Consider the following 57,147-nt stretch of genomic DNA (forward strand, 5'->3'; position numbering starts at 1 on the left):
TTCAATGGTTTTTTCTACAATGCTGATGCACTGCTGTTTCTCTCTTAAATCGCCCGGAAGCAATAAACACTTCCTCCCGAGTTCTTCAATTCTGTTCTTTGTCCGATTCGCATCTTCATGCTCATCTAAATAAGAAATGGCTCCCCTTTCTTATCCAGTTCACCGCTATTTCCCCATTCTTCAAAATAGCCCTTTTTCCCGTTTACCTTAACTTGTTTGGCATCTGAATTTAACCATTCTATATTTGGCGGGTCCTTTCTTTGCTCAATACCAACTAGAAGCTGTGTATCTTTCTGTCCATATAATGCAATCTGAAATGCGTATAGTTCCCCTTTTCTCTCCATGGATAGGTTTTGATTTCTAATGTCCAATCTTTGGGCACTTTTTCAGGGGCTAAAACTTCATAATTTACCATTTCCTTTATTTCAGAAACAGTAATGCTGTTGTGATTATACTTAATTCCTTTAGCGTCTATCATTAATGGCATGATCAAAGATAAAGTTAATACAAAAAATACTCGAATAAATAAATTCAAACTGAAAACAATTTATAGTAGGTATTATTTTCTATTAAGGAGCATTATTTATCTAAAAGGAATATTCATATTAAAGACCTTGCTATCAATTAATTTTGATTCTTCTTCGCAGATGAGTAAAAGCGTTCCTTATGATGAAGAAACGCTAAACTATAAAGGATAACTTTTCATTTATGTTGAGGAAGTTTATAAAAATTGTATCTTGACAATTCACCCATGATCCCAGTGAATTCAACCTCAAACGCTTTATTCTTCAATATTTGTGAAGATTCATTCTCTCTATCAGTGACATGCGGAATTATTTTTATCTTTTGTATGCCTTTATCAATTGGAAATTCTGCATGCATTTCCACATCTTTATCTGTACCAGAACCGGTATATACTCCAGGAATATGGTTTCCGTTATCATCTTCCACGTCTACTCCAATCTCAATATTTCTATTTTGATCATTGTCTTTTGTGTATTCAATTGAATAGTACATTTTAATTGATACAGGAGATACCCTCACCTCTTTTATTGTAAGAATTCCCTCTGCCAATTTATCTTTTATGGGAATGGTTTTATCCAACCTATATACTTGAGTGTCGGATATTATTTTTGAACCATTCACATCTGTATGAAATGCCCAATTTCCTTTTATATCACCAAAGGAATCAGAATATTTGCCTCCCGAAATAGAGTTTCCAGCTTTCCCTTTCTCAAATTCCATGCTGCTGAAAATAACATCTATATCAAAATCATTCTTGTGGTCTATTTTGTCCAAAATGGTATAGTGTTCTGAATCAATTTTGCCGTCACTATCTGTATCTGCCCGATCCAGATTGGAGGTATATAAATAATTCCAGCTTCCATCTTCATTTCTATTTTCTTCCCTTTGAATGGATTGTGATGAATCGGAAAATTCGATTTCTCCTATCTTTATCTTTATTTCTCCAGGACTAATGATCGACTCTTTCTCAATTCCTAATGCTGTTTTGTCTAAATGATTTGCATTTACATTCAAACTAAGTAAAAGCTGGCCATCATCGAGCATGATTTCATTCAATGTTACTTTTATATTTTGGTTTTCAACCGTTTGATTAACGCTTTTTTTGTAACCGGTAAAACGATCATCTGGTATATTCATAAACGTTTCAATTCGCTGCCCTAATTTCAATACAGATGCCCACACCATTTCATTACTGAGAAGAACAGGGCTTATTGCAGCTATTGCAATAACTGCTGCGAATAACGGTCTACCGATTTTCTTTATAGCAGGCTTTGTTTTTCTCTTGAATGTTTTTTTTAATTTCTTCTTATCACTATCACTCAGCACAATTTCTTCATACTCTTCTGCATTGGCAACCGCAGAATTTAAAAGCTCATATTCATTCTTCATCAATTAGACCTCCCTTTTTGATTATTTTAGTAACCCTTTTAATTTCCTTCTCCCTCTTGAAAGCCTGTTATATAAGTTATTGATTGTTGTATTTCGTTTTATGGCGATTGATTCTAGGAGAACATCTTCTAAATAGTACTTTTCAAATAAATCCCGATCACCTTCATTTAAATGACTAAGCAATTCATCTACTTCTGCTTTAATCTCATTTTGAAGATTGAGGTTATTAGTATGTAACGGACTTCCAAGTTCGGTAAAAATGATGTTCTTCTTACTCTTTAAATATTTTCTTTTATAATCAATCGCTTTATATTTGGATATTGCGGCAATCCAGTTTTTCAATGTGTTTTTGTTTTTATCGAAATGGCCAATATTTGTCCAAATCGCTAACAGTACATCGTTTACACACTCTTCTTCATATTCTCTTAAACTTCCAAGATGTTTTCTGACAATAGACGTGATCAATCCCGCATACATATCGATCAACAATTCTAATCCTTCATCTTTCTTGTAAATTATGTAGTTGACGATTTTATCATCTTCCACTTTGTTTCCTCCTTCCTAAAAGCAATTACACTCTTTAATACGAATGTTTTTTCACTTTCCTATCATCTCTATAAAAAATTTCACTAATTACTTTTTATTTACATAAAAAAAGCCTCAGATTTCCTTTATCTGCAGACTTTAAGGTGCGATTCCCGTTTATTCTCATTAGTAATTTTGACTGCCCTAGTGGTTCTACTAATTTTTTCAGGAAATACGTATGCTGGGCCTATCCAGAAGGTATTAAATAACTTACCATTGCTGCTCAAAATATTAAGTAAAATTGCAAGGTTCAAACTGGAAGTATGATTGTCGAGAATTAGTTTCATTAGCAAACAATTTGAAACCATTCATTCCTACATAGTGCTCTTTGCCCAATTCTTGAGCCAATTCAGTATTCCTCATATAGTCCTCCTAAAGAGGAGGTTAATTCTTTCTTCTTTTTAAAAAAAGTAAGGTGAAAATATTAAACTGCCAAATTCACAGCTAAAAGATGCGATCACTATTTGCTTCAATTGCCGAAGCAAATCATAAGTTACTCTTCTAAAAAGCCGTCAATATATTGCTTCAATTCTTCTTTGACTTCTTCAAAAGTTTCATCAAGTAATTCACCGATAATTTTGCAGCCAGGAATTTTTTTTGAAATGGGCATTCCCAAGAAATATCGGTCGCACTCCCATATTTTTATGATATGTAAATCTAATAGTTCCTCGTTCTCTTGTGCAATACCAATCGAAACTGAGGAACTGTATCCTGGTAAAAAAGGGTCGTTACCTTCATTGTTAAACATAGCATCAAAAACTAATTTTTTATGAGCAAATATTGATTTATTCTCACGCATTAACCCTTCAATATACTCTTTCAATATCACTTCAGTATTTTTAATCTTTTCCAGTAACACTGGAGTAAAATCTCTTTGTTGGTATTTCATAAACTATTCAACACCTATCTATCTCTGATATTCAACCTAAAATAGAGATCCATTATTTCTGCCTCTAGAATACGATATTTCTGTAATGAATTGTTTATAATGAGTAAAATGTTCTTTAAAAATCAGTTTGAAATTTAGTTTAAAGTAAATTTCAATTATTTATTGGGAGTCATCATTTAAAACTTTAAACAATACTCTTGAGTGATCTTTTTTGTCTGCTGTAATTTCAAATTATTAATCAACAATCCTTCCCTCTAGATGAATAGCAGTATTTTAAAGCAACGTGATTCTGCTAAAAAGTCTCACTATTAATGAAACTGGAGGCTATATAGTACTTCCTCATGATCACACTGCCTTATTTCTTTATTTTTAAAACTCTAAGTCCTCTTCCTTAAAAGATGAAAACCTTCCATTTTTCTTATAAAAAACAAGTGTTGCATCTTCATTCAATTTTTTGGTTATTCCAGTCTTGCAGTAGCCCATTTTTTCGTAAAGATAACAATTGCGTTCTTCCTCCAATATTGTTGCCAGTTCCCAGCTAGCAGCTTTAGGGAACATTTCCTCAGCCAAAATGAGTACTTTCTGAGCGAATCCCTTACCTTGAAAATCCGGCAGAATAAACATCGGACTGATCCAAAATTGTGTAGTCTCTTCATTCCAGTGAATACGTATAGCTCCTGCTAGTATTTGATCAAGTACAATTTTATAAAATCCACCTAAAGGGTTATTTATTCTTGTGATTACTTTATCAACGGTTTCATTTGCAGGACTAGTATCATAGTCTTTATATTTTTTCAATAAAGGGGTAAATGCCTTTACTTGTATATCAAAAATAGATTCTGCATCAGATTCTGTAGCTTTTTCTAAAAATAGATCCATAACCTTCACTCCATCTTTGTTTATCACATACCCACTTTGAATATGGTAGTATTCAACAAATTATAATAATCTCCTTCTAGAGAATCCTGGCACTTAACCGCCCATTATAAAATGTGGCAATATCACCTAATTCGAAATAATTCTCGGCCTTTTCAATTTAATTCAACATAAATGTCAAAAGGGTGCAAACATATATAAAAAAAGAGCTGCATTTAGCAGCTCCATTAAGGTTTGTAAACTATAAGTTTCTTAGTTTTTGTTTATGATTCAACTGTCTCAGTGATCATTTTCACAATTGTTTTTGCCAGGTTCATAACGGTATATAACCGGGTATCATTCTGAAATTGAGCGGATAGCAGGGGATCTATATAGTTTACAATTCCATTAATATGGTAAGCTCCTGCTTCAGGCAAAACCTTCTCAAGAGCTTTTCCAGGGATAATCGGACCATTCTTTAAAACAATGGACCCTACCTGATCTTTCTCTCCTAGACTGGCATTTATACTAAAAATCAGGGGATGGTTTTCTAGTTTTTTAATATCTTTTAATACACCTTTTAAATTAAAAGCATGAAGCGGCTCTTCCAGTGTTCCATATACCCTGTAAGGGACTTGTTGTTCTTTGAGCATGGTTCCTGCTAAAGGACCTAATGAATCTCCGACGCAGCGATCCGAACCAATGCATAGAAAAATAATATCTTCACTTTCGTATGAAGAATTTAGAATCATTTCTTTTAATTTAAGGGATAGTGTTTCTATTTCTTCTTTTTTCGGGGCTGGTTTATTGTTTTCTCTCTCTTTCACATTAAAAAAGAGCACATTCCCTGCCTCCTCATTGCTTGATTTCTATCTTAAAGAAACTGTATAACTTATGATACCGCCATAGTCTCTTAAATGTGAGCATGTGATCGCATCTTTTTTCTTGCATCCCGAACATGCAGCAATCTGAAAAATGGAGGCAGAACCAGGCACACAATGACCACACGCAGGACTTGCACGGATAAGACAAATGTAGAGTCTGCATGAAGGACGACAGATGTCGTGGTCATTTCAGCAATCCCTCCAGGAGCAAAGGCAAGAACGGCGGTTACTAAGGATATACCTGTTAAATTGGAAACAAAGATCGCGCATAAAAACATGGCACTAATTAATCCAATTGTACTTAACAATGAAATCAGCAGAGTTTTCTTTAATCCAATCAGCATTTCTTTCTGAAAACGAGAGCCGATGCTTGCGGCGATGAGAATTTGCGAAAAAATGATGAGACTCTCTGGCCACCATGCTGTCAATTCGTAACCAATAAAAGACGAACTCCCTAATTGGACAAGTGAGACACTTACCATGCTGCCAAGCAGCCAAGGAGCAGGAAATTTTAAAATCTTTCCTAGATAATACCCTCCCCAAGCTGTAAATGCCAGTACCAGCGTCCAGACAAGCTGACCAATTTTAAAGTTTGGCGGCTCAACAGTGAAATGGCTGCTGACAGCTGAGTAAGCTGTTGAGTCAATCCACAAAGAAACAACGATTGGAACCGTCAGCACGACTAAAAAGATGCGCATAGTTTGTATGAGGCTGACAACTGCAGTGTTAGCACCGACCTCTTCCGCAATACCAGGCATGGCGGACAGTCCCCCTGGTGCTGTTCCGAAAAAGCTAGTAAGGATATCCAAATGACTAAATTTCCATAATACAAAACCTGAGAGCAAAGTAAAAAGAATAGATAGCAGCAGAATGGCTAAAATGGTTGCCCCATGTTCTTTAAAAATAGATACAGCAGACACATTTATTTTTTGTCCCAGTTCCATACCTAAGATGCACTGTCCTATAAATAACCAGTATTTCGGCAGTCCCGCTCCTTTATCATGCAGCTGAAGAAACCTTGGACGAAGAAAAGACAAAAGAGCAGCTGTTAGTAATGTACCAATCATCCATCCAATGGATAAGCCAGTTAATGAAAGCAGCAAACCTCCGATGCTGCTTAATATAATAAATGATATTCTATGAAAAAGAACGTTTGATTTTTGAATGTTCTTCTCCTTCTTTCTTAAAAATTTTTTTGATTTTTCAGCTATCTATATAAATGTAATCTACATACAGAAATAAATATAATATCATTTTTATATGTTTAATCATAAAAATAGATTATACCTAAAAAGAGGTGTTTCGAATGGACGAACGCGATTGGATGGTCTTACAAATTTTATACAGTGAAAAGAATATTACAAATGCAGCGAAAAGCCTGTATATTTCACAGCCTGCACTGACAACCAGATTAAAGCAAATGGAAAAAGAATTTGGCGTTCAAATCGTAAATAGAGGAAGACGCGGAGTCCAATTTACGCCACAAGGGGAATATTTAGCAAAATGCGCAAGTGAAATGCTATTAAACATCCAAAAAATCAAAGAGAATGTACTGAATATGGAGCAAAAAATGGCAGGTACATTGCGGCTTGGAGTTTCTAATTTCTTTACCGATTACAAGCTTCCGGGACTATTAAAATCATTTAAAGACAAGTATCCGCACATCGAGTTTAAAGTAACTACAGGCTTTAGCAAGGAGATTACGCATTTAATCTATAACCGTGATATCCATATAGGTTTTGTGAGAGGAGACTACAGCTGGAAAGATCAAAAACGGTTGTTGTTTGAAGAAACCATCTGTATTGCTTCTAAAGAAAAAGTGGATATTCATCACCTTCCTGAGCTCCCTAGAATTGTTTACCGTACAGACCCGCTGTTAAAGACTTCATTAGAAAATTGGTGGGCAGAAAATTACTCTAAGCCTCCATTAGTCAGCATAGAAGTCGACAAGGCAGATACATGCAAAAAAATGGTTGCAAATGGTTTAGGATATGCCATTTTGCCAAGTATGATTTTATCCGATTTACATGATATTCATAAGATTGAGATTCAAAACAAGCAAGGCGAACCATTACTTCGTAAAACATGGATGTTTTTCCATGAAGATTCTTTAGAATTAAATATGGTCAGAGCATTTGTTGATTTTATTGAAGAATATGATCTGCAAAACACATAGAAATTTCTTTTCAGCAATTCGAAGTTATCTTAATAATCATTCACAACCTTGTATGGCTAATTAATTAACTTGAAAATGAAGGATAATGTAGTATTTAATCGAAATATAAGAAAAATAGGAATATTCTTATAAAGAGGAGGCTATAGAATTCACAGTTCATTTATCACAAGGGGGTAATAAAATGAAATTCTTGATCTCTTTTTCTAACAGATTGATGCAAAGGTATATGCCTGATCCATTTTTATTAGTTATTTTGCTTACCTTTTTTGTTTGTGGTCTTGCACTAATCTTTACGAATAGTACTCCTGTTCAAATTCTTGAATATTGGGGTGGCGGGTTTTGGAGTTTATTAGCTTTTTCGATGCAAATGGTGTTAATCATCGTAACAGGACATGTGATGGCAAGCAGTCCATTTTTCAAGAAGCAATTAGGAACGTTAGCCAATTTGCCGAAGACTCCTGGACAAGCCATTATCCTTGTTACAGTTGTAGCACTTATAGCATGCTGGATAAATTGGGGATTTGGCTTAATCATCGGAGCTTTGTTTGCCAAAGAAATAGCTGCTAAAGTAGAGGGCGTTGATTATCGTTTATTAATAGCAAGTGCTTATAGCGGTTTTATCATTTGGAGCGGCGGGCTTTCCGGATCTGTAGCACTGACCATTGCAACTCCTGATCATTTTACTGAACATCTTATTGGAGTTGTACCTACAAGCGAGACGATTTTTTCTGCCTTTAATTTAGCGATTCTCGCTGGACTATTTATTTTAGTACCTATTATTAACAGATTGATGGTTCCGCCAAAAGATAAAGCGTTTATCATTGATCGAGCTTTGTTGGAAGACAAAGACTTTTTCGAGGCAGCAAGTAAAGAACAAGCTGTCTTGACGCCGGCAGATCGCTTAGAAAATAGCCAAATACTATCATTACTTATTGGATTGCTTGGTATCGCCTTTTTGGTCTATTACTTTGTAAAAAATGGTTTTGCTCTTAACCTTGATATCGTAAATTTTTTATTCCTCTTCATCGGCATCATCTTGCATAAAACACCTAGACAATTTTTGAAAGCGGTAACAGACTCAGTAAAAAGTGCAAGCGGCATTATTATTCAATTTCCATTTTACGCTGGGTTAATGGGCATTGTTTCTGCATCAGGGTTAGCGGGAGTATTATCTAATGCGTTCATATCGATTTCAAATGAACACACTTTCCACTTATTCACGTTATGGAGTGCAGGATTAGTTAACTTCTTCGTACCATCAGGCGGCGGACAATGGGCTGTTCAAGCTCCAGTCATGCTAGAAGCCGCTCAGAATTTGGATGTTTCTTTACCGAAAACGGCAATGGCTGTAGCATGGGGAGATGCATGGACGAATATGATTCAGCCTTTCTATGCCCTGCCTGCCCTGGCAATCGCAGGCTTAAAAGCAAAAGACATCATGGGCTATGGTCTGGTTATCATGTTAATTACAGGAGTGTTTATTTCAGCCGTGTTTCTATTTTTGTAAAATAAAAATGGATTTGACAGGTCTAAACTGGAGAGGGATTTTACTTCCTCTCCTCTTCTTTTGGTAACTATACGATAAATGAAGAAGCAATATAAACAGCTGTCCCCCACATAACAATTGCTGATATTTTATTCAAAATAAGTAAAATACGGCCTGATTTATCCATTCTGCCTGTTAATCGTCCTGCAATTCCTAATCCAGCAAACCACAGCCATGATATTAATATACATACAAAAGCAAATGCTATTTTTTCTGCCCCAGTGTATTTTAAGGAACTAGTTCCAATCACACCAACAGTATCCAGAATCGCATGCGGGTTCAGCAGCGACACAGACATTGCAAACGCAATTTGTTTTTTCGGAGAAAATACTGCCCCTTGTTCTTGTTTCACAGCTGGCGGTTTGCTCCTCCATGTAACAAATCCCATATAGACTAAAAAGAAAATACCACCTGCAAAAAGAATCATTTTAATCCAATATGAGCCAAGAACAACAACTGATACCCCTAAGACGGCTAATGAAATCAGCAAAGTATCACAAATAGATGCAGTAATAATTACCGGCAATGCCCTAAGAAATTTGGGCTGAGCTGCTCCTTGATTGAACACAAACACATTTTGTACCCCTAAAGGCAGAATCAAGCCAAATGCCAAGACTAAACCGTGAATGATCGCTTCTACCATTCTTTCACCTCATGATTAATTATTAGTCCCATTTTACAGAAAAAGTTTAAGGTGGTATCCAACCACTTTGACGGAATTCAAACAGATCAATTTCTTGTATGTATCATAAACACTGTAAAAAGCATAGATTCCATAAAACGTCTCTTTCATTCTACATTAAATAAATAATCGTTTAATAGAAAAATAATGAATGCGAATGAATAAACTAGATTCCCCTAAAGATTTTCTTGTTATTCCCAAATCAAGATTGAATAAGCTCTAGTCAAGTAATCTAAAGAAAGTCTATTCGAAAATAATATATTTCTTCCGTTGACATTTATAATGAATCTACATAAACTAAAAATGAATGAATTGTTCATTCATCATTATTAATTGTTTAATGATAATAACTTAAATACAAGGAGATGTATAACATGAGTAAAAATAATATCATACCCGATTTGATCCTGCGGAAGTACAATCAGCATAAAAACGCACGGATACTCAAGCTCCATACACCCAGCAGCATCGATCAAAACGGATTCGTCAAAATTGGCGGCATCGACCAGTGGGTCACTATACGCGGTGAGGATCGCAGCAACCCTGTTCTATTCTTTATCCATGGCGGACCTGCATCCCCCTATTCCATATTCAGCCCGCTGCTGCGTTCATGGGAAAAGCACTTTACCCTCGTTCAGTGGGATCAGCGTGGCGCAGGCAAGACTTTTCGCAAGAATGGTGAGGACGGCTGCGGTACGATCACTTTTGAGCGTCTGGTCCAAGACGGAATTGAGCTTTCACAATACCTGTGCGCAGAACTTGAACATCAAAAATTGATTCTGGTCGGCAGTTCGGTGGGCAGCCTGATCGGAGCTTTGATGGCACAGACACACCCCGGCCTTTTTCATGCTTATGTCGGCACCGATCAGAATGCCCCAGATCCTCATTACCTTTCGTACAAATTAACAATTGATGCACTTGAAGCTGCAGGTAATGCAAAGGCTCTTAGGGCAGTTAAGAAAATGGGACCAGACCCATCAAATTGGAGCCGCATCGAATTTGACAAAATGAATCAATATATTGTCAAGTCCATTAAGCATGTTCCAAATATGATATTGGACCTATTCTTGCCATCTATGCTATCGTCCCCAAACCACAATATACCTGACATCATCTCTATCTTTAAAGGCATGGATTTCTCTCTTGGTCACTTGTTCGAGGAACTATTAAACTTTGACTTTAACAAACTTGATATAAAGTATGAGCTTCCATTCTTCATCTTTCAGGGAGATACCGACATCATAACTCCAGCCGTAACAGCTAAAGCATACTTCGATCAAATTGAAGCTCCCTGCAAGGAATTTGTTTTAATCGAGAGTGCCGGCCACCTTGCGTGTTTTGCAAGGCCTGATCAGTTTCTAGAGGAGCTGCTAAAGCGGGTACGTCCGCTGGCGATCAGCAGCCGGCAGTAGTAACATTTTCATCGGTTATGGTAAGATTAGGACACAATTACTCAAAGAACGGAGATTGAAGTCTATTGTCCCCATTAAACAAACAGCAGCTGGATCAAATCCGCGAGGAACGCAGAGAACAAATTAAGCAAGCAGCGATCAGCGTATTTGCACGCCGGGGAATAGAAGGAACTAAAATGAGCATGATCGCCGAGGAAGCTGGCGTCAGTCAAGGTCTATTCTACCGCTACTTCAAATCCAAAGAAGAATTGTTTACCACTCTCGTTCAAGAATTAATGGATGAAGCGAGGAAGGAAATCGAATTTATTCACCTTCTGCCTGGAACGCCCTTTGAACAAATCAGAACCTTGACTGAAAATATGCTTGACGAAAAACACAAACACGCCTTCATGCTAATTGAACATGCACGGAAGTCAGAGAAGGTTCCGGAGAAGGTAGCAATGGAGCTTGAGCAACATTCCTCCAACGGATTGATCAACATGTTAATTCCAATCTTCGTAAAAGGGCAAGAAGCTGGTGAATTCTCTGAAGGAGATCCCCGTGAGCTGCTTTACTGGTATTTTCACATCATCAGCAGTCTAATTATGCAAGATCCAGGTAATGAGGGATATGGTTTGCCAAGTGCAGATGTTTTAATGCGGATTTTAACGAAATAACTTTTCTATTCTCATTTTGATTTTGCTTTTCGGTCCTGCTCACTTTAATCAAGATAAGTAACCTCCAGTGTTTATCAGTTAAAATAATTATTTTAATTTACAAAATTATTAAGAAATAAAAAAAATCCACACGCTATTATGCATGTGGACACATAGGTTATCTGTTGGTAAATAACCACTTATAACTAAGATAATCTTGATAAAAATAGTTCTTCTATTTTTCCTATTATAGTTTGGCAGTCTTATTAAGAATTACTGTTAGAGCCTTTACTGCAAGGTCATGATCTTCTTCCTGGGTCAAGCCGGAAACAGTGATGACTCCAATTACTCCTGATCCTTCAATTATTATAGGAAACGCTCCTCCATGTACTGCATATTCAAACGGACTGGCTGAATAGAATTCAAAATACGATCTGTTTTTCAACTTATTATAAAGCATCATATAATAAGAACTGTGATGATGACGGAGGACTACATTCGATTTTTTCTTAATCCATTCATCTTGATCCGGAGATGTCCCATCCATTCCATGATGAAATACTGTTTGTCCATTTTTAACAATATTTACTGCAACAGATTTATTTATTTTTTTGGCAGATTCAATGATAAACAATCCCATGTGCAATGCATCTTCATTAGAAAAACTTTTAAAAATAAGTTTTTCTTCTTGCTTTTTAACTTCCTCAAGCATTGCTTGAACAGTTCCATTTTCCATATTGATCCCTCTTTACGATTATTAAAAAATATAGGCTTTAATCGAAATATACAGCTTTCTTTTCTTTACTGCTTTTAAAGGCAGCATCAATGATTTTAATAACGGATAGCCCCTCATTTGCTGTGACTGGAGCAGTTTCCCCCTCAATTATGCTTTTAGCAATTTTTTTATAGTAGGATACATAAGATCCATGTAAAGTTTCAATAGTTTTATGTTCCTCTATTTCTCCTTCAATCGTAACAAGCTGACCGTAAAATTGCGGATCATCTGCTCCCCAAGAGTTATCTAAAGGCTTTTTGCCCTCTTTGAGTGCAGCCTCTTGTCCATCGAGCCCGTATTTGATAAAGCTTCCTTTACTTCCGTGCACCTGAAACCGCGGTCCGTTAATCGGTACAATTGAACCGGAATGCAAAATGACCCGCAGCTTTTCATAGCCTAAAATAATATGGAAATAATCATCCGTTTCTGCATTCTCTCTTTGAGCAAAAACATCTGCCATTACGAATTGTGGCCTGCCAAATAAATGTAAAGCTTGGTCAATTAGATGTGAACCTAAATCATAAAGCATACCGGATCCAGGCCCTTGCTTTTCTCTCCATCTATCTCTTACAGCTGGTCTGAAGCGATCAAAATGGACTTGATATGTATTGATTTCTCCAAGCACCCCATCATTTATAAGCTTACTGACAGTCAAATAATCATTATCCCATCTTCTGTTATGATAAACACTCAATAACAGCTTCTTTTCCTCGGCAATGCTAATAAGCTCCTCTGCTTCCCATGTTTCTATCACCATGGGCTTTTCCAAGATCACATGTTTTCCAGCCATTAAACTTTGTTTCGCCATCTCGTAATGCAAACCGCTCGGTGTTGTAATCACTACTAAATCAATTGCTGTATCTTCAAGAACCTCTTCTAAGCTGCTTACTACCACCGCATCTTTCAAATCCTGCTGCACTTTTTCCTTATTGGAACTAACGACTTTTGCGATTTCAAATTCCTCTAACACACTTAGCAAAGGTGCGTGAAATGTAGCTCCTGATAGTCCGTATCCAACTATACCCACTTTAATTTTTCTCATCGTTTGCCCACCCGCTTTCTTCATCTTCTGCAACAACTAAAAGAATATTGTTCTCTGTTATTATGTCTTTCAATTCTTTATCGGGATACTTATCTGTGATAATCACATCAATGTCTTTCATATCACAAACCCGATGTAAAAATTCCTTTTCGAACTTCGAATGATCAGCCAGCAGAACGACTTGTCGTGCACAACTTATCATTTTTTTCTTTAAAAAAGCTTCATCCTCATCGGGAGAGGTAACTCCTTCAACACTGAATCCGCATGCTCCCAGAAATAATTGGTCAACTTTAAAATCATCCAGTGTTTTGATTGTTCTAGGTCCCGTTACATTTCTGTTTTTCGAATTGAATTTACCAGGGAGTAAAAAGTTTTGAATATTTGGATACTCTCCTAAATGATCAACTATATCGATGGAGTTTGTAATTACATTAACATATTTGTTTCCTATGAACTTAGCTATTAGAGCAACGGTTGAAGATGTATCCATCAGCACATCATGATTCTCATGTATCAACAAAGAGGCACTTTTTGCAATTCGTTCTTTCCCTTCGGTTGCTATTCTTTTTTTATAATCGATTAAATTCCGATTGGCCGATGGTAGTGTGGCACCTCCTTTAATCCTTATGATTTCCCCTCGTTCTTCAAGTTTTACAAGATCTCTTCTGGCTGTATCCTTTGAAACACTAAATATTTCACATATTTCTTCTAATGAAATGTTTTTATGAGAAGACAAATACGTTTTTATCGATGTCAGTCTTTGTTCTTGATACATATTCTGGAGCTCCTTTATAAATCTTCTGACACAATTATATATTGATTGATATTCAAAAAGCTATAAAAAACTTATAATACTTAATTAAAATAATTATTATAAGTTGTTTCACTACAAACAGCTACACTATTTCAGGTACTTTATAAATTATGGTAAATAGTGCAAGCATATTGCAAAAGAATAAAAGGTTATGGCTGAGGGATCATTCTTATATTGGCTTGTTACTGTATAACCAATTCTCATGCATACAAGGCATCACACGTTAAAATGAATCTTAAATTCCAATGGCACGAGCCTGGATATTATAAAAAAAGGCGGCATTACATGTGAAAGTAATGCCACCCTTTAGATTCTGTACAAAGTTCCATCTATTAAATCCGTTTTTTGTTAATGCTTTTTATATATTTTATATACGAAGTACAGATGTCTCTGAAAGTGCTGAGAATAATGAATAATTCAGCAGCTGTAATTTAAAAGTATTCCCCTACCTCGGCTCAACCTCTTCCCCTGTTTTAAGATCAATGACCTTCGTTGTATCATCAGGAACCGGAATTGTCTTGCTTTTAGGTGCCTTCTTTCCGTTTTCCACCCAATCGACCAGCAAATCAAATGATTGATGTGCATAAGGGAGAAGCGGCTGCAGCTTTTTATCCGCATCTGTCTGGGCATTCCAGACTAAGCTGTCTACATGGTTCCCATTTTCAATTGAATACATGCGGTGCAGCTTTTCTTTTCCTGCTTTTTTCACAAGTTTTTCATAGCCTTTTGCATGGATGTCCGGGAAAATCAGAGCATCCAATGTTCCGGTAAAACTGATTAGCGGAACTTCTATGTCTCCAGTATTGGCAATTTCTTTTATGTTTTCCTTCACGCTTTTCGGACGGGATGGATAGTTGTAGTTTTCGAATATGGAGTCATAGCTTCTGTCTCTAATACCGCCTGCAGTGAAATTCAAATAGTTTCTCCAATGGATGCTGTCTGGGGCTCCAGGATCAAAATGGTCACGGTAAATATTTGCAGTAATAAACCAGTATACTTGATCATGATATGTCCAAAGTTTTTCTGAACCTTTTGGAAGCCCGGCTTTGTACATTTCTTTCATTGCTTTCTGCTTCTCTTTTCCAGTTCCATAGATGGCATCTTCAGCATGATTGACGACAGTTGTCAGTGAACTGATTAAGTTTGGCTGCTTTTCAGTCCAAAGAACCCCTTCCCAATCAACTCCGCCGTCAAATAGACGGTTTTCTTTCTTCTGACGCCCGTCCTGTTCGAGGGCATAACGTACGACATAGCCGCCATTTGAGATACCCATCGCATATGTAGGAACTCTGTGGTTTTTTCTCACCAAATGATGAGCTGGATTCGTTTGATCGTTTGATTTGATCAGCTGTTCATGAAAGTTGTCTTCTAAATAGGATTGTGCAGCCTGTGTAATCTGTCTGAAACGCACATTCCACTCAGCAACACTGTCATCTTCGTTCACCAATGCATTCTTTGCTTTTGCGAAGGGATCAGCTGGATCACTTTCTCCCTGTGTGCCTTTGTCGATAGCTGCAAAGGCATAGCCTTTTTCAAGGATAAAATCACTGAAGAGAAGATCTGTCGACGTTTCATTTCTCGTTGCTGGAATTCCTGCGACTACCAGCTTCCCATTCCATTCATCCGGAACACGAATTACAAATTGAGCATCTTCAAAAGCACCGTTTACTTGAGTCCCGCTAATAGCTGCAGGCTGATTCATTTGATGCCAGCCTGTCCGATCAGCTGCATTGCCCCAATTGACAGGAGCGAGTCCGGCATTCCCAAATACGGTTGCTTTTGCTAATTGAGCTGGATTTTTTGTCGTTAAATAATTTCCATTCACACCGTCAAAATATGTTTCAACAGCGCTTGTTGCACCGGGAATCAATTCTTGAAAATGAGCTGCTTCCGTTTTTACAGATGGGTACTGTACTGGATTCACATTTGCCAGCAATGCCGCAGTTAAAGTAAACGCTATCATTTTTCCTTTCAAATAAACACTTCCTTTATTAGAATTTTCAGCAAATAAGACAATTCTAGTTTACTCTTTTAGAAAATGATAGACATGGTGCAAAAGATAGAAAAGTTCAAGCAAAAAAAATAACCTTTCGACAAAGGTTATTTTTATGCGATCTTCGCTTTTTTTAATTTCGTATCAAGAATCATATTGCCAAACGGGATAAAAGCTACTGCAACAGCACTGAATACCCATGCGAACGACCATCTGATTTTAAACGTTGTATAAGCAATAATCAGCAGGTATGTGATAAAGAAAAATCCGTGAAGAGATCCTACGATGGTAACTGCCATCGGAATATCAGCTAAGTATTTTAGAGGCATGGCGATAAAAAGCAGAATGAGCAGCGACGCTCCTTCAATGAATCCCATGAGCCGAAAGCGGCCAATCGGTGTTTGAAGCATATATAAACCTCCAGTTCACTTTTTTCTTTCATTATAGGTTAAGGCTGGCGGAAAAACTATAGCAGCTGAGAAGACGTCATAGAATGTTCATTTCTAAATGTATGTCCACAAGATGGATTTATTCTTTTGATTGCTTTTTTTGCGTAACGATCGCCATATAAAGCACAGCACTAAAGCCAATAATCCCAAAAATCATAGCCATCACGTATGATAAGCTGAATTCGAAAAAGGCAATGCCAGGAATAAAGCTGATGCCTACTAAAATAACCAGAATCCAATGTCCGTACTTGTTCAATTAATTCACCCTTTTTTCTTTTCATAAAGATAAAAAACATAATCCAATGAAACACCTGGTACTCCCTGCTGTCTTAGCATAGCCGTGATATTTCCGCGATGGTAGGTTCCATGGTTGGCCACATGCTGAATTAATTCAAACACATTCGTTTCTAATTTACCAAACACCGGATGCTCGATCGTGAATACTTTTTCTGTGTCCAAATCAACATTCAAAAAAGATTCATATTCATTTGCAAGGTTCGAGTACATGCTTTCCAGTTCTTCAATACTTCTATTCAGTGATTCTTGCTGAACTTGCGCAAGATAGGTCATGATGCTTTCAAAAGGGTCCTGTTTGATCACTTTCAGCCACAATGCATCCGTCAGATAAATGTGGACCATGACATGGGAAATGGATGGAAACACACTCTCAATTTCATTCGTGTACATGTCATGAGGCAATTCTTTTAACCGATTAAACACTCTTGCATTTGACCACTTATGAAAATCGTACAGCTGGATTGTTTTTGACATGATACTCATCCTTTCACAGAAAAATGATGCTCCTCTCTATTATATATCCATAACTAACATTATGGAAAAAAATTCTAAAATTTCTCACGATTGATTATAATGGCCGGTGCTTTCTCTGTCTCTGCAGCATAATTACAGAAGGATCATTATTTCAGCTATAAAATCGGCAAATAAAAAACCAAGGCACCTGTGCACCTTGGTTTAATGATTAATTTTCATTGCTTTGCAATTTTCCTGTTCCAATCGGTTTTTCTTTTTTCGCGGCCGGTTGATCTTTTGCGCTTCTTAGCGGAATTTCTTTAATAAAGAATGTCAGAAGAATGGCAAGAGCCATTGTAATGGTAACAAAAATGAAAACACCTGATAATGCATAGCTCAGTGAATCCTGGAGCTGATGTATCACGTTTTCAAAGAAAGGTATAGCTTCTTTAGGCAATGTATTCTTCAAACCATCTAGTTTTTCATGATCCAATAGAAGCTGCGGATTTTGCAGCGACTCCATTGTGCCTGCAAGTTCTGGTGAGGCTGCCATTTGATTGGTGTCACCATTCTGACTCAAAGTTGACATTTTTTCCTCCATACGAGAATTGAGTAACGTTCCCATAATGGCAACCCCTACTGTTCCGCCTACAGATCGGAAAAGCTGTGACGAGGCTGTAGCAACACCAAGCAGTTTTTGATCAACCGCATTTTGAACCGTTAAGGTGAAGACCGTCATTCCAATACCGATTCCAAATCCAACTAATGTTAAGTAGAATACTAATGCATATTGTGATGTATCAACGTTCATAGTCGACAGCAAATACAGTCCTACAGCAGATATACATAGACCGATAATAGCCTGCATTTTGTATTTTCCCGTTTTAGAAATAATCTGACCGCCAAGTGCACTCGCAAACACGAGACCAAGCGTCATCGACATTGTCAGGAAGCTAGAGTGTGTTGCTGAATAGCCAAGTACACCTTGTATGAAATAAGGAACGTACATCACTCCGCCGAACATCGATACTCCGATGACAAATCCGATAATATTTGAGATCGTAAAAATACTGTTTTTAAATAAGTTTAACGGCAAGATCGGACTGACTGCTTTTCTCTCAATCAAAACAAAGATCAACAGTGAAAGGGCCGTGGCTCCAAACAGAGATAAAATTTGAACCGATCCCCAGTCGTATTTTGTCCCAGCCCAAGAAAAGCCCAGCAAAGCGAAGACGATTGTTGCAGATAAAAAGACTGATCCAAAATAATCCACTTTTTCGCCAGCTTTTTTCTCTGCTGAAGGGAATAGTTTCCAAATAAGGATAAGCGCAACTATTCCAAGCGGCAAGAACACCCAGAATACCCATTTCCACTCAAGGTTATCCACGATATATCCTCCAAGTGTTGGACCAAACACACTTGATATACCGAATACGGCACTCATAGCTCCCTGCCATTTACCGCGTTCTCGAGGTGCGAAAAGATCTCCTACAGCCGTGAAAGCAGTTGACATGATCATACCTGCACCAAAGCCTTGAATACCTCGATATATAATCAGCTGAACAATATCCATTGATGTTCCTGCTAAGAAGGCACCAATGGAAAAAATAATGATTCCGATAATTATAAACGGTTTTCTTCCATAAATATCTGACAGCTTTCCGACAAGAATTGTTGTAATCGCACTCGTAAGCATATATATTGTAAACACCCAGCTATAATAATCTAATCCGCCAAGATCAGAAATGATTTTCGGCAAGGCATTTCCAACAATCGTTTGATTGACAGCCGCAAAAAACATTGCAGCTATAATGGCAATCATGATCGTGATTTTTTCTTTTTGACTCAAATGCTCCATTGTTCCACCTCTATTGTTCATCTAGTAGTTTCGTTAATAATCGATTAAACACAATCATTTCTTCATCGGTTACGTTTTCCAGTTTTCGATGAAAGTATTCTGTAATGGTCTTCTCCACCGCTATCGCAACCCTTTCCCCTGATTCAGTCAGGGTTAAGAAAACCATTCTCCTATCATCTTCTGCTCTGACACGTGAAAGATAGCCTTTATGAATGAGCTTTTCACTTACAGCTGTTATGTGGCTGCTTGAAACACTTAATTTTTCAGCTATTTGACTGACATTTTGCTGTCTATGATCAAGCAGTATTCTTAGCACCATGAATTCATTAAATGGCACATACGTTTCCAGCAGCACATTCAAGTTAGTACGTGCCATCTTGTTTAACTTCCGGTAATTAGAGAGAAATTCATAAGTTAAATCCCATCTTGATTTCATTTTCCCCTCCTATACAGTTAATGAAATTAATATTTAACTTACTTAACTATTAACTTTATTAACTATATGCCTATCTGTTCTTCTTGTCAATGAATATGATAAAAGATAGAATTTTGCACAATTCAGATTGTATTTTAAGGATTTGGGCTAGAAAAATGGACATTTCAGACAGCAATGTCTCACTTTAGATAGTACATGATAAGTGAGCCCCTAAAATTAACAGGAAACCTCACATTAAGGGGGGATTATTAAATGGAATGGCCTCAATACTCAATTGCAATCGAGTTTTTTCTACGAGTAAAAAAAACAGCCCACTGAGTGACGGGTTCGGCTGAAGGGTGCAAACACATCAAATAACACTGGAAATAACATTGGAATTCGCATTTCAATTAGCATTCTTATTGGCATGATTTTAATTAACGAGTAAAACAAGCAAGCTACTTTTTGGTAGCTTGCTTGTTCAGGTAGAACATCCAAATTGGGTTTCAATGACATGCCATATTCCGTCACCCTGAATCTACTTTTGGGGGTACTTGTGCATTAACAACTCGGGTTCACAATGTTTTCCTATTCAAGTTCTCTGGATGAGAAGGCAATACTTTCCGGGCAACACCCGGAATGGCACGATGTAGTTCGCTAAAACGCATCGTGCCATTATGAATCAAATTCAGCATGATCCAAAATAGTACGCGGATAACTGCCGCTTCCTCAACTAACCTCCCGATGCTTAATACCAATTATTTCAAAATCGGATCATTAATTTAATCTTTTGGATTATATGTTTTTGTAATATCTGGTGTTAATTCTTTACTGAATTCTGCATTGGCTAAATTGAAGTTGTTACTTTGAAGCGGGTTTCTATTTTGTAAAGGATTTTGCATATTTCCCACAGTATTTTGAACCTTCCTATATCCATTTCGAGCTTGTTGTCTAACTTGTGTATTCCGACTTCCTATAATCCCCAGTATGGCTGCTCCTAACAGAGGAAGCATAAGCATAGTACCATTATTTCGCTTTCTTTTAAACATACCGAGTAAGTTTTTATTTCTTCTTCCACCTCTAAAGAGTGAAGAAAGCATTTGAAAATTGTTCATCCATTATCCTCCTTGTCACACAATAAATTTGTAGACATTTTATTGTGTGATAAGAGAAGAAAAATATAATTGGTAAATTGACGATCTTTTTCGAATTAAAAGGAATGCTATAAGGCATTTTTATGAGATTAATGTCAAAAGCCAATCCTTAATATCTAAAATGCGCATATGCCTTGGAGTTGAATCGGTACCACTAACGAACATGGACACTAAAGAATCTTGTTTGTGCAAGCCTCCATGACTTGCACCGCCAATATGTGTCGGAGAACTCTCCCCTTTGAATTCAGAACCAGGTTTTGCGCTTACAATGATATATTCACCCTCATGTGAGAAAAAGGAAGAATATAATCTTGCTAAAGCATCAGGGTAATCGCCATATTCGATTCTTTTATCTGTAATGCTGAGGTCTAAGATCTTCTTTTCTCCCTCTATAAACCAAGATTGCTCATACTCATCGGAATAATCCCCATCAGGATGAAATTGAAGATGCCCGTTATGCAACCCAGATGTGACAGTTACCGTTTTTTGTTTTTTAAATGCAATCACATCAATTCGACTATCTTTTTGCAGTATCTTCGCTATTTCCTCTAAAGGTGCCTTTTGGGTATCAAGAGAATATATAAAAGACATTCTCTCGTTAACAGCAAGAACAATTTCGTCTTCCAAAGTAACTCCCTTTCTCAACTTTACTATTCGATACGAACTTAAAAGCTTTCTAAGATCAATTAAAGCTTCCTTGCGATTTTGATTGATCCATGCTTGGCCATTATCACCAAGAATAATCCAAACGGTATTTGCAAGAGCATCCTCCCACGATTGAAATTGATTTAATATTTTTTGTAACTGTTGATCAACTTTTTCAATTCCCTTTATATCCGTTCTCCCATTTTTATGTACACTTTGATCTAAATCTGGATAATAGACAATCGTGAAAGCCGGTAGTTCATTTCGGTTTATAAGATAGGCCAGTTCATTTGAAGAAAATTTATCGTTGAATCCATACTTTTGCCAAAAGAAAGAGTTCTTTTTTAAAGGATTTAGCTTGTGCATCGCTCCATATGAGTACAAGTTCGGTGCGTAAGAATTCAACTCCCTTTTTAAGCCTGTAAACAATGATAAGAGAAAGGGAATTTTTAATTGGGTGGCGTAACTTCCCCTATATAATAGAGCATTTATGGATGCGCTTTGAATTCCTTTATCTTTTAAAATTTCATGAATGGTTTTATGCTGTTTGCTTAAATGCTCATGATTTAAATTATAAAATATGTCTACCATGGATTGCTTTAGTCCCAGTTTAAAAAGTTCACTAACATGACCACCATAATCGATAATTCTTTTTTCCTTTTCGTTATACCAAAGTAAGCCTGGGATTTTGTGTTTATCACTGTATACACCTGTTAATAAAGTACTATCAACATTGACTGACATAGTTGGAAATGGACTAACAAGATTTGATATGTAACGGCCATTTTTCATAAAAAATTGTAAGGCTGGAGCTTTTCCATCTTTAATTGCAGCCTGTATAGATTGATCCATTAATGTATCAATCATAAGCATGATGATTCTTTTTTTTTGAGATTGGTCTGGTGCCATTCTTTACTCTCCTTTCCTCACAAAACGTTGCTTCCATGTAATTATTATGAAATGTTTTTAAACAATTATTAAAGTTTATATAAGAAAATAGCTTTTTCTTTGTTTTTGGGCTCCTTCAACTGAATGATAATGTTGCTTTTACAGGTAAATGGTCAGATGCATTTGGGAAGTTCATAATAATTTCTGCTTCAATAACCCGAAAATGATGACTGACGAATAGGTAGTCCAATCTTGATCTTGGTCGAAGCGATGGATAAGTAAAGCCTGCCCCTTTGCCGGCAAGATGCCATGCGTCTTGAAATTCACGGGTTATTTTTCTCCATCCTTTTGACTCTGGTTTCATATTCCAATCACCCATAATAATCATTGGATGAGGCGTCTTAAGATGTTGGTTGACAATAAAGTCGGTTTGCTTCCGATGCAGAATGGGATTAAGGCTTAAATGGATTACATTGATTTGAAATAATTTTTTGTTAATCTCAATCGTGGAGTCGAGCAATGATCTTCCTTCGATGAGTCCTGGTATGAAATTAAAAAGATGCCTCTTTTCGTTCACGATTGGATAGCGAGACAGTAAGGCATTTCCATACTGCCTTACATTCGTTGAGTTTTTAGACGTTAGGGACAAAGAAGGGCCGAAAGTCTGATTCATGTTTAATTGTTTTGCAAGCCAACTAATCTGGTCTTCATAATCACTTCTTTTTGAAAAATACTTATCAACTTCGTTCAGACCAATGATATCGGCATCGCTTTTTTCGATTACTTCAGCAATTCGGAAAAGATCTAATTGCTTATCCATTCCCCTGCCATGGTGAATATTAAAGGTCATGACAGTAAACTCCAAAATCTTCACACCCTATGATTTTAATTTCAACATCCCTTTAAGAAAGAGCTAAAGAGAAATTATAGCCCCTTCTATTTGAGAAGGGCATTTCATGTTAGACAGCACCTATATTCATTTGATCGAAAATGGAGGTCAACAATGGCCAGTACCAATGGCTTCCGATAGTAATAGCACTTTTTTTCTCACAATGCATTCCCTTACTTAATTTCTTTTTAGGATTTGCAATTTAGCTTATGATTAAACAATATCCATTTGGAAGTTATGGATGATTTCACTTGGTCTGTATGACAACTGCTGTATTTCAAATACTCAAGTATATAACCTTTCTTTAGGAGTGAAAAAAGTGAATAAATTTAGAAGTACAACGATTCATCTATTTTTATACGGTAGTTTTTATATGGTCTGTTATCAAGCCTGCAGGATATTTGTCATGGGCATCAAAGGTAATTCCAGCCGTTACAGGACTAATCATCATAATTGCAAAGTACAATAAGTATCGCCTCCCCACAAACCATGGTAACAAATGCATGTTCAATTAATTTTTTGTAATGTTCTTCCCCTGCTTTTTGGTTATTCTCTACAAATTCTCCTAATGTATTATCAAATATCTCTACCTTTGAATTTTCAACACCAGTTAATTCTGCTTAACTGTTATTTGGAAATTTCTTCGAGGATTTTATTAGCTTCTCTAATTCCTGAAAGATACGCCCCATGAACAGTGGTTGGATAATCAGTTACAGTAGCTTCTCCAGCAAAAAATAATTTATTGTTAACTGATTCTGAGAGTATTTTATAATCTTCGGCTGACGCTCCTACTTTAATAAAGGAATATGATCCATAGGAGAAATGATCATTCCCCCACCGTGTAATTTTCCAAGAGATAGGATTTGGAATAGAAGGACCAAATATTTTCCTTAAAATAATCATCAGCTCTGAAATAATTTCTTTATCAATCCTATTTTCCAATGCATTACCGAAATCTCCTGCGTTCAAAGCAAGTAAAATAGGTTCATTAAGGTAATGATAGATATTCAAAAATTCTCCCCACTGCCCTTTATCTTCAGAAACATATCCCAATAAGTGAGGTTTCTTACTCCAGAATGCATTTGGAAACTTAACAAAAATCTTATTCAAAATCCCCATTCCTAGTTTATTTATTGCTTTTCTCTTTTGCTCAGGCAATTCAGGAATAAACAAAATATCATTCTTCTGCAAAACACCAAGAGGAACGGTTACAATTACATAATCTGCTGAAAATATACTTTTTTCTGAATAAACTTTCACAAAATCTTTTTCATAGTTAATTTTATAGATACGTTCATTTAAATTTATTTTAATATCCTTAATTAACAACTGAATTATTTGGTCATATCCGTTTGGAAATATTACATCTTCTCCCAGAAATTCTTCACTACTATCAAAGTTTAAGGCAGAAAGATTATAGCTACTTCCAGAATATTCGTGTTCTATTGCAGTATTAACATAATAATTCAATAACAGTTGCTCTTTTTCAGATAAATCTTCTTCTGTAATAAAGTGGTTTATTAAACTGGCAAGAGACCTATCTTGATGCAAATTGGAACGTTGTTCTTCGATAAATTCAACAAATTTTTCTGATTGTTTCTTTAAGTTTATTTCTTCCGATTCGCTTAATTCATCACCATTAAAGTTGAAAATCCAATGCGAATCATAATTAGTTATAGATGTATCGATTTTGTTTTTCTTAGCTAAGTCATAAATTGGATTACCTTTAATTCCATGAACCCAAGAAGCTCCCATATCTAATGGAATGTTATCTATGGAGCGATCCGTCCATATTCTTCCACCTATTCTATTTCTCCCCTCTAGTACAGTTACGTTTATTCCTTCTTTGGAAAGATGTGCAGCTGCAGCTAAACCACTAATTCCTGCTCCAATAATCACGACATTTTTCTTTGGATTGTTAATAGAAGTACCTTCAAATACATTTGAGAATTTAATTTGACATGCTTGAAGCAAGGCTATATCTGAAAAAACACTTGATATTTTAATGAAATCTCTTCTACTAATTGAAGTTTGAGATCTTTTAGTCATAACTCTGCTCCCGACAGGTATATTATGCGAGTGTTTACTGTTTCAAATTGGGTTTTTTTACAAGACAAAGTATCATTCCAGCATTTCTGGAATTGTAATACCAAGTTTGGGATACACGTCCGTATTATCTATTGTAAAGGTACTTTTGAACGGTATACCTCCCTTATTAACTTCAGTAATATCGTACCCACGTAAGTTATCTTAAAATTGGAAACAGTAAAATCCGAAAAAATTTTTCTCTTGGTAAAGGACTGTTACTGTATAAAAACAAATAATAATCACACATGATTTCGGCTAAATATAGCTGCTATTGACGGCCAAAATAAATTCCGCAGCGGGCAATTTTATCTAATATGATGCTGGTCATGGTGGCAATAAAGGCACTTCCGATAATATCAGACGGATAATGATGTCCAACCCAAATACGTGAGAAGCCCGTCACCACAGATAATACCCACATGATTGAACCAAGAACACGGTCATAAAGAAAGATAGTAGTAGATATAGCAAATACAAGCAGAGTATGTTTACTTGGAAATGAAGAATCCATTTTTGAAGGAATGAGTATGCCGACGCGACGTTTCACAAATGGACGTGGTTTAAAATAAAACAATTTAATCAAAGTGTTAATAAACAAAGTTACTCCCACAGATATCACAGCATTGCAAGACACTCTTTTGTATGAATCATTTCTAAACCCCATGAAAATCAAAACATAAATAAACACATAACGAATCTTTTTTGATACCAATATCATCAGCAAATCAATTGGAGAACAACGTCCGGTAATCTGATTGATTGACTTAAATACCTTGTAGTTCATAAAATTATCTCCTCACTATATAGATACAAATAAAATTCCCTCCTTAGCAAGAAATATGTAAAAATCGGGAAAATGAATTCTTCGGAATAAGGGAATGGGGTCTAGTAAGAATCTCAAATGTTTAACTATTAATGGATCTAATTAAATTTCTGGCCTGACTAAACTAAAGATCTTTTCAAGAGAAATTTAATAAACGTAAAAAAGTCGTTCTTCAGAGAAATTCATAACACAAATGTGTATAAAGAATGTCCCAAAGAACGCCTTGAAATTAATAAAATACTATTAATCCATAAAGGATTGCTTTAATATATAGCCTTATTGATTTCCGGACTGTTGTTGATTCTGTCCTTGCATCCCAGTCCCCATTCCCATCATGTTTGAGGCAAGTGGCATCATATTTTTCATTTTCCCGCCATTTCCATTCATCATTTGATAAGCTGCAATACCTACACCAACTGAAGCGACAACCGGTAAAATTTTATCCATATTTGTCTTCATCCATATCACCTTTTTTCATATTTTTGTTCATTTCCTGAACCTTAATATCTTGGCTAAAAATAACTTAATAATTTAAGGTGTTTGTTACCAATACAATTAGTAATAAAAAAATGTTTTAAAGGAAATAAATGATATAAAAATTTTTTAGAGATATATGATAAGAAAAAGAACAGATGAAAATTGCACAATCACTCTTCTAAATGGGAATTTTACTTTATGCATACCCTCTTCAACCCACATAACTCTAAATTAATCGCTTGTCATTAAGATAAAGCACCTGGATTTAGGGGGTTTAGTATAGCAATGCATATTAACCATTTTGAATAGAGAATGTCTGAATATGATTTCAGATTATCGAGGTGAAATATATTTCAAAATATATAAAAGTGGATCATAAAGAAGTTTAGAGAAGCCCGAAGAGTATTTTATTGTCTATGGTAAAGAATATAAACCAAGTTATTGCATGAAAAATTTCCATATATGAAATTAAAATTCATTGATCAAGCAAAAGCTTCAGCTTCCTAAAATAGCAGTTAATAATTTAAATGAAATGAATAAGTTAAAGATAATTTCTATGCACAAGTTGAAAATAGAAATTTCTATAAAGTGGATTACACGATCGAATGAAACAATACATTGAAAAATATGGAATTTGTTTGCGGTAATTACTGAGGAAAAATATGATAAATCTATGGAGAAAAAAATGGGAAAAGATAAAAGCATAACGATTCATATATTATTACTATCGCTAGTTACTTCAGTCTTTATTTGGTCAGTTATTAAGCCAGAAGGATACTTGATATGGACTATGGAAGTACTTCCATCCGTTGTGGTACTGGTTATTTTAATTGCATCGTACAATAAGTTTCGTTTCACCACATTATCATATTTCATTATTGCTGTTCTTTCGATTACTATGTTCATCGGTGCTCACTATACCTATTCAAAAGTTCCCCTATTTAATTGGATTCAAGATTATTTTGATTTAAAGCGGAACCACTATGATCGGTTTGGACATTTTCTAAAAGGTCTATTGACTATTGTTATTAGAGAAATATTAATACGTAAAACCCCTCTAACAAAAGGTCCTTGGTTATTTGCTGTCACTTTAAGTTTTGCACTTGCAATTGGAGCCTTATATGAAATTATAGAATGGTTAGCTTCTATTATTTCAAAAGGTGGAAAAGCTTCAAAAGACTTTTTGGGAACACAAGGTGATTTTTGGGATGCACAATGGGATATGTCATTAACTTTAGCAGGCTCTATCATAGTACTGCTTACTTTATCAAAACTACATAACAAGCTGTTAAGACGATTGTTTAAAAGATAAATGGTACAATTACTAACAAAAATAAATTGATAAGCAAGGCGGAATCCTATCAAAGAAACCTTATATAAGAGCCATTTGTTTAGTTTGAATATGTATATGAACATGCTTCTTCATCAAAAAGGATATCTATTAATCTTAGAAGAAGAAATAGACCGGCTGGCACAGGAGTTTGAAGAGTATACAATTATCCGTTCCATTCCTGGCATTGGAATTAAAAATCACAGCTACAATCATTTAATTGTCCAATATCCCACCTCAAACATATAAATGAAAAAGCACACCATTTTAACAGCTAAATGGTGTGCGAATTACATTTCGAATTACTTGCAACCCCTGAACAGAATCCGTTACCCACTGAGTGAGTTGTTTTTTTAGATCGTGGTTTTTTTCAAAATTTCTGTCTCATACAATTCCCATGCTTCATCAAAAATGACAAGACTTTGAAGATAGGACCCATTTAATTCTAAATACGAACTGATCTCATGGTAATCATCTGAGGATTTTGGAAAGCTGTGATCATCATAGGCATCGTTTGCAAATCTGCTAATGTCATCTGCTGGTTTAGGATGACGGTATTTCATTAAATAGTGGTAAAAAGATTTCACGAAAAATCCCCCTGTCGCAATAACGTTTCGAAAGTGACACCATTATAACGTGTATTGGTCAAGAAGAAAACTCTCCCGCTTAGCTGAAATCAAAATAGTTGCGTTTCAAGTGACGTTTCCACTTCATTAATTCTTCAAATTCAACGGTGTTTGGCAGCTCTTTAACAGCAATGAGCAAAAGCTGATTTTCAATTTCGTCAATCGTTTGTTCACTTTGATAGCTGATGCCGCAATCTGGGCAGGCAATGCATGGTGTATTTGAAATCTCAATCGCACGAGAACCATCGGGGAGCTCCCAGTGAACAAGGTTGCTTGATTGCTTGGCATTTTGGGATTCACACCAGTCGCAGCGCTTACTCATTTTCTGCAGCCTTCTTTTCTTCTGATTTTAAAAGCTGTGCCCTGAACTTTTTGTCCTTTAATTCATCCCTTTTGCCCCGTTTATCCTTTAATGTCGTATGTTCGGGATTGGTTTCAAACGTTTTTCTTCGATTGATGCGCCCTAATCCATCAGGAACGAGATTAAATTGGGCATCCTCGTATAGACCTGCAATTCCAGCCAATGATTTCTTAGATGCAGAATCAGGATAAATCTCATTAAAATAATCATCAGCAAGACCTGGTGTATAATTTTCCGGTTCCGGATAGGTTGTGATGACGCCTTCAAAATTACGAAGCACAACTTTATCAGGACTTTGAGAGATTAAATAGTTTGGCTGCAGAGCAATTTTACCGCCGCCGCCAGGTGCGTCAACGACAAAAGTCGGCACCGAATATCCACTTGTATGTCCGCGCAGCCCTTCAATAATTTCAAGTCCTTTCGAAACAGGTGCACGGAAATGACCAATACCTTCTGACAAATCACATTGATAAATATAATAAGGTCTGACACGGATTTTAACGAGATCATGCATCAGCTTTTTCATAATTTGAACACTATCATTAATTCCTGCCAGAATAACGGCCTGATTGCCGACAGGCACGCCTGAGTTCACAAGCATCTCACATGCCTTTTTGGATTCTTCGGTGATTTCTATTGATGTGTTAAAATGCGTATTCAGCCAGACTGGATGATACTTTTTCAGGATATTGCAGAGATTTTCTGTGATTCTCTGCGGAAATACCACCGGCGCACGTGTCCCGATCCTAATAATTTCAACGTGATCGATTGCGCGAAGATTTTTCAAAATATATTCAAGGATTGTGTCATTGATTAACAGCCCGTCACCGCCTGAAATCAGCACATCACGTACTTCTGGCGTTTGTGCAATATAATTGATTGCGTCATCAAGCTGTTTCTTCGGCACACCCATCCCAATCTGGCCTGAGAAACGTCTTCTCGTGCAATACCTGCAATACATGGAGCATTGATTCGTCACAAGAAAAAGCACACGATCTGGATAGCGGTGTGTCAGGCCTGGCACAGGTGAATCTTCATCCTCATGTAGCGGATCTTCCAGGTCATATTTTGTTTTGTATAGTTCTTGTGAAATCGGAACAGACTGCATGCGAATCGGACATCTTGGATCATCTTCGTTCATGAGCCAGGCATAGTATGGAGTAATATTTAAGGGGATCGTTTTCGTTGAAATTTTAACCCCTTCTTCTTCATCTGGAGTTAAATTGATAACCTTTTTTAAGTCATCTAACGTACGGATTGTATTTGTCAGCTGCCATAGCCAGTCATTCCACTGCTCATCTGTTACATTTTTCCAAAGCTCGATGTCTTTCCAGTCTCGCTTTGGCTTGTATAGATCGTATTTCATGGAAGTTCCCCCATTTCGGTCTTTACCATTATTACATGCAAAAACCATGCCAATGTGACTGAACCGCGGGAAATTAACATACATAGATTATGTTTTCGCTTTAGATGCCGAAAATTGGTCAGGAGAGTATTTTTTGAGCTTGTATTGCAGCGTTTGTCTCGGAATTTGAAGGAGTTTTGCCGCCTTCAAAATGTTCCCGTCACAATGTGTAAGGGCTTCTTGAATGATTTCCTTTTCCATCATGAACATTTTGTCGTGAAGGGAGGCTGCCTTCTCTGGTCTATGATTATTTTTCACTAAATATGGAGGAAGATGTTCTAGCAAAAGGGCATCATCATCGCACATATTCATCGCATACTCAATGCAATGCTTTAATTCCCTCACATTCCCGGGCCAATGATGCAGGGATAGTAAGTTTTGGGCTTCTTCTGTTATAGACGCAACCCGTTTTTGAAATTCATGATTGTACATTTTTATAAATGAAGTAATCAATAAAGGAAGATCAAGTTTTCGTTCTCTTAGTGGTGGAAGGCTGATGCCAAAGACGTTTAAGCGAAAATAGAGATCTTCCCTTATTTTATTCTCAGTCAAGCATTGCTCAGGGGTAACATTCATTGCAGCAATCACTCTTACATCAACGGTAACCGCATGGCTGCTGCCTATTCTTCTGATCGTTCCATCGTCAATCACCCGCAGCAGTTTTGCCTGGAGATTTAAAGGCATGGACTGCAGTTCATCCAGAAAAAGCGTGCCGCCGTGAGACAGTTCAAACAAGCCTGCTCGGTCAACAGCTCCTGTATAGCTTCCTTTAGCTGTGCCGAATAAAAGACTTTCAAGCAATGCTTCAGGCAAGGCTGCACAGTTTTGAGCAATAAAGGGGGCATCTCGGCGCTTTGATTCGTTGTGGATGGCTTGTACGATTAATTCTTTTCCAGTTCCTGTTTCACCATAGACGAGAACATTTGAGGAAGTTTTCGCGACTTTTTTTACTAAGCTTTTTATGATTATTACGTTTTTGCTTGTTGTGATGATGTCATCGAGCACATATCTTGTTCCGTTTGATCCTTCCATTTTTTCAGGTGAATACAGCTGCTTTTGAAGATCGGCAAGTCTTTCTGTCAATCGCTTTATTGCAGAGTAATCCTTCGCGATTTCAACCGCTCCAATGACTTTGTTTTCCGATAGTATCGGCAAGCTTGTATTAACGGTCTCAATTTTTTCGCCTTTTACATTAATGTAAGTCTGAGAATGATGGTATATGGGCTTTTTCGTTTTAATGACTTTCAACAGGGTACTCGTTTCCTCAGAGAGAGACGGAAAAACATCAAACAAATGCTTGCCAACCACTTCATCAACTTTTAATCCATCATGATAGGCCGCAATTTCATTATAAAAAACAGTCATTCCATTTTCATCTACTGCATGGATGCCCTCGTCAATCGTTTCTAAAATATGATGAATCATTCTCTCCCGATTTGGATCCGTCAATGACTGTACCCCCCTTGTCAACAAGTGCTTAATTTTCGGCACCATCTGCTCAATTTTCGGCAGATAGATCTTTGCACCACACATTCATGTTTTCAATATCCGTGCTGATCACACAATTATTTGTAAGTCTGCCTGTATATTCATAGCCTAGCTGGTGCAAAACAGCGTTCATTCCGAAAGAGGCTGCCCGTGCAATGGAATAAGCACAAAAAATGCCTTTCTCACGCAGTTTTTCCTCTATAGCTAGAATGAGGCTTCTCATTAATTTATGTTTCCTGACTTCCGGCAAGGTCGCACAATCCGTTATTTCAGCATTGTGATACGTTTGATTGATTTCCGCTGATGCTGCACTAACGATTCTTTCTCCTTGTTTGACAAGGAAATAAATCGTACCTTCTGTCATCGTCTTTTTTATGTACTCGCTTGAGTGAAGGGGTGTCGGATAGACTTCGAATACTTGACTGTATAATGCAGCCAGCGGCTTGGCATCGTGTTCAGCTGCGATCCTGAATTCAAACTCTGACGACTGAATGTGATCTGATTTCTCTTTTTTATAAATGGAAGAGATGATGCTGTCTTGCTCGATCCAATCGTTAGTCTTTCTTCGTTCTTCACTCAAATACTTTGTGAAAAAATAAGCGTCATCTCCATGAAAGTAATTGGTAATGATAGCTTCAAACTGATATTGATGACTTAACAAGGTGAAAATATCAGCAGCTCTTGTTTTTACAATGATTTTTGTGAATTTATTATTTGCGGCGATTTCCGTGACATCATTCACCATGTTTTCTGCATTTCCCCGATAATCATCGATTCTCACACGTTCGTTAAAATAATCAAGAACGGCTTCAGCTCGGTAGCTAATTGCAGTTAATGTTTTCTGTTCGGAATATTTTTTTTTCAAGGTCATACCCCCATTGGAAAAAAATCCTAAATTTCAACTCAAAAAAATAGAGTGCAGCGAACCACACTCTATTTTTTTCAGGCTTCAGAGCTTCGTATGGTTAAACGAAATTAACTTCAATTCTGTCAGTTCTTCAATTGCGTATTTAATGCCTTCTCTGCCAAAGCCGCTGTCCTTCACACCGCCGTATGGCATGTGATCAACACGGAATGTTGGGATATCATTTATCATGACTCCTCCAACGTGCAATGCTTTTGCTGCTTGAAATGCAAGGTCTACTTGATTCGTAAATACTCCTGCCTGCAGTCCGTATCTTGAGTTATTTACTTCTTCAATTGCCTCATCAAAGTCTTTAAAGGAATTGATGATGACAATGGGAGCAAATGCTTCCTGACAGGAAAGGTTTACGTCTGAAGAGACATTTAATAAAATGGTCGGCAAAACGATTTGATTGTCCTCTGATTTCCCGCCGCATGCTATAGCTGCACCTGTTTCTGCCGCTTCTTTAATCCAAGAAATCGCCCGATCTACATCATCGCCTGAGATTAAGGAGGACACATCTGTCTCTTCATCCAGCGGATTGCCGAATTTGAGTTTTTTCGTTTCTTCAACGGCTTTTTGAACGAATTCATCAAATACGTTTTCGTGAACATATATACGCTGAACGGATATGCACACCTGCCCTGCATAAGCGAACGCACCTGTCACACACCTTGGAGCGACCTTTGAAACATCGACATCATCCCCGACAATAACTGCAGAATTCGATCCTAATTCAAGCAATGTTTTTCTCATGCCTGCCTGTTTTTTCAGCGTTTTGCCAACGTCTGGGCTGCCTGTAAACGTCAGGGCTTTGATACGCTCATCAGACGTAAAGTACTTGCCGATTTCGCTTCCCTTTCCTGTTACAATGTTCAGCGCACCTTCCGGCAATCCCGCTTCATGGAAAAGCTGTCCGATGAAGTAAGAGCTTAAAGGAGTTTGCGTCGCTGGTTTTAACACAACCGTATTTCCTGCCGCAAACGCTGGTCCGAGCTTATGGGCCACCAGATTCATCGGAAAGTTAAAAGGCGTAATGGCACCGATGACTCCAATTGGCTCCCGGACAGTGTAAGCAGTGCGATTTTCGCCTCCAGGCGCGGCATCCATTGAAATCGTTTCGCCATTTAATCGTCTCGCTTCCTCTGCTGCAAACGTGTACGTCATGACCGTCCGATCCACTTCTGCTCTTGCCGTTTTAATTGGTTTAGCTGCTTCTTTCGCAATAATGGCCGCAGCTTCCTCTTTTCGTTCTGAAAGCAAATTCGCAGTCCTCAGTAATATTTCTGCACGCTTATGCGCAGGAAGATCATTCATTTTCCCAATCGCTTCACTTGCTGCGTCTACCGCTGCTTTTACTTGATCTTGACCGGCAATAGCCACTTCTGCCAGCAGTTCCTTAGAGTAAGGTGATTGTAAATCCTGATAGTTTTCTGCTTCAATGTGCTGTCCATTAATCCATAAATGCTGTTTCATTTAATTACACCTCAATTATATAGTACATTCTCACTCTATTATTTACCCTTTCGGTCATCCTGTAAAAACCTCTGTTCAGAAACGCCGCACCATTCTAATAGAAAAACAGCCAGAATCTTTGTGCAGTCTATCATCTTATCAATTTCAATGTATTCATTCGGAAAATGTGCAACCTCAGTAACCCCTGGCCCGAAAACGATTGATGGAATATCACCAGCATGTGAGATAAGACCTGCATCCGTTCCCCAAGGTGATGCCTCGATGACAGGTTCTTCATGAAGGATTTGTTTATAGGAATCCTTCAATGTGGACAGAAGAGGATGATGGCTGTCAATTTCATTCGGAAGCCACCTCGCTCCAAACCATTCAAGTTCAACAGGATGCTCCTTAAACCATTCATCCTTGGAGGAAAGCTCTTCAAGAAAGCCTTGAAATTCAGCCTGCACTTCCTCAATTGTTTCATTTGGAGCGATGCCGCATCTGCCTTCCAGAGTTACTAGATCTGCTACAGAAGATGGCCAGCTCCCGCCTTCAATTTTCCCTATATTAATCGGTACTGGAATCGGTATTCCTTTATACAGCGGATCTGTTATTTTTTCATTGCGTTTTGCTTCAAGCTCAAGAATGTGCTGGACAACAAGTGTACTTTTTTCGATCGCGCTAACGCCCTCATACCTCGTTCCCCCGTGCGCAGAGCGTCCCTTTACTTTCAGCCTGAACCACATTGAGCCCTGCTGCTTTTGGAAAATTTTAAGTTTTGTAGGCTCCGGAATGATGGCAGCGTCTGCTTTATATCCTCTTAAGATCGCTGCCAGTGTTCCGGCTCCTCCGCTCTCTTCTTCGATGACACTCTGAAAAATGACATCTCCTTTTAAGGCAATGCCTGATGCTTTTATGGCCTCGATTGCCATCAAGAGCGAGACGTTTCCTCCTTTCATATCCGTCGATCCGCGTCCATACAGACGATTATCTTTTACCTCCGCCAGATATGGATCCACATCCCACTGCTTTAAATCCCCCTCAGGAACTACGTCGATATGACCGTTTAAAATGACAGATTTCCCTTCTCCTGTTCCTTTTAAAACGCCGACAATATTTGGGCTGTCTTTAAATGAAGTTCTAGTCGCAACAAAATGCGGATGCTGTTTCAGCAGTTTGCCCCCTGGTTCCCAAAGGTCGATATCAAGCCTCAGCTGACGGCATTTTTCCAGCACGACAGCTTGTGCTGAAGCCTCATTCCCCTGTACACTTCGCTGTTCCACCATTTTTTTCAGAAGTTTAATCGCCCTGTTTCGATTTTCATCTATCCATATGCAAACTTGCTCTTTCAGGTTATTCATTGAATCACCCCTTCAAGTATTGAGCGAAGCTCCTGTGCATCTGATGACATCTTCTACCGTGAAAGGAGCCATGATTTCTTTTAGAAAAAGTCCAGATTCGTTCACTTCAATGACAGCCATGTCTGTAATAATCAAATCAACACACTGTTTTGATGTAAGCGGCAATGTGCAGGTTGAAAGAATTTTCGGATCTCCATTTTTATTCACATGATTCATGACAACAATGACTCTTTTTGCTTTACTGGCTAGTTCCATTGCGCCGCCCATTCCAGGAACCCGCTTTCCAGGAACGATCCAATTCGCGAGATCCCCTTTTTCACTGACTTGAAGTGAACCAAGAATGGTCAAATCAATACAGCCCCTGCGAATCATGCCAAATGCAGTGGTCGTGTCAAAATAAGAAGCTCCCCGTTCTAGAGTAACAGGGTAGCCTGCGGCATTGCATAATGCACCATCTTCATAACCTGACTCTGGGGTTGGTCCGATGCCGAGTATTCCATTTTCTGCTTGTATCATGACTTGAGGTTTATTCTTTAAATAGTTAGGCACGAGCGAAGGAATCCCTATTCCAAGATTGACAATCATGCCATTTTCGATTTCTTCAGCAGCCCTTTTCGCAATCTTTTCTCTTACTTCGGCTCCCATACCCATTTCCAATTCACCCCTTCACTTTGGACGATGGCCTGAACAAATACACCTGGTGTGATGATTGTTTCAGGATCAAGCTCTCCTAAACTGACAATCTCATCTACTTCAGCAATCGTATAATCTCCAGCCATAGCCATAAGAGGGTTCATGTTTCTTGCACTTTTATCGTAAATCATGTTGCCGAATTCATCGGCAATTTTTCCGTAAATGATGGCAACATCCGCAGTGAGTGCTGTTTCAATAAAAAAGTCTCGTCCTTCCACCTTCACAAGCTCTTTTCCCTTTTCAGCAATCTCGCTTCCCATGCCTACATCTGAAAGGATCCCTCCAAGACCCATGCCTCCTGCACGAATTCTTTCCCCAAGCGTTCCCTGGGGTGAAAATTCCACTTCCAGCTTTCCTTCAGACATCAGGCTTCCGGCTATTGGGTTGGATCCAATATGTGAAGCAATGACTTTACGGACACGCCCAGCTGAAATCAGTTTTCCGATTCCAATATGAGGAAAACCAGTGTCATTGCAGATGATTTCAAGGTCACGGACTTCTTTTTCTAAAATTGCATCAATTAGAGATGGAGGAGAACCAACTCCTCCAAAACCGCCTACCATCATCTTGCTGCCGTCATTAATTTTCCTTAGTATCTCATCGATTTCTCTGATTTTCTGAAAAGAATTAGCGATCATCTGATTTCTCCTTTTTAAGACATGGGCAGCACTTCAGTTTCAATTTCTGAAATTGTCTTTGCAAATAATTGTACCAGTTCGTTTATCTCATCTTCGTTAATCGTTAGCGGCGGTGCGATTAGGATCGCATCACCGTCTCCTCCTTCAATGCCAGCTGCAGAAGGGTAAACAAGCAGGCCGTTTTGATGTGCTTTTTTGAGGATGCGGCTCGTAAGATTATAAGATTTCGGAAAAGGCTGTTTAGAGGTCTGGTTCGAGACAAACTCAACGCCAATTAAAAGTCCTTTTCCTCTGATATCTCCGATGATCTCTGTTTTTTTCAGGAGTTTCTGCAATTGATCCATTAAGGATTTCCCTTTTTCTTCGGCGGCTTTATTCAAATGATTTTTTTCGATATAATGCAAGACTGCCAGACTTACAGCGGCAGATTGGGGATTTGCACTATATGTATGTCCGCTCATGATTAATTTGGACCCATGCTGAATGGGTCTCATCACCCTGTCGCTGATTAAGGTTGCAGCAACTGGCGCATACCCGGCACTTAATCCTTTTCCAAGTGCTACGATGTCAGGAATGGCTCCCCAATGCTCCATTGCCAGCGTTTTTCCTGTCCTCCCTATACCAGTCATTACTTCATCTGCAATAAAAAGAACATCATAGCGGTCACAAATGTCGCGGATTTTTTCATAGTATCCTTCCGGTGGTGTAATTGCTGCACCAGCAGCGCCAACAATCGGCTCTGCTACAAAGGCTGCCACATGGTCTGCTCCCACTCTTCTTATCGCAGTCTCTAACTCGCTTGTGCATTTCAGCCTGCATGAAGACGGCTTCAAACCGTAAGGACAACGATAGCAATAGGCAGGAGATACAACTGGATTCGCTTCAAGCAGCTGTTGAAAACGAAAGCGGCGCTCAGGATAGCCAGATAGAGATAGCGCACCAATTGTAATGCCATGGTAGCTCATCCATCTTGAAATAATCTTCGTTTTTTTAGGCATTTTTTTTTCCTGAAAATACTGAATGGCTACTTTCATCGCGGTTTCAATTGCTTCAGATCCGCTATTGACCAGAAACGTCCAGTTCAAATCTCCAAGTGTCATCCCAGCCAATTTCTTTGCCAGGCCCTCTGCTGCATGGCTGGAAAATTGTGAACGGTAGACGAATGAAACTTCCTTTGCCTGTTCCATCATCGCCTCCACTATTTCACTGACACCATGTCCGATTGAACATGTCACCGCTCCTGAGGATCCATCCAGATATTTCTTGCCGCCTGTGTCGTATAAATAAACACCTTGTCCATGGCTGACTTTTTTATAGCTTTCATCAAGCAACGGTTTGATTAAATACTCTCTATCCACGCGAAAATCACCCCACTGCAATCCTATGAGTTATTCAGCTTTTTACATTCTATGTAAAGAAGAATCAGGTTATTTCTATTGATGAAGGATGTTTACAATTAGTTGCAAATTAAATTGTAAGCGCTATCAATTTTATTGAACGGAATGGAAACATTGCTTATAAATGGAACATATGATGATTAAGAAAAGCGCAAGCGCTTTGGTCAATGAAGATAGGAATTTCATATGTAAGACGCTTATTGTCTTATTCTGAGAAATTGTTTTTTTTGCTGCGTGTTAAGCGCTGGGCTAGATTGCTATATGCAAACTTTTATACTTTCCTGTAACTTTTAAAAAAGATGAAGGTGATTACTTTGAAGTGGATTGTCCATGGGGTCTTTCTTTTCTTATTTATGCTGCTTGCATTTTTTGGAATTGGTCCTGTCTTTTTAGCAGATGGAGCTGCCGGAGAACGAATCGTAACTGCATTTTTCGTGATCTCGACAGCTGTTTTTCTCGCTATTGTCTATCGTGTGATTTTCAGGAATTTCTTTAAATAACTGCTTTGGGACACCAAGCGATTTCTATATTGAATAGGTCAGCCAATCTTCCTTAGAGCCGCCCATTTTTTCGTAAAAACGCTGCGCTCTTGCATTATCATGTGCCGTCTCCCAATTCATGACGGCATATTGATTTAGCAGGCTATACGTTTGGCAGCTTCTAAAAAGTTTTTCCGCGGCTCCAGTTCCGCGGTATTCAAGCGCGACATAAAGGTCGTTCATTACCGTGATTGGTTCAGCTCTTGTTGTACTGAATGTAAAATAAAGAGTAGCAAATCCCGCCAGTTTTCCGTTATCCTCTGCCACAAATTGAATCCCTTTTTCTTCTTTTTGGAGGGTATGAATCAAGTGATGAATTTTTTGCAGAGGCGGTTTTGGGCATTTATAAAAATCCACGATGTATTCATACATTAGAGCGGTCAAACCTTCTAAATCATTTTCATTTGGATGCCGGATGATAAGTGACAAACCATCATCTCCTTTACTTATTCGTTTTTTCCTATAGAAAAACCTTCAAAAAATCTTCCGCCAAATGGCTTTAATACAGAATCCGTCAAAATAATGATATTTTCTTTCTTTCCAGTCCGATAAAACTCGTCAAAAACCGAGGTGAATTCTTCAGCAAACTTTGGATCGAACTGCATTAGCGCTCTCGGTATCCATTTTGATTTTCCAATGTATCTTCCATTTGTCCGCAGCACAAATTCATGCAGCAGCTCGGCTAGCGAATTTGTGATAAACAGCATTTCTGAACGGCTTCTGCTCCCAATAAAATCATCGAGGGCATCTGTAATGAAATACCGTTTAAGGTCAATCTCTTCTTTCGACCAAGGATCCGGTCCTTTTTCTAACAATCGTTCTGCTTCTTCTTTGATTGGTTCCAGAAGAAGTTTTCCTCTTAAAACAATGCCTTCATACACCATGCGGGGCATAGAAGGAGTGCCGCTTTTACAATCACTTTCGAAAAAATGACGATAAGAATCAAAATTATGAACGAAAGCTTCAACAGGCCAGCCAAATTCAACAAAAGATTCCCGGTAAGAAGCTTTCAGCGTCTCATCAAAAATGACGATATCAAGATCAGACGCAGGCGTCGCTTCACCGCGGACTACACTTCCAGATAAAACCGCTGCTTGGCATTTTGGGAATCGTTTTTCAATGATTTTCTTTGCGGCTTCAAATGGTTCAAGTCTCATTTTGAATCACACTCATTTTACTCTAATTTTTATTCAGCAAATCAATAAAAGCAGGATGATTTTTCACTTTCGCAATAGTGAGTGCTCTGCCTTGCCCTCCACGTGCAGATATGTTTGCGCCGCTTTTGATTAAGAGGCCAGCAATCTCCGTATTCCCTTCAAAGGCTGCCGTTTGAAGTGGTGTATGGCCATCACTGTCAACTGCATTGACGTCTGCCCCATGCGCAATGAGAAGCTCAACAATCTCTGCAGATTGCTTGCCTGCAATAGCTGCATGAAGAGCTGTATTTGACGGAATGAATGAAAGTTTGGAATGAGAGAGCGCGTTAAGATTTGCACCCTTTTTCAGTAATTCGTTAACATATTCAGCTTCACCGTAATGACAGGCTAATCCGAGAAGTGTTAAACCATTTTCATTCTCTGAATCTGCTAGACCATCCTCTTTTAATAATTCTGTAAATTTTGCTAAATCCTTTTTTTCAAAAGCTTCAAACACTTCTTTTTTCTTTGCGTCAATCATTAGAAAAACCCCTCTCGATTAATATTTCCTATACATGCCAAGTGATTTTGGAGAAGTATACTCAAATCCAAACTTCTTATACAACCCATCAGCAGGCACATCTGCCAATAAACTAACATAGGAATGCTCAGGTGCGTTTTCTTCTAAATAGTCTGTCAGCTCAGTCATTACAATTTTTCCAAGTCCCTTACCTTGAAACTCAGGATCAACAGCGATATCAACGATTTGATAAAAACAGCCGCCATCTCCAATGATTCTCCCCATTCCTATCAGCCTGTCGGATTGACGAAGGCAGACAGTAAAAATAGAATTTCTGAGGCCAATTTCTGCAGCAGCTTCATTCTTTTTGCTTAAGCCTGCAGCCATTCTGAGTTTTATGTATTCTTCCGCACTTGGAGATTCATAGTGCTTTTTTGTATGGTTCATATAGACTCCTTTCCTTGCCAAGCAGATATGTATTTATTTATGTTAATTATACCAATTTTAATAATAAATGTATTTTTTATCATTTAATATTTCTTTTCATTTATACGATAGATTAAGAGAGTGCAAACAGGGTATTTAAAACAGAAATCATGCTTTCATGATAAATGAAAGACATCAAGAGGAGATTCACATGTCAAAGAATGCGTTATATAAAATGAGAGATTTACTAGGATTACTGATATTCCCCATTCTAGGATTACTGTATGAATACCTGAACGAGTATCAGCAAGAAGCTGTGAATATTTCAACAGCGTTTGATTCGATCATACCATTTACACCTGTCTTCATCCTTCCATATATGATCTGGTACCTATATATGTTCGGATTTTTGATTTATTTTTGGTGGAAAAGTCCGGCTGTTTACTGGAAGACAATTATTGCAATTACAATTGGCGAACTGGTATGTTTCATTATCTACTTTTTCTTTCAGACCACAGTCCCGCGGCCTCAGATTACGGGAGACACTATTCTATTGCAGCTCGTATCTGTTATTTACAATACAGATGAACCATTTAATTGCTTTCCCAGCATACATGTTCTGACTACTATGATCATTATGCTCGCCTCTACACATATCAAAGAAACAGGTAAGTTCCAGAGCTATATTACGCAAATGACCGGCATACTGATCATCCTTTCTACATTATTCGTAAAACAGCATGTCATTTACGATGTCGTCGCTTCTGTGGTTCTTTCAGCTGGCTTATGGGTTGTAGTATTCTATCTTCGCCCACTGGTTTTGAAGCTTAAGATCAATACGAATAGGAATAAAAAAAGCAGCTTATCAAAAGATGTTTCCTTTTGATAAGCTGTTTCTCTTTTGTATGTTATATCATTTATTGTGCAGTTGCCTTTTGAATCCGGCCCTCCACTTTGTATTCAAACGAATTACTCAATGTTTTTACAAAGTGTTCCGTTGCCAGTAAATCCTCTGGACCTACTTCGAGATCTGTTTTAAAGTGCTCCGATCCCATACTTCAAGTTGCCATACATATAGTTATTTACTACGACGGTATACTCTTTTGTTTTATCTATTCATTAATGCGAAATCTGTATTCATTGCAGCTTTCATTCCATCTGCAAGTATGTTAAGTGCAAAATCACAGATTCCCGAAGTATGTGAGGGATTTCCTTTAGGTAAAGTTGCAACAGATTGACCTACAACTTCCGCTTTATTTTGAGCTACTAAATCTTCGTACTTTTTCATAATCGCTGAAACTTCCATATCAGGAGTAAAATCCCTTTAGTAAACTGTGACGACTTCTGCTTCTTTCTTTACGATTTCTCCTGTTAAAGGGTCTAGTTCCAGATCTAAATCAGAAAAAGCAGAATCAAATGCATTTGCAGCTACCAAAGGGAAATTCATTTCACCTTTCACCGTCATATTCCCTCTTAATAATTGGTTCATTTCTCCTTAAAAGGAATAGCTTATTTACCAAATCTATTAAACTCATGTGTAAAAAGATTCATAGGTAGTTTGGAATTATCGCAAATCGTTTTTATTCAAAATAATCAGAAATAAAATGTTTCTTTCTTTTTTTACAGGGTATAATTAGAATCATAATCATAAAAATAACTAAAAGGATAATAGCATGTAACTTCTATTGTAAAATTATCTGTACTTTAGCCTGCTGCATAAGGGAGGGTCTGCACGATGTCGGAGAAACAAGAAAAAGAAGATTTATGCGATGAATGCTCATTTCATAAAAAATTGATTTTTTCAGAAGAAGAGAATTTATGGTTATGTGATACGTGCATAAATGAAAAAGTGTAGACTAACTTATGAAACCGATTGCGCTGGTACTTGAGTCAACTTTACTAAACCATAAAAAAGCCAGGTAATCCTGGCTTTTTATGGTTTATTGACCTATTAAGCATTTATGGAAGATATCCCGTAAGCTCTGGATCTCGGAGTCGGACAGCATCCCGAACATCTTCTCAATTTGATTATTAATTTGCCTATGGGCTGTATCCAAAAACTCTTTACCATGATCAGTGATTTCAAGATTGTAGACTCTTCTGTCACGTTCGTTTTGGCATTTTTGAATAAATCCCTCTTTAATTAGCTTATTCGTCAGTACAGTTACGCCGCCTGTTGTGATTTGTAATTGCTCTGCAAGAATGGATGGACGTTTTAACCCTTCCGTCTCCAATATTTTAAGGATTAAGATGTGTGTTTTGGAAAGACCAACTTGGTTCAAGTGATTCCAATCGTTCATCCATTTTCGCTCAAGAGAAACAAAGATTTCAAATAAGGAGACGATATTTTCACTTCTTTTTTCATTCATTATGTTCATCTCCATAAAACAGTCAGCCTATTTAAATGCTTTTAATAAATCAATCGGAAGTTTAAATTGATCCTTATTGATCAAAAGCTGTGTCAATTCTTCCCCGGTGCCTTCTATTTCTTTTAAATCTGTTATTTCATTATGAAGTTTTTCCATTTTTCGATCTAATTCAGCTGCAGAAATGGCAGCTTCTTTTAATTCTTTTGTTAACTGCTCAGGAATTTCTTTTTTATATTTATAATAGATTTTGTGTTCTAAACTTGCCCAAAAATCCATCGCAATCGTTCTTATTTGAATTTCAACTAGAATATCTTCCTGCCGATCAGACATAAAAACAGGAATTTTAACAATCAAATGCAGACTCTGATAGCCATTTGACTTAGGTTCCTTTATATAATCTTTGCACTCAACAACATGAATATCTTTTTGGTTTTGTATCATCTCGCTTATCTGATAGATATCAGACAGGAACGAACAGGTGATGCGAATACCTGCAATATCTTTTATGTTCTCCTTTATGCCAGACAATGATAAATCATAATTTTTCCGATAAATTTTATTTACGATACTCTCAGGTGTCTTCAGGCGTGAACTTATATGTTCAATGGGATTGTAATCATGGATATATTGGAATTCTTGTTCTAAAATGTTAATTTTTGTATTCATTTCTTCTAAAGCGAATTTATAAGACATCATAAATCGTGTCAGTTCTTTTTTAATATTCTTAAGCTGATCATAATTCAAGTTAGGTATTGATATTTCTTCCAATGCTAATTCTCCTTTTATCAAATCAAACCGTTTGTATCTATTAATTAGGGAGCATGGTTTTCGCTTCGAGCAGCTTTAAGAGATAAGCACGAATGCTGCGGGGAAGGAATTTACGGATCTCATCTTCATTAAATCCTACTTGGAATCTCTTCTCATCCATAATAATGGGACAACGAAGCAAACCAGGTTTATCTTGAATGAGTTCTAACAATTCATGAAGATGCAATTCCTCTAAATTTACGTCAAGTTCCTGGAATTGTTTTGAACGTGTTGAAAGAATTTCATCCGTTCCTTCTTCAGTCATTCGAAGAATTTCTTTAAGCTCTTTCATTTTTAAAGGGTCAGTCAGAATATTTCTTTCAGTATATGGAATTTCATGCTGATCTAACCACAATTTTGATTTTCTGCATGATGTACAGCTGCAAGATGTAAACAAAGTGATTGCCATAAATGATTTCCTCTCCTTTAAAGAATGATTCTTTTTTCCTCATATTTATATCAAAAAGTAACGCGATATATATATCTTACTTGTAAGATATATATAAATCAAATAAAACATCTTTTTGAGGCAGTTGCGCAAAAAAACCACCAATGCAAGCATTAATGGTTTCTTTGAAAGTTTTAAGTTAGAGAGAGTATTCTATACCTTTTTCTTCTTTCCTTTTCTTTGTGTCCCAGATGGATATAAAGCCAGGATGGAGTCCATGATCGTATGGCCGCATACTTCACACTTACTGTCGATATGCTTCTGAATCCCTTTGCACTTTGGGCAATTTTTCATTTCTTCCATAAAAACAGCCTCCCATTGAATCCTTTATTACCTATATCGGTCATTTTTCTAAGATGTTTAAAAATGCCATCTAAAACATTAGGTCAAACGGCATATAAAAAGACAGTTTCACTCTATTTGGCAAAACTGTCTTTCTTGACTGTTTGATTAGATGGATGTTTCACATTGGTAGACATATTCAAGTATATCATCCGGACTTCGTGCCCTTTTCTAATAAGATATCGAAGCTTATCTTTAACGATTGATTAAACAAAAAACAAGTGAAAAGCACCAATTTCTTCTTAAAAGAGTGCCTAGAAAAAAGAATTTCCTTCCATTCCAATCCACATTTCAGATTGCTCCAGCTGACCTGCAAGTGCAAGGAGCCAATCTTCTTTTCCCTTAGGTGCAATAAACTGTACACCCAAAGGCAATCCTTTCAAGGTGATGTGAGTCGGCACACTCATTGCCGGCTGCCCCGTAAGATTAGCTAGCTGAGTAAATGGAGTAACCGTTAAGCTTTTTAAAAACATATCATAAACAAATGGCAGATGTTCTTCTTTTTTCAGCTCACTGACCTTCAGCAATGCTTCGATTTCCTCTTGGTTATGAGTCAGTTCGCCAATTTTTGGAGCCGGGAAAGCAGTAGCTGGCGTTAAATACATATCGAACGTTTCATGAAAAGCCGCCATCTTCGCTGCAGCAGAGTCCCATTCTGCCAGACTTTGTGTAAATTCTGCAGCTGAAACAGAGTGTCCTGCAACGCTTAGCACCCAAGTTACGATCTCTACATCATTCGCAGCAATTGGTCTTCCGAGCATTTTTTCTAAGCCAAGAATTGTGGCCGCCATTTCTCCATTGTTCATGATATAGTAATTTTCCATGAGACGAATGCCGTCGATTCCATTTCCGCGCTCTTCTACCTCATGTCCCTGCTCTTCAAGCCATTTGGCCATACGGTGAACAGCCTGTACCGCTTCGTCACTGACAGGTGTACCAACTGGAGATTGCGTTTGGAACGCGATCCGCAATGGACGTTTGATTTCTTTTTCTAAAACATCCATGTATTTGCCTTCAAATAAAGGTGTATGAAAAGCTGCCTCAGGCTGAATAATTTGCAGCAGATCAAGCATCGCCGCACTATCGCGGACTGTTTTTGTGAGAACAAAATCAATCGAAGCGCCCTGCCATTGCCGTCCGACACTCGGTCCGACAGGTGTTCTTCCTCTTGTCGGTTTTAGGCCGAAAAGACTTGTAAATGAAGCTGGAATACGGATGGAACCTCCCCCATCACTTGCACCGGCAATCGGAACAATGCCTGATGAAACACTTGCTGCCGATCCGCCGCTTGATCCGCCAGCGGAATGCTTTATATTCCAAGGGTTTCTCGTTTGTCCATGTACTTCAGGCTCAGTTATGTTTTTTAAGCCGAATTCAGGTGTATTTGTATGGCCTAAAAATAAAAAGCCAGCTTGTCTTAAGCGTGCGACAAAATTTGAGTCTCTGCTTGAGATATTATTTTTGAGAAGCTTTGAACCAGAAGTTAAAGCCTCGCCTTCAACCGCTTGCGAAATATCTTTGAGTAAAATAGGCACCCCGGCAAATGGCTGGTTATCCAGATCCAGCTGACCTATTTCTTTTAAAACTTTTTCTTGCCTTGTACGAACGACTCCATTCAGAAGCGGATTTACGTTTTCAATTTGTTTAAATGCCGCATCCGTTAATTCCTTTGGAGATACGTCTTTCTTTTTCACCAATTCCGACAGTCCTACCCCATCGTATTTTGAATATGTATATGTATCCATTATTTCACCTCAATTGATTGCTGCTTCTATTTTATCAGGAAATGATGGCACACATACAATTATAGGATTAGGATTTAAAAAGAAAAAAATCGCTTAGGATTATTCCTAAACGTTTTTTTCGAATATACTTTTCAATTTTCTCAAGTCCTTCATGTTTGCTCTCTTCATCATCATGGACATAAATGGTGCAAACGCCTTTGAGAAACCTTTCGGATTACCCTTGTTCCGTAATGTCATATGAGTCATATTGTCATCAATCGCTTCCCAAGTGTATGTTGTCTCCATAGGAAACGGTCCGTCTGCCGTTCTCATTAGCATTTTTTGACCTTGTCTAAATTCTGCAATTTCGTATACATATGCTAGGTGTCGTCCTAGAAATTGTGCTTTAAAAGCAATTCGTGATCCAATGGCTAACGGTTTTTGAGTTTGCCATTCTGCTGAATGAATGTTCACATACCAATCCGGTGCATTGTCAGGATTTGCTGCATACTCTGAAACTTTGTCAGCTGAGCAGAGAATTTTTATTTCTGTCAAAACATCTACCATTTTTACCCTCCGTTGCTGGAAGAATCCTTTTGTAAGTTTTATTTACTTTGCTCCACATATTCTTTTAACAATTTGCCAAGAAGATGTTTCCATCCTTCAGAGTGATTTTGTTCCCATTCCTCTTCTATCATTCCTGACGCTGTATGAGAAAGCTGAAGAAGTGTACCTCCATCCTTCTCAAGCAGACGATACGTATACGAACTATTCACTGCTCCCTGCATTCCTAAATGACCATGCAGACGGATTTCTTCTGGAGCATTTACATAATAAACATTCCCCCACACAGCTCCTTCTGTTTCTCCCCATCTTTCAACAAACTGTCCTCCTGGAACCGGATCAAACGTAAATTTCGATTGCACCCCTTTAGGAGCTAAACGAAACTCCCACCAATCTTCAGCCTTTTCAGTCAGTGCTTTGAATACATTTTCGCGTGATGATTCGATAAATACTTCTTGTTCAATTCGGAATACTTGGGCTTGTTCTGCTGATTTCATTTCAATATCTTCTCCTTTTTGTTCAACTGCCGATCTCAAATTCAGTAAAGATTCGGCTGTTGTTTGCATGTATTTACCAATCCACCGGTTATTCATTTCCTGCAGGGGAACGGCGTTTAAATAATTCAGTCTGTATTTTCCTTCCCGTCGTACAACGACTAAATTCCCTTCTTCCAAGGCAGTCAAATGTTTCATGATCGCATATCTTGTTACTTCGGGAAAAAAATCGTTTAGCTCACCCGTTGTTTTTGGTGACTGCTTGAGAATATCGAGAATTCTTCTTCTTATCGGGTGACCTAACGCTTTAAACAATGTGGAAAGATTATCTTCCATAAATTTGATCCTTTCGTATTTATAGGAGCACGATGTAACATATGTGATTAAAGAGTCACACATATTATGTGACCTTATAGTAACATGTTATTCAAAAAAGCACAACCAGGTAATAATTAGAACTAAATTGACTTCACGGACGACTGATTAAAAGTTAGTATTTGTCCATAAACGCAAAGAAAACCTATCTGATAGCAGATAAGCTATTTCATGCGTTTTTCTTTTCAGGTAAATGGTGTGAATTACGTCACTATTAGCGAATCCTTTTTATGATTGAAGAATTTGATTGCTGAATATGATTAAAAAAGAGTACCGGTATCAATAATTGCTGGCTTAGCATTTTTCAATGGCGGGAAATACTCCGGGTTACCTTTAGTGGTTTTTTCATTCAAAGGTTCCTCTATGGAACGTCCTTGAGATTTTGGCACAGAAGCCATATAAACAAATGATTGATTTTCCTCCAAAATAATACAATACCCTAGCAGTAGACTGCTGGTGATTTAGGTTAAATCAGCAGACAATTGAAATTTTGAAGCTTTTGCTAATTGCTCAAATGTTCCTGCATTTTGTTGTAACATGTGTTCAATGATTATAGAGTTTATTGTTTGTTCATCTATCATTGAATCTAAATAAATTAAAATGCATTTTTGATCCATGAAAATTAGGTCTTTTACCATTAAGTCTTCAGTTTGGCACATTGTTTCCTTTATAAGAGAAAGATTTTTATCTAAATTGTTTGATATGTTTTCTATGGTATATGAATTTTCCTTACCCAGGTTATTCATTATTTTTCACCCTAATTAATATTTCCCATTATTTTGCACAACATTAACGAGCTTATGCAGTTCAATAACTTTTGGTATTGTTGGCATTAGGATAGAAGAATGTAAGAATTCAAATAAGGATTTTGGAAAAGGCTACTGAAGTTTTATTTTAAAAGAGAAGACAAATTAGAGGATGACAGTGCATTTTTTTAATATTTTATTCCTGAAGTAGCAAATGATTACGTTCAATGGAAAAATGAACTAAACCTTATAAACTCTTAAAAATCAACAAACAAGCATACCAATTGCTGTGCGAATTGGTATGCTGATTAATATGTATTTATTGTGTTAATTAACGTTTTGCACCTTTCAACAGAACCTGTTACATGTGAACACTTTAACTAATAGCTAAACTAGTATTCTTCTCACTATTTTTTTATACGAAAAGGCCGTGCAAAGCACCCAGCAATGTGAATATGATCAAATGGTCACCAATTGCAATGAGAAAAGAATTTCTGGACATGAGACCAAATAATGAATTTTTTAAATAAACAATTGAAATAAGCATACCAATTATGATTCCAACTGCAGCTCCTTCAAACAAGCCTACAGAAGCCGTAGCTTGAACTAGTATGGCAACTAAAACTGAACTTATAAATGCAACAATAATAGAAACGATATATTTTAAAGGCCCTTCACTTTGATTTCCACTTTCTTTTTTCTTCCCTAGTAATATTGAATAATAAATTGTTCCATAAATCATATACAAAAGTGCTCCGCCAATAATTGCAATTAAATTCAGTTCATTAAAATCTAACATACATTTCCTCCATCTAATTAGGTTCAATGGCTAAAGCTATCGCACTGATTTTGCAAGTAAGATTAAGTGTTCCGCTCACCTGCTCGATTCGGACAAATTCAATTGGATTTCCCAAATACCTATACCCGCTTCGAGGCAGCCAAAAGCTGTACAGCTCCGAATAACATTCAATCAGTTTGCTTCTTTCGCTATACCTTACAGGTTCTTCAAACTCATACAAAACGTATTTTCCTCCGTTAAACGCATAGGTTTCTTCGTCATCCTTTTTCAATTCCTCCACATTGCGAATGGCGATTCGGCAATCGTAACGGCTTTTTTCTGGTGGTGTGATATATGGATTGTTTCTTGGGACACCGATCATCAATGTATCTTGATCGATAAGTCCCCTTGCATTTGCCCATCGATAGATATCTTCCCAAACATCCGGAATACCGCTTATGTATGATCCAATGTTATACCTGTTAATCATTTTGCATTCAGGAAAGTGAACAATTTTAACTTTAGATAAGTCCAGCCATCTAAATTCATTATACGTGCTATGTTCATCATCTGCTTTCGTATTCGTGCTCAATTGTTTAGATTTCTTGCTATTCATATATTCACGTGGAAACCGCTCCAAATAAGCTCCCTCTCTCCATCTTTTAGGACTCGTCTTAAAATAAGCCTGAAAAGAATATGTGAAGTATGACAAAGATGAAAAACCGCACATGAAGGCAATTCGTGTAATGGTTAGTTCCTGTTCATAGATTAACAGGTGTGCTGCATTTTCTAATCGCAATCGTTTTACATATCCCGAAGGAGTTTCACCAATCATTTCTTTAAATAATCTCTGAAAATGAAAGGGAGAATAGGTAGATACTTTAGCTAATCGTTCCAGCGAAAGATCTTCATTTATATTTTCTTCAATATATTCCACTGCTTTATTGATTTGCTTTAATTGACCTTTTTCGTAATTCATTGTATTGCCACCTGTGTCTTTCTGTATTTACGCTGGAAAAGCTTTAGGATTTGTTATTTTTCTCGATAAGCTGAACAATGTTCATCTGAAATGCGCTCATTTTCTTTCCCTGTTAAAGCGGAAACTTCCACTAATTTATGGCCAAGCCAATCCCATACCGCTGCTGTATTCAAAGAGACCCACTTCATATTGCCTCGTGCGAGACGGAAGGAATAATAATCATTGTCTGTTGTTACCAAAACTTCATTATACATAATCTGTTTGTTTTTGCGATTTGGAATAACCAATGCAAAATCCAGCATTTCTTCTCGCGGTATCTGATTAACTCTTGCAATAAACATACCGTTTGGATTCTGCTTTGTCTTATAAACATTTTCTTTTTCTATTTTTAGTTCTGGTCTTCCCCTCTTAATCGCTCCCTCCATACGTTTAGTTTATCCTGATACCTATACAATTTCCTAGTTATTATTGAGTTTATCAGCGAAATGAATATAAAAAAACGGTATTACAAAATTATTGTAATACCGCCTTTCTTTTAATGAAAACAGCCTGACAGTTCATTGTCAGCCTGTTACGTAATATTATAACCCTTACACTTGTCATAAAAACTCGTCTTCCCTATTCCAAGCAGTTTGGCAGCATTGACCTTATTCCCTTCTGCTTCCGTAAGTGCTTGGAGAATCGCCTCTTTCTCTGCTTCAGCCACGATGTCTTTAAGCGGTTTGACTGGTCCCTGATGTTTATTCCGGTGCAAAGGAGTATGCAGGAGATGACTGGAGTAAGCTTGGCTATGACTCTTCCCTTCCTGCTGAAGATACAGCGGCAAATGATCAGGGTAGATGATTTGGCCATCAATCACGTTAACGGCACGTTCGAGTACGTTCTCGAGTTCGCGAATGTTCCCGGGCCACGAATGTCGTTCAAGGTCGATCATTACTTCTTCTGACAGATCAAGACCATACCTATGAAATTTAGTCTCCAGTTTTTTTAAAAGAATTCTTGAGATTGGAACAATGTCTTCCTTGCGATCCTTTAAAGACGGAATCTCAATTTTAATAACATTTAATCGATAATAGAGATCCTCTCTGAACTCCCCGTCGAAGACCATTTTTTCCAGGTTGCGATGGGTAGCAGCGATTACTCTTACATCGATTTGCATTGGTGCACGTCCGCCGATTCGCTCAATTTCTTTTTCCTGCAGCACACGGAGCAGTTTACTTTGCATTTGCAATGGGAGGTCGCCAATCTCATCCAGAAAAATCGTCCCTCCATGTGCAAGCTCAAACTTTCCCTTTTTGCCGCCTTTTTTTGCACCCGTAAAGGAACCTTCTTCATAGCCAAAAATTTCCGATTCGAATAGATGTTCAGGGATCGATGCGCAATTGATCCTCATGAACGGGGCAAAACGTCTTCCGCTTGTTTGATGAATCGCATGGGCAAAAAGCTCTTTTCCAGTTCCAGATGCCCCCAGCAGAAGGACGGCCGACTGGCTATCTGAAACTCGCTCTGCCAGCTTCTTTGCTTCTAAGAACTTTGGGCTGCTTCCAACAAGATCGCCAAAATGATATTTGCTGAATAGCTCTTTTTCAAATTTGGTTTTATAGTAGTTCAGCTCCTCCATGATCGGCTGGATCTTCTTGGAATAGTCCATCCATTCCTGTGGATTGCGGAACATTACTGTACCAACTGCACCCACTAGCTGTCCTTTCACGTAAAGCGGATACCGATTTGCGATCATTTCACTTCCGTTTATCGGATGAATAGACGCCACTTCCGCCTGTCCGTTTTTGGCAACAATCTGCATTCTAGAATTTTCAATAACATCCTGAACGGGTTTTCCAATCGATTCTTCTGGGGTTACTTTCAGGAATTCACAATACGCTGTGTTAAGATAAACAACGATTCCTTCATGATCCACCACAACCATGCATTCCGCTGCAAGATTGACTACTTCCTCAATCCAATCATATGGCAGTTTATCCATGAGTCCTTTCACATTTCTCCACCCCTTTCTTGCAGTCCTACATAAAAGCGTTTTCATTCTTATACTCATATTACACAGATGGGATTGAAGAAATCAATAGGTTGGTAGATTTGGTGAACTACCCGCCACTTTTTCGCTAAAACTCCTTGAAGGCTTTTTTATCACTTACAGAAATCCGGACCCCGATTGAACGAAAATGACTAATTTACGCCCCTATTTATTCTCAATAAAAAGACGTTAACATATTTCTTTTTTTGCAAACAAAATAAGGGACAGCCGCTGCTGACCCCTCTTCTCAATCTGATTATTGAACCGTGTACCCGCCATCAAGCACAACAGCCTGACCGGTCACTCCTTTTGCTTTGTCGCTTGCCAAGAAGACTGCGTAGTCGGCAATTTCCTGTACTGAGAGCAATCTCTTCTGCGGTACAAGCGGATAAATGACTTGTTCTAAAACACGTTCAAGTTCAACGCTGCGCGTTTTCGCAAGGTCAGCTAACTGGTTGCGAACAAGCGGTGTATCAACGTATCCCGGACAAAGCGCGTTAACGGTAATTCCATGTTCCGCCCCTTCAAGCGCTGAAACCTTAGTCAGTCCGATAACACCGTGCTTTGCGCTATTATATGCTGCTTTTCCGGCAAAGCCGATGACTCCATTGATCGATGCCATATTAATAATACGTCCGAATTTTTGTTTTTTCATGATCGGAAATACGTGTTTCGTAGCTATAAAAGGTGCTGTCAGCATGACTTTGATCAGGAATTCAAATCGGTCCGTCGGAAATTCCTCAATTGGAGAAACGTGCTGCAGACCGGCATTATTAACAAGAATGTCCAAGCGGCCATACTTTTTTTGAACCGTTTCAATCGTTTGTATGATTTGTTCTTCTATCGTTACATCGCAAGCAGCAGCGATCGATTCAAAGCCCTCCTCTTTTAGCTTTGCTGCAGCTGCTTCGGCTGCTTCAAGGTTGACATCAGAAATGACGACAGCCGCTCCTTCTTTAGCAAATTCTTTGGCAACTTCAAATCCGATACCGCTCGCCGCACCTGTTACAAGCGCCACTTTTTCATTAAGTAATCGATTCATCGCAATTGTCCTTTCTGATCCTTCCCTTTAATGAGTGGTCATTAGAGATTGGCTTATTGTAAATGATGCTTCCGTTTTCTCTTTTACTTCCTCAATGGTCACTCCGTCCTGCAGTTCCACGAGTTCCATTGAGCCATCTGCAAAATCAAATACAGCAAGCTCTGTAATTAGGCGGTTAACAACCTGTTTGCCTGTCAAAGGAAGAGAGCATTCTTTTTTAACCTTGGATTCCCCATATTTATTGACATGCTCCATAATAACGATAATCCGTTTAGCGCCATTAACCAGATCCATGGCACCGCCCATTCCCTTCACCATTTTTCCTGGAATCATCCAGTTCGCAAGGTCTCCTTGTTCGGAAACTTCCATACCTCCAAGAATGGCGAGATCAATGTGGCCGCCGCGGATCATAGCAAAGGATTCTGCACTGTCAAAATAGGAGGCACCTGGAACACTAGTTACCGTTTCTTTTCCAGCATTGATCAGGTCTGGATCTTCGGTTCCTGCAATCGGATATGGACCGATACCAAGCAATCCATTTTCCGATTGCAAAAGCACATTGTAATCATCCGGAATTTCATTTGCTACAAGGGTTGGCATCCCGATTCCAAGATTTACGTTCATGCCATCTTTAATTTCTTTCACTGCCCGCTTCACCATTATTTGTCTGCTGTCACTCATGTTTATGCCTCCTTCTTATGCCTGACGAACCGTAAGACGTTCGATTCGTTTTTCATAGTTCGCACCAAGCAGTACGTGCTGTACATAAATGCCCGGTGTATGAATTTCATCTGGATTCAGTTCTCCGACTTCTACAATTTCTTCGACTTCTGCGATTGTGATTTTCCCAGCCATCGCAGCCACCGGGTTGAAATTTCGGGACGTTTTCCGGAAAACCAAGTTTCCAAGCGGGTCCGCTTTCCATGCCTTCACAAACGCAAAATCTCCAACAATTCCTCTTTCAAGAATATACGTACGACCGTCGAACTCTTTATGCTCCTTGCCTTCTGCCACCTTCGTTCCTACTCCGGTTGCAGTATAAAAGCCAGGAATTCCAGCACCGCCGGCACGCATTCTTTCTGCAAGTGTTCCTTGAGGAATCAGTTCCACTTCAAGTTCACCGCTTAAATACTGACGTTCGAAAATTTTGTTTTCTCCTACATAGGAAGACATCATTTTTTTGATTTGCTTGTTAGCGAGCAGCAATCCCAAGCCCCAATCGTCAACACCGCAGTTATTGCTTACAACTGTCAGATCTTTTACCCCTTTATCTCTTAAAGCAAGAATGGCTTTTTCCGGAATACCGCAGAGGCCAAAGCCTCCGACTACCAATGTTGCACCATCTTCTACCCTATCAATGGCTTGTGTAAATGAGTCTAAGATTTTTCCATTTGCCATGTGTGCTTCCCCTCTTTCTGTGATGAATGTTTAAACTAGGCCGAATAGGCTGTAAATAGCGATAATGACAAATACAGCAACTGTCTTAATAATCGTGATGGCAAAAATATCACGGTACGATTGACGATGAGTGAGACCTGTAACCGCAAGAAGCGTAATAACGGCTCCATTGTGCGGAAGAGTGTCCATACCGCCTGATGCCATCGAAATAACCCTATGCATAACTTCCGGGGGAATATTGAACTTTTCAATGGCTTCCAAGTACTTTTCGGACATCGCGCTCAGCGCAATTCCCATCCCTCCAGATGCGGAACCAGTGATCCCTGCAAGAGTCGTTGTTGTTACAGCCCCATTTACGAGTGGATCTGTAAATGTAGAAGAAATTCCGCTGCTGACTGTTTTAAATCCAGGAAGCGCTGCAATGACTCCACCAAATCCATACTCAGCTCCAGTATTCATTGCTGCAAGAAGTGCACCGCCGATTCCTGCGTTCAAGCCTTCTTTAATGTTAGCGGTTACAGCTTTCCAGTCAAAAGCAAATGTCGCGATGATTCCAATTAAAAGTGCAAGTTCAACAGACCATATCGCAACGACAGATGGAAGCTCGATTTTCCCAAATGCTTCAAGTCCGATCGCTGAGAAATCAAATCCGTTCGGATACCATTTCGGAAAAGAAACAGTGAAGAATTTGTTCATGACGCCAACTAAAACAAGAGGTACGAAAGCTAGAATCTGACGGGCAACACTAGGTTCAGTTCCCGCTGAGACCGTTGCCTCTTCCTTTTCACGAGCAAGCTCGGGATCTAGTCCAGCTGCTGTCTCTGAATGAAAGCCTGCATATCCTTCGCCAGCTTTCTCTGCTTTTTTCCGTCGTGATTCCAAATACCACATTCCAAGTGACAAAACAAAAATCGCACCTATGATCCCCAGAACAGGAGCGGCATAAATGTCTGTTTTGAAGAAGGTTGTTGGAATAACGTTTTGTATTTGCGGTGTTCCCGGAAGTGCATCCATCGTAAACGTAAACGCACCAAGCGCAATAGTTCCAGGAATCAGACGTTTTGGAATATCTGCCTCGATGAACAGATTTTTTGCAAATGGATAGACAGCAAACACAACAACGAACAAACTAACACCGCTGTAAGTTAAGATAGCACCCATCAGTACGATGGCAAGAATCGCTCTTTTTGCTCCAACAAGCTTTACAATCGTTTTGGCAATTGATTCAGCAAGGCCAGACATTTCAACAACCTTCCCGAAAATAGCACCAAGCAAGAATACTGGAAAATAAAGTTTAATAAACCCTACCATTTTCTCCATAAAAACGTTGGAGAAAAACGGCAGTACATAGCTCGGATCTGTCAGCAATACTGCGAACAATGCACAGATCGGAGCGAACAAAATAACAGAAAATCCCCGATAAGCAACAAACATCAACAAACTTAGTGACAATAAAATAATAATGATTTCCACAAACATCCCCCTTTTTTAACCTCTATCAAACTTGCAACCTGAGCCGTCTTACACAAGTAAACGCTTACAAAATGTGCAATCCGACCTGTTCACGTTTTCCTTCTAATGAAACAGCTCATCATAATACATGCAAGAAACGTGCCAATACTTTAAAAAAACTAAATAATTCGCAAAATAGTCAGAAATCCAAACAGGACAAAGGATTACATTTTTGTTAGACAGAATATTCAATAATATGGCAGTTGTGTTATTCCGGATTTCAGGAAGAGATCTGCAAATTATTCCGATTTTCCGGAAATTTCCGTATTGACGGAAAAATATTCATGCAATTTTTTGACTTAACAATCAAAAACAAAAAAGTTCAAGTGATTATTAAGAAGGGAATTACCTTCCAAATTCTCCAATTAAAAAGGCAGCATTCCTTTTTAAAGGAACGACGCCTGTCTCGTACCAAATATACTTATAGAGCTAAGGATTTTTTTCAATGACAGTCCCAATTGTATAAGACGTTCGTGAAATCGAGTTTCTTTAAATCCTCTCTCCTTATAAAGAAGTTCCCTACCCCACAATCTCCCCACATAATCCCATTCTCATCATCAGAGTCAATTTGCAGTAATAACACATTGTAATCTTTATAGTTTTCAGCATATCCCCTTGGA

At 38.0% G+C, this 57,147-nt stretch carries 67 protein-coding genes and 2 pseudogenes (2 of these 69 only partly in view); 9 read left to right on the forward strand and 60 right to left on the reverse strand.

Going from position 1 to position 57,147, the window contains the following annotated elements; all coding sequences use genetic code 11:
- From CYJ36_RS18925 to CYJ36_RS18955, 8 genes and pseudogenes are all read right to left on the reverse strand, one after another.
- A pseudogene (locus CYJ36_RS18925) lies at window positions 1-141 on the reverse strand (SDR family oxidoreductase); its annotated part reaches 507 nt to the left of the window's first position; the annotation flags it as partial.
- A complete protein-coding gene (locus CYJ36_RS24925; protein ID WP_374702830.1) occupies window positions 126-344 on the reverse strand; it encodes a hypothetical protein in 219 nt (72 codons plus the stop codon). The pseudogene CYJ36_RS18925 and the gene CYJ36_RS24925, both read right to left, overlap by 16 nt.
- A 358-nt stretch (window positions 345-702) precedes the next feature.
- A complete protein-coding gene (locus CYJ36_RS18930) occupies window positions 703-1,914 on the reverse strand; it encodes a DUF4179 domain-containing protein (RefSeq protein ID WP_101568821.1) in 1,212 nt (403 codons plus the stop codon).
- A 21-nt stretch (window positions 1,915-1,935) separates the two neighbouring features.
- Complete coding sequence (locus CYJ36_RS18935) at window positions 1,936-2,460, reverse strand: sigma-70 family RNA polymerase sigma factor (RefSeq protein WP_101568822.1); 525 nt, start codon at window positions 2,458-2,460, stop codon at window positions 1,936-1,938.
- A 532-nt stretch (window positions 2,461-2,992) separates the two neighbouring features.
- Window positions 2,993-3,388: a hypothetical protein gene (locus CYJ36_RS18940; protein ID WP_257962546.1), complete on the reverse strand. Its 396-nt coding sequence runs from the start codon at window positions 3,386-3,388 to the stop codon at window positions 2,993-2,995.
- Window positions 3,389-3,757: 369 nt separating this feature from the next.
- On the reverse strand, window positions 3,758-4,267 hold the full coding sequence (locus tag CYJ36_RS18945) for a GNAT family N-acetyltransferase (protein WP_101568823.1): 510 nt from the start codon (window positions 4,265-4,267) through the stop codon (window positions 3,758-3,760).
- A 260-nt stretch (window positions 4,268-4,527) separates the two neighbouring features.
- Window positions 4,528-5,085: a spore protease YyaC gene (gene yyaC / locus CYJ36_RS18950; RefSeq protein WP_257962547.1), complete on the reverse strand. Its 558-nt coding sequence runs from the start codon at window positions 5,083-5,085 to the stop codon at window positions 4,528-4,530.
- Between the two features lie 71 nt (window positions 5,086-5,156).
- The gene (locus CYJ36_RS18955) at window positions 5,157-6,293 is read right to left on the reverse strand and encodes an AbrB family transcriptional regulator (RefSeq protein ID WP_101568824.1); all 1,137 of its coding nucleotides are present in this window, start codon (window positions 6,291-6,293) and stop codon (window positions 5,157-5,159) included.
- 140 nt (window positions 6,294-6,433) lie between these two features.
- Between CYJ36_RS18955 and CYJ36_RS18960 the strand changes: the two genes are divergently transcribed.
- Window positions 6,434-7,303: a LysR family transcriptional regulator gene (locus CYJ36_RS18960; protein ID WP_101568825.1), complete on the forward strand. Its 870-nt coding sequence runs from the start codon at window positions 6,434-6,436 to the stop codon at window positions 7,301-7,303.
- Window positions 7,304-7,484: 181 nt separating this feature from the next.
- The gene (locus CYJ36_RS18965) at window positions 7,485-8,810 is read left to right on the forward strand and encodes a short-chain fatty acid transporter (RefSeq protein ID WP_101568826.1); all 1,326 of its coding nucleotides are present in this window, start codon (window positions 7,485-7,487) and stop codon (window positions 8,808-8,810) included.
- 67 nt (window positions 8,811-8,877) lie between these two features.
- Here CYJ36_RS18965 and CYJ36_RS18970 read toward each other — a convergent pair whose 3' ends face one another.
- Window positions 8,878-9,492 carry a LysE/ArgO family amino acid transporter gene (locus tag CYJ36_RS18970; protein WP_101568827.1) on the reverse strand — a complete coding sequence of 205 codons (615 nt, stop codon included), beginning with the start codon at window positions 9,490-9,492 and terminating at the stop codon, window positions 8,878-8,880.
- A gap of 413 nt (window positions 9,493-9,905) precedes the next feature.
- Here CYJ36_RS18970 and CYJ36_RS18975 point away from each other — a divergent pair, with 413 nt between their 5' ends.
- Both CYJ36_RS18975 and CYJ36_RS18980 read left to right on the forward strand, forming a co-directional pair.
- Entirely contained in the window at window positions 9,906-10,943 is a 1,038-nt protein-coding gene (locus CYJ36_RS18975) for an alpha/beta fold hydrolase (protein ID WP_101568828.1), read from the forward strand.
- 65 nt (window positions 10,944-11,008) lie between these two features.
- Window positions 11,009-11,599, forward strand: a complete 591-nt coding sequence (locus tag CYJ36_RS18980; protein ID WP_101568829.1) for a TetR/AcrR family transcriptional regulator — start codon at window positions 11,009-11,011, stop codon at window positions 11,597-11,599.
- Between the two features lie 226 nt (window positions 11,600-11,825).
- Here CYJ36_RS18980 and CYJ36_RS18985 read toward each other — a convergent pair whose 3' ends face one another.
- From CYJ36_RS18985 to CYJ36_RS19040, 13 genes are all read right to left on the reverse strand, one after another.
- The gene (locus CYJ36_RS18985; protein WP_101568830.1) at window positions 11,826-12,314 is read right to left on the reverse strand and encodes a heme-degrading domain-containing protein; all 489 of its coding nucleotides are present in this window, start codon (window positions 12,312-12,314) and stop codon (window positions 11,826-11,828) included.
- Window positions 12,315-12,351: 37 nt separating this feature from the next.
- The gene (locus CYJ36_RS18990) at window positions 12,352-13,395 is read right to left on the reverse strand and encodes an oxidoreductase (RefSeq protein ID WP_101568831.1); all 1,044 of its coding nucleotides are present in this window, start codon (window positions 13,393-13,395) and stop codon (window positions 12,352-12,354) included.
- Complete coding sequence (locus tag CYJ36_RS18995) at window positions 13,382-14,170, reverse strand: DeoR/GlpR family DNA-binding transcription regulator (RefSeq protein WP_101568832.1); 789 nt, start codon at window positions 14,168-14,170, stop codon at window positions 13,382-13,384. Before CYJ36_RS18995 ends, CYJ36_RS18990 begins: the two co-directional genes overlap by 14 nt.
- Window positions 14,171-14,654: 484 nt before the next feature.
- Window positions 14,655-16,184 (reverse strand): alpha/beta hydrolase, encoded by a 1,530-nt coding sequence (locus tag CYJ36_RS19000; protein ID WP_101568833.1) that lies wholly within the window; start codon window positions 16,182-16,184, stop codon window positions 14,655-14,657.
- 131 nt (window positions 16,185-16,315) lie between these two features.
- Window positions 16,316-16,612, reverse strand: coding sequence for a DUF3817 domain-containing protein (locus CYJ36_RS19005; RefSeq protein WP_101568834.1), 297 nt, complete (start codon window positions 16,610-16,612; stop codon window positions 16,316-16,318).
- Between the two features lie 118 nt (window positions 16,613-16,730).
- Window positions 16,731-16,907, reverse strand: coding sequence for a hypothetical protein (locus CYJ36_RS23855; protein WP_180850469.1), 177 nt, complete (start codon window positions 16,905-16,907; stop codon window positions 16,731-16,733).
- A gap of 5 nt (window positions 16,908-16,912) precedes the next feature.
- A complete protein-coding gene (locus tag CYJ36_RS19010) occupies window positions 16,913-17,422 on the reverse strand; it encodes a DinB family protein (RefSeq protein WP_101568835.1) in 510 nt (169 codons plus the stop codon).
- Window positions 17,423-17,630: 208 nt separating this feature from the next.
- Window positions 17,631-19,259: an MDR family MFS transporter gene (locus CYJ36_RS19015; protein ID WP_101568836.1), complete on the reverse strand. Its 1,629-nt coding sequence runs from the start codon at window positions 19,257-19,259 to the stop codon at window positions 17,631-17,633.
- Between the two features lie 10 nt (window positions 19,260-19,269).
- Window positions 19,270-19,695, reverse strand: coding sequence for a MarR family winged helix-turn-helix transcriptional regulator (locus CYJ36_RS19020; RefSeq protein ID WP_101568837.1), 426 nt, complete (start codon window positions 19,693-19,695; stop codon window positions 19,270-19,272).
- Window positions 19,696-20,249: 554 nt separating this feature from the next.
- Window positions 20,250-20,432, reverse strand: coding sequence for a winged helix-turn-helix transcriptional regulator (locus CYJ36_RS19025; protein WP_142382724.1), 183 nt, complete (start codon window positions 20,430-20,432; stop codon window positions 20,250-20,252).
- 24 nt (window positions 20,433-20,456) lie between these two features.
- Window positions 20,457-20,789 (reverse strand): hypothetical protein, encoded by a 333-nt coding sequence (locus CYJ36_RS19030; RefSeq protein ID WP_101568839.1) that lies wholly within the window; start codon window positions 20,787-20,789, stop codon window positions 20,457-20,459.
- Window positions 20,790-20,909: 120 nt separating this feature from the next.
- A complete protein-coding gene (locus tag CYJ36_RS19035; RefSeq protein WP_101568840.1) occupies window positions 20,910-22,382 on the reverse strand; it encodes an alkaline phosphatase family protein in 1,473 nt (490 codons plus the stop codon).
- A gap of 115 nt (window positions 22,383-22,497) precedes the next feature.
- On the reverse strand, window positions 22,498-23,211 hold the full coding sequence (locus tag CYJ36_RS19040; protein ID WP_101568841.1) for an endonuclease/exonuclease/phosphatase family protein: 714 nt from the start codon (window positions 23,209-23,211) through the stop codon (window positions 22,498-22,500).
- A 349-nt stretch (window positions 23,212-23,560) separates the two neighbouring features.
- Here CYJ36_RS19040 and CYJ36_RS24530 point away from each other — a divergent pair.
- Window positions 23,561-23,735: pseudogene (locus CYJ36_RS24530) on the forward strand (DUF2238 domain-containing protein); the annotation flags it as partial.
- Between the two features lie 142 nt (window positions 23,736-23,877).
- On the opposite strand, the gene CYJ36_RS19050 reads toward CYJ36_RS24530, so the two are convergent.
- The 3 genes from CYJ36_RS19050 to CYJ36_RS19060 form a co-directional block, all read right to left on the reverse strand.
- A complete protein-coding gene (locus CYJ36_RS19050; protein WP_101568842.1) occupies window positions 23,878-25,299 on the reverse strand; it encodes an FAD-dependent oxidoreductase in 1,422 nt (473 codons plus the stop codon).
- A gap of 307 nt (window positions 25,300-25,606) precedes the next feature.
- Window positions 25,607-26,122, reverse strand: a complete 516-nt coding sequence (locus tag CYJ36_RS19055; RefSeq protein WP_101568843.1) for an undecaprenyl-diphosphatase — start codon at window positions 26,120-26,122, stop codon at window positions 25,607-25,609.
- Between the two features lie 315 nt (window positions 26,123-26,437).
- Window positions 26,438-26,620 (reverse strand): hypothetical protein, encoded by a 183-nt coding sequence (locus tag CYJ36_RS19060; RefSeq protein ID WP_101568844.1) that lies wholly within the window; start codon window positions 26,618-26,620, stop codon window positions 26,438-26,440.
- Between the two features lie 703 nt (window positions 26,621-27,323).
- Between CYJ36_RS19060 and CYJ36_RS19065 the strand changes: the two genes are divergently transcribed.
- Together CYJ36_RS19065 and CYJ36_RS19070 are read left to right on the forward strand one after the other, a co-directional pair.
- Complete coding sequence (locus CYJ36_RS19065; RefSeq protein ID WP_101568845.1) at window positions 27,324-27,950, forward strand: DUF2238 domain-containing protein; 627 nt, start codon at window positions 27,324-27,326, stop codon at window positions 27,948-27,950.
- Window positions 27,951-28,046: 96 nt separating this feature from the next.
- Window positions 28,047-28,217, forward strand: coding sequence for a hypothetical protein (locus CYJ36_RS19070; RefSeq protein WP_219621127.1), 171 nt, complete (start codon window positions 28,047-28,049; stop codon window positions 28,215-28,217).
- Window positions 28,218-28,321: 104 nt separating this feature from the next.
- Here CYJ36_RS19070 and CYJ36_RS19075 read toward each other — a convergent pair whose 3' ends face one another.
- The 10 genes from CYJ36_RS19075 to CYJ36_RS19120 all read right to left on the reverse strand — a co-directional run bounded on the left by CYJ36_RS19075 (window position 28,322) and on the right by CYJ36_RS19120 (window position 38,257).
- Complete coding sequence (locus CYJ36_RS19075) at window positions 28,322-28,555, reverse strand: YozE family protein (RefSeq protein WP_101568847.1); 234 nt, start codon at window positions 28,553-28,555, stop codon at window positions 28,322-28,324.
- 79 nt (window positions 28,556-28,634) lie between these two features.
- On the reverse strand, window positions 28,635-28,916 hold the full coding sequence (locus CYJ36_RS19080; protein ID WP_101568848.1) for a YokU family protein: 282 nt from the start codon (window positions 28,914-28,916) through the stop codon (window positions 28,635-28,637).
- Window positions 28,909-30,321 (reverse strand): lysine 2,3-aminomutase, encoded by a 1,413-nt coding sequence (gene ablA, locus CYJ36_RS19085; protein WP_101568849.1) that lies wholly within the window; start codon window positions 30,319-30,321, stop codon window positions 28,909-28,911. The genes CYJ36_RS19080 and ablA overlap by 8 nt, the downstream gene beginning before the upstream one ends.
- Before the next feature lie 87 nt (window positions 30,322-30,408).
- Window positions 30,409-31,785 carry a sigma-54 interaction domain-containing protein gene (locus CYJ36_RS19090; RefSeq protein ID WP_374702836.1) on the reverse strand — a complete coding sequence of 459 codons (1,377 nt, stop codon included), beginning with the start codon at window positions 31,783-31,785 and terminating at the stop codon, window positions 30,409-30,411.
- Window positions 31,786-31,858: 73 nt separating this feature from the next.
- Window positions 31,859-32,713, reverse strand: a complete 855-nt coding sequence (gene ablB / locus CYJ36_RS19095) for a putative beta-lysine N-acetyltransferase (protein ID WP_257962548.1) — start codon at window positions 32,711-32,713, stop codon at window positions 31,859-31,861.
- Between the two features lie 84 nt (window positions 32,714-32,797).
- Window positions 32,798-34,228 carry an aldehyde dehydrogenase family protein gene (locus tag CYJ36_RS19100; protein ID WP_101568851.1) on the reverse strand — a complete coding sequence of 477 codons (1,431 nt, stop codon included), beginning with the start codon at window positions 34,226-34,228 and terminating at the stop codon, window positions 32,798-32,800.
- A gap of 38 nt (window positions 34,229-34,266) precedes the next feature.
- Entirely contained in the window at window positions 34,267-35,568 is a 1,302-nt protein-coding gene (locus CYJ36_RS19105) for a peptidase (protein WP_101568852.1), read from the reverse strand.
- Between the two features lie 12 nt (window positions 35,569-35,580).
- Window positions 35,581-36,219 carry a 3-oxoacid CoA-transferase subunit B gene (locus tag CYJ36_RS19110; RefSeq protein WP_101568853.1) on the reverse strand — a complete coding sequence of 213 codons (639 nt, stop codon included), beginning with the start codon at window positions 36,217-36,219 and terminating at the stop codon, window positions 35,581-35,583.
- Window positions 36,198-36,896: a CoA transferase subunit A gene (locus CYJ36_RS19115; protein WP_374702837.1), complete on the reverse strand. Its 699-nt coding sequence runs from the start codon at window positions 36,894-36,896 to the stop codon at window positions 36,198-36,200. The genes CYJ36_RS19110 and CYJ36_RS19115 overlap by 22 nt, the downstream gene beginning before the upstream one ends.
- Before the next feature lie 17 nt (window positions 36,897-36,913).
- Window positions 36,914-38,257, reverse strand: a complete 1,344-nt coding sequence (locus CYJ36_RS19120; RefSeq protein WP_101568855.1) for an aspartate aminotransferase family protein — start codon at window positions 38,255-38,257, stop codon at window positions 36,914-36,916.
- 344 nt (window positions 38,258-38,601) lie between these two features.
- On the opposite strand from CYJ36_RS19120, the gene CYJ36_RS19125 reads away from it, so the two are divergent.
- Window positions 38,602-38,796, forward strand: a complete 195-nt coding sequence (locus CYJ36_RS19125) for a DUF6954 family protein (RefSeq protein WP_219621128.1) — start codon at window positions 38,602-38,604, stop codon at window positions 38,794-38,796.
- A 24-nt stretch (window positions 38,797-38,820) separates the two neighbouring features.
- On the opposite strand, the gene CYJ36_RS19130 is transcribed toward CYJ36_RS19125, so the two are convergent.
- From CYJ36_RS19130 to CYJ36_RS19145, 4 genes are read right to left on the reverse strand one after another with little or no spacing between them, the layout of a single operon-like run.
- A complete protein-coding gene (locus tag CYJ36_RS19130) occupies window positions 38,821-39,264 on the reverse strand; it encodes a GNAT family N-acetyltransferase (RefSeq protein WP_101568857.1) in 444 nt (147 codons plus the stop codon).
- A gap of 17 nt (window positions 39,265-39,281) precedes the next feature.
- Window positions 39,282-39,992: a nucleotidyltransferase domain-containing protein gene (locus CYJ36_RS19135; RefSeq protein ID WP_101568858.1), complete on the reverse strand. Its 711-nt coding sequence runs from the start codon at window positions 39,990-39,992 to the stop codon at window positions 39,282-39,284.
- Between the two features lie 22 nt (window positions 39,993-40,014).
- Window positions 40,015-40,512 (reverse strand): ankyrin repeat domain-containing protein, encoded by a 498-nt coding sequence (locus tag CYJ36_RS19140; RefSeq protein WP_101568859.1) that lies wholly within the window; start codon window positions 40,510-40,512, stop codon window positions 40,015-40,017.
- Between the two features lie 18 nt (window positions 40,513-40,530).
- Complete coding sequence (locus tag CYJ36_RS19145) at window positions 40,531-40,938, reverse strand: GNAT family N-acetyltransferase (RefSeq protein WP_101568860.1); 408 nt, start codon at window positions 40,936-40,938, stop codon at window positions 40,531-40,533.
- Window positions 40,939-41,128: 190 nt separating this feature from the next.
- On the opposite strand from CYJ36_RS19145, the gene CYJ36_RS19150 reads away from it, so the two are divergent.
- Window positions 41,129-41,803 (forward strand): phosphatase PAP2 family protein, encoded by a 675-nt coding sequence (locus CYJ36_RS19150; RefSeq protein ID WP_101568861.1) that lies wholly within the window; start codon window positions 41,129-41,131, stop codon window positions 41,801-41,803.
- A 31-nt stretch (window positions 41,804-41,834) separates the two neighbouring features.
- Here the strand turns inward: CYJ36_RS19150 and CYJ36_RS24135 are convergent, their stop codons facing one another.
- The 21 genes from CYJ36_RS24135 to CYJ36_RS19235 form a co-directional block, all read right to left on the reverse strand.
- On the reverse strand, window positions 41,835-41,972 hold the full coding sequence (locus CYJ36_RS24135; protein ID WP_219621129.1) for a hypothetical protein: 138 nt from the start codon (window positions 41,970-41,972) through the stop codon (window positions 41,835-41,837).
- 53 nt (window positions 41,973-42,025) lie between these two features.
- Window positions 42,026-42,205: a hypothetical protein gene (locus CYJ36_RS19155; protein WP_219621130.1), complete on the reverse strand. Its 180-nt coding sequence runs from the start codon at window positions 42,203-42,205 to the stop codon at window positions 42,026-42,028.
- Between the two features lie 36 nt (window positions 42,206-42,241).
- Window positions 42,242-42,406: a hypothetical protein gene (locus tag CYJ36_RS23860; RefSeq protein WP_180850471.1), complete on the reverse strand. Its 165-nt coding sequence runs from the start codon at window positions 42,404-42,406 to the stop codon at window positions 42,242-42,244.
- A 451-nt stretch (window positions 42,407-42,857) separates the two neighbouring features.
- On the reverse strand, window positions 42,858-43,286 hold the full coding sequence (locus tag CYJ36_RS19160) for a MarR family winged helix-turn-helix transcriptional regulator (protein WP_101568863.1): 429 nt from the start codon (window positions 43,284-43,286) through the stop codon (window positions 42,858-42,860).
- Between the two features lie 27 nt (window positions 43,287-43,313).
- The gene (locus CYJ36_RS19165) at window positions 43,314-43,982 is read right to left on the reverse strand and encodes a GTP pyrophosphokinase (protein ID WP_101569021.1); all 669 of its coding nucleotides are present in this window, start codon (window positions 43,980-43,982) and stop codon (window positions 43,314-43,316) included.
- Window positions 43,983-44,094: 112 nt separating this feature from the next.
- Window positions 44,095-44,502, reverse strand: coding sequence for a transcriptional regulator SpxA (gene spxA / locus CYJ36_RS19170; protein WP_101568864.1), 408 nt, complete (start codon window positions 44,500-44,502; stop codon window positions 44,095-44,097).
- 192 nt (window positions 44,503-44,694) lie between these two features.
- Window positions 44,695-44,844, reverse strand: coding sequence for a hypothetical protein (locus tag CYJ36_RS23865; RefSeq protein ID WP_180850473.1), 150 nt, complete (start codon window positions 44,842-44,844; stop codon window positions 44,695-44,697).
- Between the two features lie 293 nt (window positions 44,845-45,137).
- The gene (locus CYJ36_RS19175) at window positions 45,138-46,628 is read right to left on the reverse strand and encodes an amidase (RefSeq protein WP_101568865.1); all 1,491 of its coding nucleotides are present in this window, start codon (window positions 46,626-46,628) and stop codon (window positions 45,138-45,140) included.
- Between the two features lie 105 nt (window positions 46,629-46,733).
- Entirely contained in the window at window positions 46,734-47,174 is a 441-nt protein-coding gene (locus CYJ36_RS19180; RefSeq protein ID WP_101568866.1) for an SRPBCC family protein, read from the reverse strand.
- A gap of 38 nt (window positions 47,175-47,212) precedes the next feature.
- Window positions 47,213-48,001 carry an SRPBCC domain-containing protein gene (locus CYJ36_RS19185; RefSeq protein ID WP_101568867.1) on the reverse strand — a complete coding sequence of 263 codons (789 nt, stop codon included), beginning with the start codon at window positions 47,999-48,001 and terminating at the stop codon, window positions 47,213-47,215.
- Between the two features lie 299 nt (window positions 48,002-48,300).
- Window positions 48,301-48,438: a hypothetical protein gene (locus CYJ36_RS23425; protein WP_219621131.1), complete on the reverse strand. Its 138-nt coding sequence runs from the start codon at window positions 48,436-48,438 to the stop codon at window positions 48,301-48,303.
- Between the two features lie 63 nt (window positions 48,439-48,501).
- On the reverse strand, window positions 48,502-48,786 hold the full coding sequence (locus CYJ36_RS19190; protein WP_101568868.1) for a spore germination protein: 285 nt from the start codon (window positions 48,784-48,786) through the stop codon (window positions 48,502-48,504).
- A 415-nt stretch (window positions 48,787-49,201) separates the two neighbouring features.
- Entirely contained in the window at window positions 49,202-49,585 is a 384-nt protein-coding gene (locus tag CYJ36_RS19195) for a DUF1761 domain-containing protein (protein WP_101568869.1), read from the reverse strand.
- A 13-nt stretch (window positions 49,586-49,598) separates the two neighbouring features.
- Window positions 49,599-50,543 carry an AraC family transcriptional regulator gene (locus CYJ36_RS19200; protein WP_101568870.1) on the reverse strand — a complete coding sequence of 315 codons (945 nt, stop codon included), beginning with the start codon at window positions 50,541-50,543 and terminating at the stop codon, window positions 49,599-49,601.
- 53 nt (window positions 50,544-50,596) lie between these two features.
- A complete protein-coding gene (locus CYJ36_RS19205; RefSeq protein WP_101568871.1) occupies window positions 50,597-50,968 on the reverse strand; it encodes a hypothetical protein in 372 nt (123 codons plus the stop codon).
- A 146-nt stretch (window positions 50,969-51,114) separates the two neighbouring features.
- Complete coding sequence (locus tag CYJ36_RS19210) at window positions 51,115-52,527, reverse strand: sigma-54 interaction domain-containing protein (RefSeq protein WP_101569022.1); 1,413 nt, start codon at window positions 52,525-52,527, stop codon at window positions 51,115-51,117.
- A 304-nt stretch (window positions 52,528-52,831) separates the two neighbouring features.
- A complete protein-coding gene (locus tag CYJ36_RS19215; RefSeq protein ID WP_101568872.1) occupies window positions 52,832-53,617 on the reverse strand; it encodes a 3-hydroxybutyrate dehydrogenase in 786 nt (261 codons plus the stop codon).
- 27 nt (window positions 53,618-53,644) lie between these two features.
- Window positions 53,645-54,298, reverse strand: a complete 654-nt coding sequence (locus CYJ36_RS19220; RefSeq protein WP_101568873.1) for a CoA transferase subunit B — start codon at window positions 54,296-54,298, stop codon at window positions 53,645-53,647.
- Window positions 54,299-54,313: 15 nt separating this feature from the next.
- Window positions 54,314-55,015, reverse strand: coding sequence for a CoA transferase subunit A (locus tag CYJ36_RS19225; RefSeq protein WP_101568874.1), 702 nt, complete (start codon window positions 55,013-55,015; stop codon window positions 54,314-54,316).
- A gap of 30 nt (window positions 55,016-55,045) precedes the next feature.
- On the reverse strand, window positions 55,046-56,488 hold the full coding sequence (locus tag CYJ36_RS19230) for a GntP family permease (RefSeq protein WP_101568875.1): 1,443 nt from the start codon (window positions 56,486-56,488) through the stop codon (window positions 55,046-55,048).
- A 481-nt stretch (window positions 56,489-56,969) separates the two neighbouring features.
- On the reverse strand, window positions 56,970-57,147 hold the 3' end of the coding sequence (locus tag CYJ36_RS19235) for a YwqG family protein (protein WP_101568876.1). 635 nt of this gene lie beyond the right edge of the window; 178 of the gene's 813 nt are visible here — the last part of the coding sequence; its start codon lies off the right edge, out of view; its stop codon occupies window positions 56,970-56,972.

This window comes from Bacillus sp. UMB0893 (assembly GCF_002858905.1).
Classification (GTDB): domain Bacteria; phylum Bacillota; class Bacilli; order Bacillales; family Bacillaceae; genus Bacillus_P.

Bases quoted from the DNA above. Each gene is read 5' to 3' on its own strand.
- CYJ36_RS24925 (WP_374702830.1), bottom strand. From the start codon at position 344: ATGGAGAGAAAAGGGGAACTATACGCATTTCAGATTGCATTATATGGA.
- CYJ36_RS18930 (WP_101568821.1), bottom strand. From the start codon at position 1,914: ATGAAGAATGAATATGAGCTTTTAAATTCTGCGGTTGCCAATGCAGAA.
- CYJ36_RS18940 (WP_257962546.1), bottom strand. From the start codon at position 3,388: ATGAAATACCAACAAAGAGATTTTACTCCAGTGTTACTGGAAAAGATT.
- CYJ36_RS18945 (WP_101568823.1), bottom strand. From the start codon at position 4,267: ATGGATCTATTTTTAGAAAAAGCTACAGAATCTGATGCAGAATCTATT.
- CYJ36_RS18960 (WP_101568825.1), top strand. From the start codon at position 6,434: ATGGACGAACGCGATTGGATGGTCTTACAAATTTTATACAGTGAAAAG.
- CYJ36_RS18965 (WP_101568826.1), top strand. From the start codon at position 7,485: ATGAAATTCTTGATCTCTTTTTCTAACAGATTGATGCAAAGGTATATG.
- CYJ36_RS18970 (WP_101568827.1), bottom strand. From the start codon at position 9,492: ATGGTAGAAGCGATCATTCACGGTTTAGTCTTGGCATTTGGCTTGATT.
- CYJ36_RS18975 (WP_101568828.1), top strand. From the start codon at position 9,906: ATGAGTAAAAATAATATCATACCCGATTTGATCCTGCGGAAGTACAAT.
- CYJ36_RS18985 (WP_101568830.1), bottom strand. From the start codon at position 12,314: ATGGAAAATGGAACTGTTCAAGCAATGCTTGAGGAAGTTAAAAAGCAA.
- CYJ36_RS18990 (WP_101568831.1), bottom strand. From the start codon at position 13,395: ATGAGAAAAATTAAAGTGGGTATAGTTGGATACGGACTATCAGGAGCT.
- CYJ36_RS18995 (WP_101568832.1), bottom strand. From the start codon at position 14,170: ATGTATCAAGAACAAAGACTGACATCGATAAAAACGTATTTGTCTTCT.
- CYJ36_RS19005 (WP_101568834.1), bottom strand. From the start codon at position 16,612: ATGCTTCAAACACCGATTGGCCGCTTTCGGCTCATGGGATTCATTGAA.
- CYJ36_RS19010 (WP_101568835.1), bottom strand. From the start codon at position 17,422: ATGTCAAAAACAATCCAGCTGTACGATTTTCATAAGTGGTCAAATGCA.
- CYJ36_RS19015 (WP_101568836.1), bottom strand. From the start codon at position 19,259: ATGGAGCATTTGAGTCAAAAAGAAAAAATCACGATCATGATTGCCATT.
- CYJ36_RS19020 (WP_101568837.1), bottom strand. From the start codon at position 19,695: ATGAAATCAAGATGGGATTTAACTTATGAATTTCTCTCTAATTACCGG.
- CYJ36_RS19030 (WP_101568839.1), bottom strand. From the start codon at position 20,789: ATGAACAATTTTCAAATGCTTTCTTCACTCTTTAGAGGTGGAAGAAGA.
- CYJ36_RS19035 (WP_101568840.1), bottom strand. From the start codon at position 22,382: ATGGCACCAGACCAATCTCAAAAAAAAAGAATCATCATGCTTATGATT.
- CYJ36_RS19040 (WP_101568841.1), bottom strand. From the start codon at position 23,211: ATGACCTTTAATATTCACCATGGCAGGGGAATGGATAAGCAATTAGAT.
- CYJ36_RS19050 (WP_101568842.1), bottom strand. From the start codon at position 25,299: ATGACTAAAAGATCTCAAACTTCAATTAGTAGAAGAGATTTCATTAAA.
- CYJ36_RS19055 (WP_101568843.1), bottom strand. From the start codon at position 26,122: ATGAACTACAAGGTATTTAAGTCAATCAATCAGATTACCGGACGTTGT.
- CYJ36_RS19060 (WP_101568844.1), bottom strand. From the start codon at position 26,620: ATGAAGACAAATATGGATAAAATTTTACCGGTTGTCGCTTCAGTTGGT.
- CYJ36_RS19065 (WP_101568845.1), top strand. From the start codon at position 27,324: ATGGGAAAAGATAAAAGCATAACGATTCATATATTATTACTATCGCTA.
- CYJ36_RS19070 (WP_219621127.1), top strand. From the start codon at position 28,047: ATGAACATGCTTCTTCATCAAAAAGGATATCTATTAATCTTAGAAGAA.
- CYJ36_RS19080 (WP_101568848.1), bottom strand. From the start codon at position 28,916: ATGAGTAAGCGCTGCGACTGGTGTGAATCCCAAAATGCCAAGCAATCA.
- ablA (WP_101568849.1), bottom strand. From the start codon at position 30,321: ATGAAATACGATCTATACAAGCCAAAGCGAGACTGGAAAGACATCGAG.
- CYJ36_RS19090 (WP_374702836.1), bottom strand. From the start codon at position 31,785: ATGATTCATCATATTTTAGAAACGATTGACGAGGGCATCCATGCAGTA.
- CYJ36_RS19100 (WP_101568851.1), bottom strand. From the start codon at position 34,228: ATGAAACAGCATTTATGGATTAATGGACAGCACATTGAAGCAGAAAAC.
- CYJ36_RS19105 (WP_101568852.1), bottom strand. From the start codon at position 35,568: ATGAATAACCTGAAAGAGCAAGTTTGCATATGGATAGATGAAAATCGA.
- CYJ36_RS19110 (WP_101568853.1), bottom strand. From the start codon at position 36,219: ATGGGTATGGGAGCCGAAGTAAGAGAAAAGATTGCGAAAAGGGCTGCT.
- CYJ36_RS19135 (WP_101568858.1), bottom strand. From the start codon at position 39,992: ATGAGACTTGAACCATTTGAAGCCGCAAAGAAAATCATTGAAAAACGA.
- CYJ36_RS19140 (WP_101568859.1), bottom strand. From the start codon at position 40,512: ATGATTGACGCAAAGAAAAAAGAAGTGTTTGAAGCTTTTGAAAAAAAG.
- CYJ36_RS19145 (WP_101568860.1), bottom strand. From the start codon at position 40,938: ATGAACCATACAAAAAAGCACTATGAATCTCCAAGTGCGGAAGAATAC.
- CYJ36_RS19150 (WP_101568861.1), top strand. From the start codon at position 41,129: ATGTCAAAGAATGCGTTATATAAAATGAGAGATTTACTAGGATTACTG.
- CYJ36_RS24135 (WP_219621129.1), bottom strand. From the start codon at position 41,972: ATGGGATCGGAGCACTTTAAAACAGATCTCGAAGTAGGTCCAGAGGAT.
- CYJ36_RS19155 (WP_219621130.1), bottom strand. From the start codon at position 42,205: ATGAAAAAGTACGAAGATTTAGTAGCTCAAAATAAAGCGGAAGTTGTA.
- CYJ36_RS23860 (WP_180850471.1), bottom strand. From the start codon at position 42,406: ATGAACCAATTATTAAGAGGGAATATGACGGTGAAAGGTGAAATGAAT.
- CYJ36_RS19160 (WP_101568863.1), bottom strand. From the start codon at position 43,286: ATGAATGAAAAAAGAAGTGAAAATATCGTCTCCTTATTTGAAATCTTT.
- CYJ36_RS19165 (WP_101569021.1), bottom strand. From the start codon at position 43,982: ATGATGTCTTATAAATTCGCTTTAGAAGAAATGAATACAAAAATTAAC.
- spxA (WP_101568864.1), bottom strand. From the start codon at position 44,502: ATGGCAATCACTTTGTTTACATCTTGCAGCTGTACATCATGCAGAAAA.
- CYJ36_RS23865 (WP_180850473.1), bottom strand. From the start codon at position 44,844: ATGGAAGAAATGAAAAATTGCCCAAAGTGCAAAGGGATTCAGAAGCAT.
- CYJ36_RS19175 (WP_101568865.1), bottom strand. From the start codon at position 46,628: ATGGATACATATACATATTCAAAATACGATGGGGTAGGACTGTCGGAA.
- CYJ36_RS19180 (WP_101568866.1), bottom strand. From the start codon at position 47,174: ATGGTAGATGTTTTGACAGAAATAAAAATTCTCTGCTCAGCTGACAAA.
- CYJ36_RS19185 (WP_101568867.1), bottom strand. From the start codon at position 48,001: ATGGAAGATAATCTTTCCACATTGTTTAAAGCGTTAGGTCACCCGATA.
- CYJ36_RS23425 (WP_219621131.1), bottom strand. From the start codon at position 48,438: ATGGCTTCTGTGCCAAAATCTCAAGGACGTTCCATAGAGGAACCTTTG.
- CYJ36_RS19190 (WP_101568868.1), bottom strand. From the start codon at position 48,786: ATGAATAACCTGGGTAAGGAAAATTCATATACCATAGAAAACATATCA.
- CYJ36_RS19195 (WP_101568869.1), bottom strand. From the start codon at position 49,585: ATGTTAGATTTTAATGAACTGAATTTAATTGCAATTATTGGCGGAGCA.
- CYJ36_RS19200 (WP_101568870.1), bottom strand. From the start codon at position 50,543: ATGAATTACGAAAAAGGTCAATTAAAGCAAATCAATAAAGCAGTGGAA.
- CYJ36_RS19205 (WP_101568871.1), bottom strand. From the start codon at position 50,968: ATGGAGGGAGCGATTAAGAGGGGAAGACCAGAACTAAAAATAGAAAAA.
- CYJ36_RS19210 (WP_101569022.1), bottom strand. From the start codon at position 52,527: ATGGATAAACTGCCATATGATTGGATTGAGGAAGTAGTCAATCTTGCA.
- CYJ36_RS19215 (WP_101568872.1), bottom strand. From the start codon at position 53,617: ATGAATCGATTACTTAATGAAAAAGTGGCGCTTGTAACAGGTGCGGCG.
- CYJ36_RS19220 (WP_101568873.1), bottom strand. From the start codon at position 54,298: ATGAGTGACAGCAGACAAATAATGGTGAAGCGGGCAGTGAAAGAAATT.
- CYJ36_RS19225 (WP_101568874.1), bottom strand. From the start codon at position 55,015: ATGGCAAATGGAAAAATCTTAGACTCATTTACACAAGCCATTGATAGG.